49 protein-coding genes (2 of these 49 cut by a window edge) are annotated in these 49,829 nt (G+C 45.6%); 30 read left to right on the forward strand and 19 right to left on the reverse strand.

All coding sequences use genetic code 11. The features are described 5' to 3' along the window. From B5D50_RS12280 to B5D50_RS12315, 8 genes are all read right to left on the reverse strand, one after another. On the reverse strand, nucleotides 1–824 hold the beginning of the coding sequence (locus tag B5D50_RS12280; protein ID WP_078922938.1) for a rhamnosyltransferase WsaF family glycosyltransferase. The gene continues 3,385 nt to the left of window position 1, outside the view; the window shows 824 of its 4,209 coding nt (coding positions 1–824); the start codon lies at nucleotides 822–824; the stop codon falls past the left edge of the window. Beyond that, nucleotides 824–1,561 (reverse strand): sulfotransferase family 2 domain-containing protein, encoded by a 738-nt coding sequence (locus tag B5D50_RS12285; RefSeq protein WP_078922939.1) that lies wholly within the window; start codon nucleotides 1,559–1,561, stop codon nucleotides 824–826. Before B5D50_RS12285 ends, B5D50_RS12280 begins: the two co-directional genes overlap by 1 nt. 8 nt (nucleotides 1,562–1,569) lie before the next feature. Then, the gene (locus tag B5D50_RS12290; protein ID WP_078922940.1) at nucleotides 1,570–3,261 is read right to left on the reverse strand and encodes a polysaccharide biosynthesis/export family protein; all 1,692 of its coding nucleotides are present in this window, start codon (nucleotides 3,259–3,261) and stop codon (nucleotides 1,570–1,572) included. A gap of 3 nt (nucleotides 3,262–3,264) precedes the next feature. Then, nucleotides 3,265–4,401, reverse strand: coding sequence for a KpsE/RkpR family capsule polysaccharide export protein (locus B5D50_RS12295; protein WP_078922941.1), 1,137 nt, complete (start codon nucleotides 4,399–4,401; stop codon nucleotides 3,265–3,267). After that, nucleotides 4,398–5,060, reverse strand: coding sequence for an ABC transporter ATP-binding protein (locus tag B5D50_RS12300; RefSeq protein WP_078922942.1), 663 nt, complete (start codon nucleotides 5,058–5,060; stop codon nucleotides 4,398–4,400). Before B5D50_RS12300 ends, B5D50_RS12295 begins: the two co-directional genes overlap by 4 nt. Next, nucleotides 5,057–5,845: an ABC transporter permease gene (locus B5D50_RS12305; protein ID WP_078922943.1), complete on the reverse strand. Its 789-nt coding sequence runs from the start codon at nucleotides 5,843–5,845 to the stop codon at nucleotides 5,057–5,059. Before B5D50_RS12305 ends, B5D50_RS12300 begins: the two co-directional genes overlap by 4 nt. Next, entirely contained in the window at nucleotides 5,846–6,169 is a 324-nt protein-coding gene (locus tag B5D50_RS12310) for a hypothetical protein (protein ID WP_078922944.1), read from the reverse strand. 209 nt (nucleotides 6,170–6,378) lie between these two features. Beyond that, on the reverse strand, nucleotides 6,379–7,128 hold the full coding sequence (locus B5D50_RS12315; protein WP_078922945.1) for a pteridine reductase: 750 nt from the start codon (nucleotides 7,126–7,128) through the stop codon (nucleotides 6,379–6,381). Between the two features lie 52 nt (nucleotides 7,129–7,180). Between B5D50_RS12315 and B5D50_RS12320 the strand changes: the two genes are divergently transcribed. Together B5D50_RS12320 and B5D50_RS12325 are read left to right on the forward strand one after the other, a co-directional pair. Further along, nucleotides 7,181–8,347 (forward strand): class I SAM-dependent methyltransferase, encoded by a 1,167-nt coding sequence (locus tag B5D50_RS12320; RefSeq protein ID WP_078922946.1) that lies wholly within the window; start codon nucleotides 7,181–7,183, stop codon nucleotides 8,345–8,347. Nucleotides 8,348–8,402: 55 nt separating this feature from the next. After that, nucleotides 8,403–9,230: an undecaprenyl-diphosphate phosphatase gene (locus tag B5D50_RS12325; protein ID WP_078922947.1), complete on the forward strand. Its 828-nt coding sequence runs from the start codon at nucleotides 8,403–8,405 to the stop codon at nucleotides 9,228–9,230. Here the strand turns inward: B5D50_RS12325 and B5D50_RS12330 are convergent. From B5D50_RS12330 to B5D50_RS12340, 3 genes are read right to left on the reverse strand one after another with little or no spacing between them, the layout of a single operon-like run. Further along, nucleotides 9,186–10,739, reverse strand: a complete 1,554-nt coding sequence (locus tag B5D50_RS12330; RefSeq protein ID WP_234975870.1) for a tRNA(Met) cytidine acetyltransferase TmcA — start codon at nucleotides 10,737–10,739, stop codon at nucleotides 9,186–9,188. The genes B5D50_RS12325 and B5D50_RS12330 overlap by 45 nt on opposite strands. Nucleotides 10,740–10,792: 53 nt before the next feature. Beyond that, entirely contained in the window at nucleotides 10,793–11,131 is a 339-nt protein-coding gene (locus B5D50_RS12335; protein WP_078922949.1) for a P-II family nitrogen regulator, read from the reverse strand. A 15-nt stretch (nucleotides 11,132–11,146) separates the two neighbouring features. Then, a complete protein-coding gene (locus B5D50_RS12340; RefSeq protein WP_078922950.1) occupies nucleotides 11,147–12,787 on the reverse strand; it encodes an NAD+ synthase in 1,641 nt (546 codons plus the stop codon). A gap of 61 nt (nucleotides 12,788–12,848) precedes the next feature. Here B5D50_RS12340 and B5D50_RS20850 point away from each other — a divergent pair, with 61 nt between their 5' ends. The 12 genes from B5D50_RS20850 to B5D50_RS12395 all read left to right on the forward strand — a co-directional run bounded on the left by B5D50_RS20850 (nucleotide 12,849) and on the right by B5D50_RS12395 (nucleotide 25,772). Continuing rightward, entirely contained in the window at nucleotides 12,849–13,121 is a 273-nt protein-coding gene (locus B5D50_RS20850; protein ID WP_407701250.1) for a PP0621 family protein, read from the forward strand. Continuing rightward, nucleotides 13,055–14,713 (forward strand): two-component system sensor histidine kinase NtrB, encoded by a 1,659-nt coding sequence (locus tag B5D50_RS12345; RefSeq protein ID WP_078922951.1) that lies wholly within the window; start codon nucleotides 13,055–13,057, stop codon nucleotides 14,711–14,713. The genes B5D50_RS20850 and B5D50_RS12345 overlap by 67 nt, the downstream gene beginning before the upstream one ends. Nucleotides 14,714–14,740: 27 nt before the next feature. Next, nucleotides 14,741–16,195, forward strand: coding sequence for a sigma-54-dependent transcriptional regulator (locus tag B5D50_RS12350; RefSeq protein ID WP_078922952.1), 1,455 nt, complete (start codon nucleotides 14,741–14,743; stop codon nucleotides 16,193–16,195). Nucleotides 16,196–16,603: 408 nt separating this feature from the next. Then, entirely contained in the window at nucleotides 16,604–17,053 is a 450-nt protein-coding gene (locus B5D50_RS12355; protein WP_078922983.1) for a pilin, read from the forward strand. Nucleotides 17,054–17,116: 63 nt separating this feature from the next. Next, a complete protein-coding gene (locus tag B5D50_RS12360) occupies nucleotides 17,117–17,533 on the forward strand; it encodes a pilin (protein WP_078922953.1) in 417 nt (138 codons plus the stop codon). 136 nt (nucleotides 17,534–17,669) lie between these two features. Further along, the gene (locus B5D50_RS12365) at nucleotides 17,670–19,529 is read left to right on the forward strand and encodes a tetratricopeptide repeat protein (protein WP_078922954.1); all 1,860 of its coding nucleotides are present in this window, start codon (nucleotides 17,670–17,672) and stop codon (nucleotides 19,527–19,529) included. Beyond that, nucleotides 19,489–20,424: a glycosyltransferase family 2 protein gene (locus B5D50_RS12370; RefSeq protein WP_078922955.1), complete on the forward strand. Its 936-nt coding sequence runs from the start codon at nucleotides 19,489–19,491 to the stop codon at nucleotides 20,422–20,424. The genes B5D50_RS12365 and B5D50_RS12370 overlap by 41 nt, the downstream gene beginning before the upstream one ends. A gap of 1 nt (nucleotide 20,425) precedes the next feature. Then, nucleotides 20,426–21,670 (forward strand): glycosyltransferase family 4 protein, encoded by a 1,245-nt coding sequence (locus tag B5D50_RS12375; RefSeq protein ID WP_078922956.1) that lies wholly within the window; start codon nucleotides 20,426–20,428, stop codon nucleotides 21,668–21,670. Continuing rightward, nucleotides 21,660–22,517 carry a glycosyltransferase gene (locus B5D50_RS12380; protein ID WP_078922957.1) on the forward strand — a complete coding sequence of 286 codons (858 nt, stop codon included), beginning with the start codon at nucleotides 21,660–21,662 and terminating at the stop codon, nucleotides 22,515–22,517. Before B5D50_RS12375 ends, B5D50_RS12380 begins: the two co-directional genes overlap by 11 nt. Then, nucleotides 22,514–23,809, forward strand: a complete 1,296-nt coding sequence (locus B5D50_RS12385; RefSeq protein WP_078922958.1) for an oligosaccharide flippase family protein — start codon at nucleotides 22,514–22,516, stop codon at nucleotides 23,807–23,809. Before B5D50_RS12380 ends, B5D50_RS12385 begins: the two co-directional genes overlap by 4 nt. A gap of 143 nt (nucleotides 23,810–23,952) precedes the next feature. Then, nucleotides 23,953–24,819, forward strand: a complete 867-nt coding sequence (locus tag B5D50_RS12390; RefSeq protein ID WP_159448632.1) for a class I SAM-dependent methyltransferase — start codon at nucleotides 23,953–23,955, stop codon at nucleotides 24,817–24,819. Further along, nucleotides 24,816–25,772 carry a glycosyltransferase family 2 protein gene (locus B5D50_RS12395; RefSeq protein ID WP_078922960.1) on the forward strand — a complete coding sequence of 319 codons (957 nt, stop codon included), beginning with the start codon at nucleotides 24,816–24,818 and terminating at the stop codon, nucleotides 25,770–25,772. Before B5D50_RS12390 ends, B5D50_RS12395 begins: the two co-directional genes overlap by 4 nt. On the opposite strand, the gene B5D50_RS12400 is transcribed toward B5D50_RS12395, so the two are convergent. Next, on the reverse strand, nucleotides 25,705–26,694 hold the full coding sequence (locus B5D50_RS12400; protein ID WP_078922961.1) for a glycosyltransferase family 4 protein: 990 nt from the start codon (nucleotides 26,692–26,694) through the stop codon (nucleotides 25,705–25,707). The genes B5D50_RS12395 and B5D50_RS12400 overlap by 68 nt on opposite strands. Before the next feature lie 77 nt (nucleotides 26,695–26,771). On the opposite strand from B5D50_RS12400, the gene B5D50_RS12405 reads away from it, so the two are divergent. The 6 genes from B5D50_RS12405 (at nucleotide 26,772) to B5D50_RS12430 (ending at nucleotide 33,542) form a co-directional block, all read left to right on the forward strand. Next, complete coding sequence (locus tag B5D50_RS12405) at nucleotides 26,772–27,581, forward strand: class I SAM-dependent methyltransferase (protein WP_078922962.1); 810 nt, start codon at nucleotides 26,772–26,774, stop codon at nucleotides 27,579–27,581. Nucleotides 27,582–27,808: 227 nt separating this feature from the next. Beyond that, nucleotides 27,809–29,092, forward strand: a complete 1,284-nt coding sequence (gene tviB, locus B5D50_RS12410) for a Vi polysaccharide biosynthesis UDP-N-acetylglucosamine C-6 dehydrogenase TviB (protein WP_078922963.1) — start codon at nucleotides 27,809–27,811, stop codon at nucleotides 29,090–29,092. Nucleotides 29,093–29,265: 173 nt separating this feature from the next. Further along, entirely contained in the window at nucleotides 29,266–30,978 is a 1,713-nt protein-coding gene (gene pilB, locus B5D50_RS12415) for a type IV-A pilus assembly ATPase PilB (RefSeq protein ID WP_078922964.1), read from the forward strand. Between the two features lie 96 nt (nucleotides 30,979–31,074). Further along, on the forward strand, nucleotides 31,075–32,319 hold the full coding sequence (locus tag B5D50_RS12420) for a type II secretion system F family protein (protein WP_268807815.1): 1,245 nt from the start codon (nucleotides 31,075–31,077) through the stop codon (nucleotides 32,317–32,319). Nucleotides 32,320–32,327: 8 nt separating this feature from the next. Further along, the gene (locus tag B5D50_RS12425; protein ID WP_078922965.1) at nucleotides 32,328–33,209 is read left to right on the forward strand and encodes a prepilin peptidase; all 882 of its coding nucleotides are present in this window, start codon (nucleotides 32,328–32,330) and stop codon (nucleotides 33,207–33,209) included. A gap of 21 nt (nucleotides 33,210–33,230) precedes the next feature. After that, nucleotides 33,231–33,542 carry a YqfO family protein gene (locus tag B5D50_RS12430; RefSeq protein WP_078922966.1) on the forward strand — a complete coding sequence of 104 codons (312 nt, stop codon included), beginning with the start codon at nucleotides 33,231–33,233 and terminating at the stop codon, nucleotides 33,540–33,542. Here the strand turns inward: B5D50_RS12430 and B5D50_RS12435 are convergent. Together B5D50_RS12435 and B5D50_RS20500 are read right to left on the reverse strand one after the other, a co-directional pair. Further along, a complete protein-coding gene (locus B5D50_RS12435; protein ID WP_078922967.1) occupies nucleotides 33,535–33,876 on the reverse strand; it encodes a hypothetical protein in 342 nt (113 codons plus the stop codon). The genes B5D50_RS12430 and B5D50_RS12435 overlap by 8 nt on opposite strands. Before the next feature lie 61 nt (nucleotides 33,877–33,937). After that, nucleotides 33,938–35,476 carry a hypothetical protein gene (locus B5D50_RS20500; RefSeq protein ID WP_200807088.1) on the reverse strand — a complete coding sequence of 513 codons (1,539 nt, stop codon included), beginning with the start codon at nucleotides 35,474–35,476 and terminating at the stop codon, nucleotides 33,938–33,940. Nucleotides 35,477–35,544: 68 nt separating this feature from the next. Here B5D50_RS20500 and ubiE point away from each other — a divergent pair, with 68 nt between their 5' ends. Further along, nucleotides 35,545–36,294 carry a bifunctional demethylmenaquinone methyltransferase/2-methoxy-6-polyprenyl-1,4-benzoquinol methylase UbiE gene (ubiE, locus tag B5D50_RS12445; RefSeq protein WP_078922968.1) on the forward strand — a complete coding sequence of 250 codons (750 nt, stop codon included), beginning with the start codon at nucleotides 35,545–35,547 and terminating at the stop codon, nucleotides 36,292–36,294. Here the strand turns inward: ubiE and B5D50_RS12450 are convergent. Next, nucleotides 36,284–36,883, reverse strand: coding sequence for a protein-methionine-sulfoxide reductase heme-binding subunit MsrQ (locus B5D50_RS12450; RefSeq protein ID WP_078922969.1), 600 nt, complete (start codon nucleotides 36,881–36,883; stop codon nucleotides 36,284–36,286). The two genes, ubiE and B5D50_RS12450, sit on opposite strands and share 11 nt — an antisense overlap. Then, nucleotides 36,883–37,794 (reverse strand): protein-methionine-sulfoxide reductase catalytic subunit MsrP, encoded by a 912-nt coding sequence (gene msrP, locus B5D50_RS12455; RefSeq protein ID WP_078922970.1) that lies wholly within the window; start codon nucleotides 37,792–37,794, stop codon nucleotides 36,883–36,885. Before msrP ends, B5D50_RS12450 begins: the two co-directional genes overlap by 1 nt. A gap of 99 nt (nucleotides 37,795–37,893) precedes the next feature. On the opposite strand from msrP, the gene B5D50_RS12460 reads away from it, so the two are divergent. Further along, nucleotides 37,894–38,487, forward strand: a complete 594-nt coding sequence (locus B5D50_RS12460; protein WP_078922971.1) for an SCO family protein — start codon at nucleotides 37,894–37,896, stop codon at nucleotides 38,485–38,487. Nucleotides 38,488–38,501: 14 nt separating this feature from the next. Further along, the gene (locus B5D50_RS12465) at nucleotides 38,502–39,125 is read left to right on the forward strand and encodes a ubiquinone biosynthesis accessory factor UbiJ (protein ID WP_078922972.1); all 624 of its coding nucleotides are present in this window, start codon (nucleotides 38,502–38,504) and stop codon (nucleotides 39,123–39,125) included. On the opposite strand, the gene B5D50_RS12470 is transcribed toward B5D50_RS12465, so the two are convergent. Beyond that, entirely contained in the window at nucleotides 39,122–39,607 is a 486-nt protein-coding gene (locus tag B5D50_RS12470) for an RNA pyrophosphohydrolase (protein ID WP_200807089.1), read from the reverse strand. The two genes, B5D50_RS12465 and B5D50_RS12470, sit on opposite strands and share 4 nt — an antisense overlap. A gap of 112 nt (nucleotides 39,608–39,719) precedes the next feature. Between B5D50_RS12470 and B5D50_RS12475 the strand changes: the two genes are divergently transcribed. The 5 genes from B5D50_RS12475 to B5D50_RS12495 all read left to right on the forward strand — a co-directional run bounded on the left by B5D50_RS12475 (nucleotide 39,720) and on the right by B5D50_RS12495 (nucleotide 44,442). Beyond that, nucleotides 39,720–40,376, forward strand: a complete 657-nt coding sequence (locus B5D50_RS12475) for a histidinol-phosphatase (RefSeq protein ID WP_078922974.1) — start codon at nucleotides 39,720–39,722, stop codon at nucleotides 40,374–40,376. A gap of 3 nt (nucleotides 40,377–40,379) precedes the next feature. Beyond that, nucleotides 40,380–41,525, forward strand: a complete 1,146-nt coding sequence (locus B5D50_RS12480; protein WP_078922975.1) for a pyridoxal phosphate-dependent aminotransferase — start codon at nucleotides 40,380–40,382, stop codon at nucleotides 41,523–41,525. 10 nt (nucleotides 41,526–41,535) lie between these two features. Continuing rightward, nucleotides 41,536–42,315 (forward strand): amidohydrolase, encoded by a 780-nt coding sequence (locus B5D50_RS12485; protein WP_078922976.1) that lies wholly within the window; start codon nucleotides 41,536–41,538, stop codon nucleotides 42,313–42,315. A gap of 471 nt (nucleotides 42,316–42,786) precedes the next feature. Beyond that, on the forward strand, nucleotides 42,787–43,125 hold the full coding sequence (locus B5D50_RS12490) for a c-type cytochrome (RefSeq protein ID WP_078922977.1): 339 nt from the start codon (nucleotides 42,787–42,789) through the stop codon (nucleotides 43,123–43,125). A gap of 12 nt (nucleotides 43,126–43,137) precedes the next feature. Continuing rightward, complete coding sequence (locus tag B5D50_RS12495) at nucleotides 43,138–44,442, forward strand: NAD(P)/FAD-dependent oxidoreductase (RefSeq protein WP_078922978.1); 1,305 nt, start codon at nucleotides 43,138–43,140, stop codon at nucleotides 44,440–44,442. A gap of 136 nt (nucleotides 44,443–44,578) precedes the next feature. Here the strand turns inward: B5D50_RS12495 and B5D50_RS12500 are convergent, their stop codons facing one another. Together B5D50_RS12500 and B5D50_RS12505 are read right to left on the reverse strand one after the other, a co-directional pair. Then, nucleotides 44,579–46,342, reverse strand: coding sequence for an SLC13 family permease (locus B5D50_RS12500; RefSeq protein ID WP_078922979.1), 1,764 nt, complete (start codon nucleotides 46,340–46,342; stop codon nucleotides 44,579–44,581). A 169-nt stretch (nucleotides 46,343–46,511) separates the two neighbouring features. After that, entirely contained in the window at nucleotides 46,512–48,275 is a 1,764-nt protein-coding gene (locus tag B5D50_RS12505; RefSeq protein WP_078922980.1) for an SLC13 family permease, read from the reverse strand. 326 nt (nucleotides 48,276–48,601) lie between these two features. On the opposite strand from B5D50_RS12505, the gene B5D50_RS12510 reads away from it, so the two are divergent. After that, on the forward strand, nucleotides 48,602–49,234 hold the full coding sequence (locus tag B5D50_RS12510) for a hypothetical protein (protein WP_078922981.1): 633 nt from the start codon (nucleotides 48,602–48,604) through the stop codon (nucleotides 49,232–49,234). Between the two features lie 36 nt (nucleotides 49,235–49,270). Then, a protein-coding gene (locus B5D50_RS12515; RefSeq protein WP_078922982.1) for an alpha/beta hydrolase family protein crosses the window boundary here: on the forward strand, nucleotides 49,271–49,829 show its 5' end (the start). Its footprint extends 584 nt past the window's final position; only the first 559 of its 1,143 coding nucleotides appear in the window; its start codon is at nucleotides 49,271–49,273; the stop codon falls past the right edge of the window.

Genomic DNA, 49,829 nt, shown 5'->3' on the forward strand with positions numbered 1-49,829 from the left:
AATTGCTGGCGTAAATTGAGTAACCCCTGTAAAGCCTCCTCACGGCGCTCACCGGCGACTAACTGCAGCAAATACTCATAAGCCTGAACAATGTATGCAGAAAACTCCGCAGACTGCTTGAGCTGATCTAAACTGACGGAATTATGTTGTTGATCTTCTTGTAAATAGCCCTCAATCTCTAATTTCGACAAAATGGATTGACGCGGAAAGGCAAAATCAATTTGCGCTTGTAGCGACTTAACAAAGCCTTGCCAATCCTGCATCAATTGTTCATAGCTCAAAAAGGCGATGGGATAATCCTGCGCATAATACACCGCATCTAAGACATGCCTTAGCCACAACAAGCCACCTTTTACCAAGGGGAAACCATCTCGCTTCTTTAAAGACTGAGCAACTTCCAGTGGATTACGCACTGGAATTACAATAAATGGCTTAATCGCCAAATCGTTTAAAAGGTCGAGCCAAAAAGGCAGAAATCGGCAAATACGCGGGTCTTTAATGACAAATAAGGCAGACTCAGCAAAATCTGCCTGCACCAACTCGCTAATTATTTGTTTGTATTTAAGCGCTTCAGCGGAGGCATACCAGTCAGGATTAAACTCGGTCCAATCACTCCAAAACGAACCTGCGGACGCGAGCAGAGCATCATGCTCTACCATGAGATCAACCGACTCCCAAAAACCGGTTTCATTATTATTCGGTAAGGCTGGCGCTAAATGTTTAGGCAGATCTGCGCCTAACAGCGAAAACACCCGAGTTAAAGCCGAAGTGCCGCTGCGGTGCATACCCGCGACTAAAATAGCCTGCTGATTATCCACCGCCATTAAAACACACCGTTAGACTTTAAAAACTCATTGCCCAAATACAGACGATGTGCCAACTTATAAAGCTTGAGATCATGCTCATTTAATAAAACAATTTTTCTCAGCGTTTCTTTGGTAATGCCTTGATAAGCATAATCGCCAAGATTGACTGATTTATCTAGTTTGAGCTGACTACCTAGCAGACTATTTAAGGTTAGTAGTGATAGCCCCAGATACTCTTGAAAGCCGACAAAGCTCAGCTTATGCTGAATATTATCGCGTGCTTCTTCAACCCGTCTTTCAAAATCTTCATTATATCTTAGGTTAGCGTGGGTCGAAAAAATCTTACAATAATAATTATCAAACTCCCAATGATAATCATTCGCAAAAAACTCATTAATATCTTGATATGAGCGCAAACGCTCACCGACCTCGCCTTTATCAACTCGGGTTAAATGATAAAAATGCGAAATGGTACGTGTAATCGGGTGGCGTAAAAAGGTGATATAGGCAAAGCGGTCACCACTTTCATCGAGGGGCTTGCCGATCTTGCCATATAGCCATTTATTAGGATGACCATAAATAACGTCGTGTTGATTACGATCATACTCCTGCCAGTCCTGCTCATTATAAACAAAGAGGGGGGAGAAACTTGGCTCAGCCTTCACCGCCTCTTTGAGTGTACCCCCTGCTGTTTTTGTCAAATGAATAAAAACCAGCTTATCGAACTCTTCCCCGCGTATCTTAAACCTTGCCATGCTATTCCTTACAAGCCCACTGCCTTCGCTGCTACTGCGATTTGATAGATAATTTGCACTAAATCTTTAGTGAATTGCATATCCTTAGTATCTAAGCGCGGATAAACCATCACTTGATCACCTGCTGATACTTGTAAATGACGCCCCATGATAACCTTTCCATTTGGCTTCACGACCATCAAGCTTTCTTCATTGGCACGTTCGGTATAGCCCCCTGCTTGGGCAATATAGTCTTTCAAGGTAGCATTGGAGGCATACACGACTGATTGTGGTACTTGGACTTCACCACTGATCATCACGACATCGCTTTTGGGTGGAATCACAATAATATCACCATCTTCCATGCGAATATTTGCTACCTTCCCTCGATCCGAAACCACAATTTTACCTTCTGGGCGCACCGTACTGGCACGCTCGACAAACTTCAAAATCAGCTCAGCTTCTTTTGCACGAATCGCCGCCTCACCATCGGAGCTAGCGGGCGCGGTCAGCACACTGCGCTCTAAACGGCGTAGAGACTCATCAATATTCTTTTTTTGCTCGAGAGCGACACTTTTGCGTTTGATATAAATATTCCCAATATCAGCTTCATTCGGATCAACTGAGACATAATCTAAGACTTCTTGCAGGCGGCTACCGCGTTTGACGGCAAGATATGAGTTCCCAAGATGACTCCCCTCTAAGCTAATATCCATCACGGGTGTCGGTGCATCACTCACAAAGCGCACACTATCGCCATCATATAAGCGAGTATGCAAAAATTGTTCATAGGAAATATACGAGGAATTCGGCAGGCCATCTCGTGTGCCTGAAACCGCAATATTGGTCACGCTGCTATCAGGGCGGGCGTATTTGATCAACTGAGCACCATTGATGCTATTGCCCAAAAATTCAAAGCGATAATTATTCCGAGTATCCCCCTCGACACTAATCATGCTACCTTGCGGACGTACCACAATCGTATCGCCATTGCGAAAAAGCATTCTCGGTAAACTGCCGTTATTCACAAAATCATATAAATCGACACTGGCTACCCGCTGTTGACCCCGCTTAACCATAACTTGCCGATAACTGCCACGACGCGGATCAACTCCACCGGCTTGATGTAAAAAAGCTAATACACTGTCATCCGGTAGCCCAGTATATTGACCGGGACGTAAGACACTACCGGTGACAAATACCGTTACCTCTTGGCTAGAAGCGGTTAATAAATTGGCGTATACATCCACCCCATCTTTATAAACCTTGCCAACAGCTGCTTTAACTTTATTGGAGACCTCCGAAGCACGGGTTCCTACCATATGAATTTCACCCACATCAGGCACAAAAACATTGCCATTTGCATCGACGGTCAAAACCTCATTCGCAGTTGCCTCACCCCACATGCGCAAAGAAATTTTATCCCCTGCAATCACCTGATAATTGGGATCTAAAGCATTTGCCCGCCGACTCGTATAATTGCCAGCAAATAAATTCGCACCAAAGGGCTGTAGATTTTGCCCCGCTCGCACAGTACGCGGCAGACCTTCATCAAAAATACGCGGCTTAGTCTCAGCAGTGAGGAGATCGCTGGTCGTATCCGAGCTGGTACTTGCACTACTGGCAGAGGCACCTGCGCCTTGTTCCTCAGCATAACCCTGACTCACTAACAGACAGAGCCACATCCCTAACAGAGGGAAAATACGTTTTAAATAACTCATAATCTATACCCAACCCACATGGTCGCGGATGGCTGCTACTGATAAAGAGCCAATCCCCCAGAATAAGAAGCTCAGCAGCAGAACAGTCAGAATCCCTGAAATCTTTTCTGGCTTGATCGCCTCATCCGGCAAGTTTGGTTGCACGGTGACGGTTAAATAGCGTTGCTTACGGTCAATCTCTAAGCGAGCTTGCTCTAAAGCTGCTTGCTTAGATTTATACAATTGCTCTGCAAATCCTAACCGACTTTGTAACTCGGTATACTGGGCGAGTTGACCCGCCACCTCGGTACTTTTCCCCCGCGATTGAGCCACTGATTTAGCTTGCTCTTTGTTCATTTGTTGGCGTAAAGAATTCACTTTGCTTTGTGCGGTTTTGACGCGCATGGTCTCGGGCTGCATAAAAGCACTGACTTGAGCTAATTCAGCTTCCGCTTGTGACAACTGAGTTTGTAACTCAGATAAGCGGGTCAGGCGTGCGGTTTCTTCGCGCTCTATGCGGGCATTCGCTTGAGAGGCAGGATCTAGAACATCTTGCTGTTGACGAAACGCGGTGAGTTGCTCACGTAAACTATTGACCTCCGTTTCAGCACTCAATACTTCTTTTTCGGCTATTTGCAAAGCATCGGTACGCAAACTAGCAGATAGTTTATTCACCAACATCTCACTTTGTTTTAAAGCCAAAGCGACCAATTTTTTGCCCGTTTCAGGATCGAAAGCGGTCATAGTGACGGTACTAATACCGGAAGTTAAATCATGCTCGATATCAATCATTGTTTGCCAATATTCAAGCAGATCCTCTTGACTCGCCTCTGTTGGCAAACGTGCATAAGGATCAATGGCAAGATTAGAATAATGCGCCCGCACATCCAATTCCGGCTCAATATCCTTAATAAAATCTGCTGACAAAATATAATCACGAATAATCATCGCATCGGAGGTAGCCCCACCTGCACCGGGCAAGCCGGTTAAAGCGCCCAAAAAATCCATTTTAGGGGCTGAACTACCTTGAATAATAAAATGTGCTTCCGAGACATACTGATCACTCGCATAGCGATAATAATAAACCGTCGCTAACACCGTCGGCAGGATGACCAGCAATAAAAATAACCAAGGAAAAGGCCTAGACCTAGACTTGCTCATCGTTTAACTCCCGATAAGCCTTCGTAGATTTTAATACCGGACTCCACATCCTCAAAAATACTAAGCTCATGATTATTTAGGATAATAATAACATCTGAGTAATCGCGAATGGTGCGCATATCATGGGATACCATAATTAAATTGGCCGTTTGCCGCCGTGCCTCAAAAGCGGCCTTACTCTTTTTCTTAAACACCGGATCACCCACAGCCATGACTTCATCAATCAAATACACATCAAAGTCAATCGCCAAACTTAAGCCAAAGGCCAAACGCGCTCGCATCCCATTAGAATAAGTGCGCATGGGTTCGGTCAAGGCATTACCTAACTCAGAAAACTCTCGCACATAGTCTAACACTTGATGTAGCTCAGCATTATAAATCCGGCACACAAAGCGCAGGTTTTCCTCACCCGAAAGATTAGGGTTAAAGCCACCGCCAAAGCCTAAGGGCCAAGAAAATCGCCCAGTACGTAAGATTTTTCCAGAATCTGGTGGCTCAGAACCGGCAATTAGCCGCAATAAGGTTGACTTACCTGCACCGTTCATCCCTAAGATCCCAATATTCTTATGTTCTGGAAACTTGAAGGAAACCTGCTCTAGAATCGTCCGATAACCACGACTGAGCTTATAGTGTTTACTCACTTGCACAAACTCAATCATATGCCTAACTGCCTAAGCTTACTGCGGGTCACCCGCTCGCCTGCTAGGCCTAAAAAGCCTAGACTTAAAATCCATAATAAAGGGTAGATAGGCTGATAGAATTGACTTTCAAACCCATAAAAGAAAACACTGCGCTCCCACTCAATTAAATGCAGCACTGGATTATACCAAAGGCCATCTCGAATCACGCTGGGCAAACTATCCGCAACGAAGAAAACCCCAGAAACAAAGAACATCACACGCATCAGCAAAGCTTGAAAACTGCTATACCCCGGAAAATACAATTTGATGACCCCGCCCACCAAGCCAAATCCAGAACCCAACAGTATGGCTAGCATTAAGACCACAATCGACATCAAGATCGACTCAATCCGATCCAAAATACCCCAAAAATATAAAAAGCATAAATAAATCAGGCTGACAATAAACAGGGTGGCAAACTCTAGGATAATACGGGCAATGATCATATCAACCGCTTTTACTTGAGGATAAGTTAATAAGGCGGTGGTGCTTTCGATGGCATTACTCATCATGGAAACGCCGCGTGAAAACAGCATCCACGGAATAATCCCAGTGAAAAAAAACAAGTGAATATCCACATTAATCGGCGCGCCTCGGTCCATTAAACCAAAGATAAAAGCCAACGCTAAAATCATGGTTAAAGGCTCAAAGACAGCCCAAAAATACCCTAAGCGACTGCGGCCAAAGCGAGTCCGCATATCACGCAGGATAAAAGCAAGAATAACTCGGGCTTGTACGGTTAGGGCATCAAGAATTTCAGACATTTACAAACCAGCTGGCTCAGTATTCACAATCGGTGCAGCTAATACCCAACGGCCATTAATCCAACAGGCTGATTTAGGTCTAGGGTCTTTAGGCCCACGGCCTTGGGTGAAATATTGGCAGATATAACCATTCCCAGAATAATAACGAATACCATCCAAGATCACCTCGCCTTGCTGCGGGGGTGGTGCACCGATTAAGCGTTTTTCTTCTGCGGTCAGTTCTTCACGAGCAGGGGCTTGAAATTGGAATTTTGGCTGAAAATTTGCAGAGCGCTGTTCGAACTCATCCACACTTTGGGCTTGCAAACGCTCGATATACTTCATAATGCCGGTACATCCAGACAACAAAAGCATTAGCGTGCAGATACTTAGAACTCTTAGATAGATTAACATGAATGGATTTAACCATAAGTTTAGTTAGCTTAATCGTCACGCCGCGTTAGCCGCAGTGCGTCATTCTTACCACACGCGCAAGATACAATACCCTATCGGAGGGCGCAAACCTATTCCTTAGGAAACAGATCACAAATGAGCTAATGGTTCAATAAACGACCACCGTCTACGGCAATCACCTGACCGGTAATATAAGGCGCATCACGGACTAAAAATAAAACCGTGCGCGCAATATCTTCGGGGCTACCCATCCGTTCTAAAGCCGTTTTCGCTAATAGCTCAGCCCGTTGATCCTCACTGATCGGCCGCTCTGGCCAAAGAATCGCGCCGGGGGCTATTCCATTGACACGAATGCTCGGCCCAAGTTCTCTCGCTAAGACTTGGGTTAACATAATCAAGCCTGCTTTTGCAGTGCAGTATACCGAAAATTCAGGGAGAGGGCGTAAACCATGCACATCGGCCATATTAATAATGACCCCTTGGGATTGCCGCAAATAAGGCAAGGCTGCCTGACTTAAAAATAAAGGCGCTTTTAGATTAGTCCCCATTAGATCCTCCCACTGTTGCTCTTGAATAGAACCTAACGGAGTGGGATAAAAGCTAGAGGCATTATTGATTAAAATATCCAGGCGACCCGTTTGCTCGACTAAAGCGCTGATCAACTGTGGAAACTGCGCAGTTGCGAGCAAATCGGCTTGCAGCAACAGGCAAGAGCCTTGCCGCTGGGCATTTAACTCCGCTTGCAAAGCCTTGGCCTCATCGCCAGAGTCTTTATAGTGAATCACGACGGTTGCGCCTTCACGCTGTAAAGTACGTGCAACCATAGCCCCAATGCGGCGTGCAGCCCCGGTCATTAAAGCGACTTTTCCTGTTAGTGAATTCTCTATCATCTCTTATTTAGATTCAGGTTATCATCAAGCCTTCTTAACATCATACCTTGTCATGCGTTTTACAGATACCTTACCTATCCCATCTGCAGCAGCTTTAGCCCACAGCGCACAATTGGTTGAGCGTTTGCAGCACAAAATCCATCAGCACGGTGGCGCAATTAGCTTCTATGAGTTTATGCAAACGGCTCTCTACGAACCGGGCCTAGGCTATTATGTAGCAGGATTAAGAAAAATTGGGGCTGAAGGCGACTTTGTGACCGCTCCAGAAATTTCGCCTTTATTTTCACACAGTATCGCCAATCAATGCGCTCAACTACTGACTGAACTCCCAAATAGCTCTATTTTAGAATTGGGCGCTGGTAGTGGGCGCATGGCTGCACAGATTTTATTGCGCTTAGAGCAGCTAGCTTGCCTACCTGAATATTATTTTATTTTGGATCTAAGCCCAGACCTGCAAGCTCGCCAGCGTGAAACGCTTGCAGCTGATGTACCCCATTTATTATCTAAAGTGCAGTGGCTGAATCGCTTACCAACCGCTCCCTTCCAAGGAGTGATCTTAGCAAATGAAGTACTCGATGCTATGCCTGTTGAGCTGTTTACTGTCACTGATGCCGGTATTGCAACCGTGCAGGTCGTAGTCCAGCCTGAGGGCTTTAGCTTCACAACCGATGACTCTCAGCAGGCAGCAGACATTGAAAAACTATTAGCTAATGATTTAGTGCTGCCTTATACCTCGGAATTTAATCCAGCTTTAGCAGCGTGGATTCATAGCCTCGCAGATTGCTTAGCAGCGGGAGCTTTACTCTTGATTGATTATGGCTATGAACGTGCTGACTATTATCAACCGGAACGCAACCAAGGCACGCTAGTTTGTCATTATCAACATCGGGTGCATGCCAATCCGCTCATTTATCCGGGCTTACAAGATATAACCGCCAGCGTCGACTTCACTGCCGTGGCAGAAGCAGGCCTTGCAGCAGGTTTAGACTTAGCGGGCTATACGACACAAGCCGCTTTTCTGCTCAACTGCGGTTTAGAAGACTTATTCATCGCGGCCCTACAAACCAACCCTCAAGCCAGCTATCACTTGGCTCAGCAAATTCGTACCTTAAGCTTACCTGCAGAAATGGGCGAGCGTTTCAAAGTCATGGCACTCACAAAAGGGTTTACCCCACCTCTGCTCGGCTTTAGACTGGGCGACCGCCAACATCGGCTTTAAAAAAACCAACTTAAACCAAGCTAACAAACTTAAATAAATTGCAGCAAAGGATCGTATGGACATTCTCTTATTAATCAAAGCCGCCATCATGGGATTAGTGGAAGGGGCAACTGAATTTTTACCCGTTTCCAGCACGGGGCATTTAATTCTCGCGGGTGATTTGCTCAACTTTATGGATCATGAAAAACGCAGCGTCTTTGAAATCGCCATTCAACTCGGCGCGATTCTGGCCATTGTTTGGGAGTATCGGCAGCGATTTGTACGTACTTTCACAGGCTTAGGGCGTGACCCACTCGCAAATCGTTTATTGATTAATCTCGCAATTGCCTTTATGCCTTTGGCGGTGTTGGGTTTATTATTTGGCGATATAATTAAGGCCTATTTATTTAAACCCGTTCCGGTGGCAATTGCCTTTATTGTGGGTGCTTTTATCATTCTCTGGGCTGAAAAGCGAAAAAAAGTCGTGACTATTCAAACGGTTGATGACATTCGCCCACTGGATGCCCTCAAACTCGGTCTAGCTCAAGCAGTGGCTTTAATTCCGGGGACTTCTCGCTCAGGAGCAACGATTATTGGTGGCATTTTGTTCGGCTTATCTAGAACTGCTGCTGCCGAATTTTCCTTCTTTTTAGCCGTGCCGACTTTAGGAATTGCCTCTATCTACTCCATGTATAAAGCGCGTGATTTATTAAGCGTGGATGATCTCGCCCCTTGGGCAGTCGGCTTTATTTTCTCATTTATCAGTGCCTTATTTGTAGTACGCGCCTTGATTCGCTATGTGAGTAACCATGATTTTACCATTTTTGCTTGGTATCGGATTGCGTTTGGGGTGATTGTGTTAATTACGGCTTACACTGGCTGGGTCAATTGGACCGTGCATTAAGATCGTGTTGACTAAGGCCTGCCCTGCTGTGCTGATTGCTCTAATTTGCACAGCAGAGCGGCTCGCACTCGCCGTATCTTGGCGATGACCGATCCGCGCTAAAATAAAGCCTGATTGCTGCCAAAACTGGAGTAGCTCTGGGCTTAGCGCATAACTCACAGCCAGATAATCCGCTGCTTGCCAAGCAGCATACTTAAACACATGCTGCACCAACTGCTGCCCCCATCCCTGCCCTTGAATCGCTGGATGAATCGCTATACGCATAATCCGCTCGCACACTAATTCTGCAGCTCCCGCAAGCTGGGCATGAAAGCTAAGGGTCTGCGGCACTAAATGCCCCTGTGGACGCCGCTGACCACGCTGAATCGCTGCACTTAGCTCAGGATCAAAGCCGCCTTCTCGTGATAATAAAGCCACCCCCACAATTTGCTGAGCTTGCTGTAAAACATGAATAGATAAATTGGGCGCATCGAAGATTTGCTGCAAATCAGAGGGGCGGGTTTGATAATGTGCCGTCACTAATAAGCCAAATAATTGCCTTAGCAGAGTTTCATTCTCAAGCAGCTGCTCAGGCTCAAGCTGTCGATACTCAACGGGTTGTTGGGAATCGCCTTGCCATTCGGGCGCTTCTACCTCTAAAAGCAGCCAACGATATATCAAAGCCTCTAGCGGATCATTGAACGGCCAACGCATGGGTTGTTCTAAACGTAAACTTTGCCAATGAGGATCAAGCTGACTCAATGCTTGTTGAAACCGTAAGACAAAACCACGCCCGCTGCCCTCATAACCGTGTAGGGTTGTGGCAAACACACAGCGTGGATACGCTTGGGCTAATTTTAACAGCAAAGGCAGTGGAATCGCGGCCGCTTCATCGACCATTAGCACATCTGCCCGAGGTAAATTGAGTAACACCGCATCGGGTGCATAAAAATCAGGGGCGAATTCTGCATGCTTAAAAACAGCCTCCACCGCTGCCCGTGCAGGTGCAGTTAGCAGCACCGTTTTACCTTGAGCGATTAATTGGCTGGCTGCCAACCCTAAAGCAGCTGACTTCCCCCGCCCCCGATCAGCTGTTAGCACCCTAGCAGTCGCTGCCTTGACCAGCTCTGCCACAACTTCAGCTTGAGTTTGGCTAGCGAATTGAATGATTGGCTTGGGTGAAATCGGCTCTTGAAGCAGGCGAATAAAACGCCTTAGAAATAAGCCCTTCACCGCACTTGGCGTATAGGGATAAGGTAAAAAGCGTTGATAAGCGGGATCAGGAAATTGTGGCCACTGCTCGAGTGGTGGGCTTAATAAAATAAATACCCCCCCACCGCGCAAAGTTCCACTCACTGCCGCCAGCGCATTAACGGCTAAACCACTAAAAGCATCGAAAACAATCGCATCGAATTCGCAGCCTAACACCCTTAGTGCCTGAGACGCAGGTAAAGCCTCGGGTATGAAGGGCGCTGTGGAAATCCATAAAACAGATGCATGGTTGGCTAGTCTACTTTGCGCAGCTCGCAAGCATGTCTCCTGCGAGCCTGTCAGATGAAGGAATTGGCGAGGCTCAGAGGCACTCAAACCGCCTCATTACCCTCTTCACCAGTACGAATACGGATAGCCTGCTCAACATCCATCACAAATACTTTACCATCACCGATTTTGCCGGTTTGAGCTGCTTTTAAAACAGCATCAATCACCGCCTCGACCTTCTCATCATTAATGACAATTTCCAATTTAATCTTCGGCAAAAAATCGACCACATACTCTGCACCACGATAAAGCTCAGTATGGCCTTTTTGGCGACCAAACCCTTTCACTTCCGTAGCAGTCATCCCAGTGACACCAATTTCAGTCAGTGCTTCACGGACATCATCTAGCTTAAAGGGTTTAATGATGGCTTGAACCATTTTCATGCGTAATCTCCAGTCCTAATTTAGGGGTAATTGCTTACGCCACGCTGACGTCATGGGGTAACGCCAATCCTTGCCAAACCCACGCCGAGTAATCCTGACTCCGGGTGCAGCTTGGCGGCGTTTATATTCATTTAATAGTACCAGATTTACCACGCGACGCACGGTCGCAAGCTCAAATCCTGCATCGACTATCGTTTCGAGAACCTCATCTTGCTCAATAAAGCGCTCTAAAATACCATCAAGAATCGCATAAGGTGGCAAGGAATCTTGATCGACCTGCCCCGGTGCTAATTCGGCTGAAGGTGGACGGGTAATCACCCGCTCGGGAATCACGACACCTAAAGTATTGCGATAAACCGCTAAGCGATACACTAAGGTTTTATACACATCTTTCAACGGACCAAAAGCACCTGCCATATCACCATACAAGGTGGCATAACCTACTGCCGTTTCACTTTTATTACTGGTAGTTAGCAGCAACTTGCCAAATTTATTCGACATTGACATCAGCAGCATGCCACGAATCCGTGCTTGCAGATTTTCCTCAGTCACATCGGCTTTGAAACCTTGAAACTCAGGGGCTAACGACTGCACAAAGCTGTCATAAATAGGCTCAATAGGGATTTGCCGATAGTTTACCCCCATGATACGTGCTTGCTCTGAAGCATCCTCCACACTCATAGCAGCGGTATAACGGAAAGGCATCATAATCGCTTCAACATGGGCTGCACCCAAAGCATCCGCCGCGATAGCCAAGGTCAAAGCAGAGTCAATCCCACCGGATAAGCCTAAGAGTACCCCTTTAAAACCATTTTTATGCACATAATCACGCACGCCTGTGACCAGCGCTTTATAGATATGGGCTTCTAAAGCCTCATGTTGATGAGTAGCTACTACTGCTGTATTGGTAGGATCAATCGCTAACTCACCGACAAAAACCCCCGCCTCAAACAAGGGTGCTCTTAAAGTACGGACACCCTCCCGACTGATGAGCATTGAATCACCATCAAACACCAATTCATCTTGGCCACCGACTAGATTGACATAAGCCATCGGCACTTTGTGTTTTAAAACTTGGCGTAACACCACTTGCTCACGCTTTTCGGGTTTATCATGGCTATAGGGTGAGGCATTCAAGACTAAGACAACCTCAGCCCCTAAAGCCATCACAGCCTCCATCGGAGCATCATGCCAAATATCTTCACAAATTAAGATACCCGCCCTTACCCCTTTAATCTCCACCAATAAACTGCCTTGGCCCGGCTCAAACCAGCGTTTTTCATCAAACACTCGGTAATTGGGTAAGTCTTGCTTATGGTATTCGCCAATAATGACCCCATCTTGCAATACATAAGCCGAGTTATGAATCAGGTAATCCCGTAACATCGGCAGGCCGACTAAGGCAGTAATCCCGAAGGTATGTGGCTTGATTAACTCAATGGCTTGCTCACATTGCTGCAAAAAGTCCGCACGATAGACTAAATCCTCAGGTGGATAAGACGATAAACTCAGCTCTGGAAAGACGATGACATCGGCTTGTTGAGCTTTAGCCTCCGTAATAGCCTTGATAACTTGCTGGGTATTACCGGCAATATCGCCTACACAGAGGTTCAGTTGCGCCAGCGCGACGCTTAAGCTTCGATTATTCTTTTGCACAGTAGTCTAGAACAGTAAGATGATGATCTAGAAACTATACCTGAAAACTTTGGATGACAGCATGTCTCGCATAATTTTTATTCTTGTTCTGCTCGTAGTTGGTTATCTCCTGTTAAAATCGTGGCAGCGTAGAAATAAATTAAACAATCAACGCCGTGACGAGCCACCCTCGGGACAAATCAACAAACATCTTCACATTGTCAGTTGCCAGCAATGTGGACTGCATATCCCCGAGAATGAGGCCGTCCAGCATGGGGGTAAGTTCTTTTGCAGTCTGGATCACGCACAGCAAGCGCAAGTCACACACCAATCAACACCCAAGGGCAAACCGTAGCCGCTTTTTTTCTGCATGAAGACCCTTGGAATCTCTTAAGGCTCTACCATGTTTACCGTTTAGCCTTAGCCGGAGCTTTTTTGCTAGCGATGGTGGGTCAGTCGAAGTTTGTGCAATTGGGTGCGCAAAACAAAGAACTCTTCGGCTGGATCACCGCAACTTATCTATTAATTGCCATTATTAGCAATCTTTCCTCTTATTTTCAGTGGCCGGATTTGGCCATCCAAGGGGTGGGCTATTCGATCATTGATATTCTGGTGCTGTTTGTCATTTTGTATACCAGTGGGGGAGTCAGTGTAGGGATTGGAATTTTATTAGTCGTACCCGTGCTGATTCCTTATATCTGTGCACCCGGTCAAGTGTCGATTGCAATGGCAGCCATGACCGGTATTTGCTTGATTGGCCTAGAAATTTGGTTAGGTCTGCAAGATGGACTCAACAACACCACTAGCCTGACGCATAGCGGTATCCTGACTTCGTTTATTCTCCTAGCTAGCTGGCTGGGAGATCGCTGGATTCGTAAGGCTGATGAAATGGCCAAGCTTGCGAATCGCCGAGGGATTGATTTAGCTAATCTTTCTCAACTCAATCAGTCGATTTTAGATCGCTTAGAATCAGGGATTGTGGTGGTAGAAACCTCGGGAGCGATTCGTCACATGAATGCTGCGGCTTGGCATTTGCTGGGCAATCCGGGTAATTGGCGCAGTAAACCTTTAGCCGTGTTTGCGCCCGAGCTAGATAAACATTATCAGCAATGGATTCATGAGGTCAGCCCCCGCACCGCCAGCTATGATCTTCGCCACCAACAAGCCACTGAGTTACGAGTACGCTTCACGCAATTAGGAACACAAACACGCCGTAATACCTTGATCAATCTCGAAGACACTAGCGAACAGCGTGAAAAAGTTCAAGGAGTTAAATTAGCTTCTTTAGGTCAGCTGACGGCCAGTATTGCTCATGAAATTCGTAATCCCTTAGGTGCGATTAGCCATGCCGCTCAACTCATGAGTGAATCACAAAACTTGGATAAAGCGGATACGCGCTTGCTGCAAATTATCCAAGCGAATGCTAAGCGGATGAATCTCACCATTGAAAGTGTACTCAATCTTTCGCGCAAAAAAGAGCCTAAACGCGAACGCTTGCCACTGAAAGGCTGGTTGCATAGCTTCTTACGCGATTTCATGCTGCAGCATAATTTAAAAGAAAAGCAGGTGACTTTATTTATTGAACCCGCTGATTTGATGATTGAATTTGATCCGGCACATTTGCATCAAATTATGTGGAATTTGTGCCGGAATGCCTTTAAATATGCCCATGAAAATCCACAAAAGCTTCAATTAGATATTCAAGGCGGCACACCCGCCCATAGTCGTGATGTCTTATTGAACATTATTGATAACGGTCGTGGCATTCCTGAAGATTTGCGCCAACGCTTATTTGAACCTTTTTTTACCACGAGCACACAAGGCACTGGCCTAGGTTTGTTCATGGCTAGAGAACTCTGCTTGAGCAATGGTTCAGCCTTGGAGTATCTTGCGCTCCCGACTGGAGGCTGCTGCTTTCGAATCGTCTTTTCGCGGGCAACTCATTAACCAACAATAACAATAAAACTAAACATCATGACTGAACAACGTGTACTAATTATCGACGACGAACCTGATATTCGTGAGCTTTTGGAAATCACGCTGTTACGCATGGGGCTAGATACACTTACGGCCGGCAATGTCGAAGAAGCACTCACCCAAATTAAAGCGCATGAACCCAATCTGTGCTTGACTGATATGCGCCTACCGGATGGGAGCGGCATTGATATTGTGCGTTTTCTGCAAAAAGAATATCCGCAAATTCCAGTCGCCGTAATTACCGCGTATGGCAGCATGGATGCAGCGGTCGAAGCTTTAAAAGCTGGGGCTTATGACTTTGTATCTAAGCCTGTCGACCTCCCTAAACTACGCGATCTCATTCAAACTGCACTAAAACTGACTAGCGGCGAAAAGAGTCAGCGCCCTAAGGCTACTGATAGCACCCTTGCTCAAGGACGGATTTTAGGTTCATCGCCCGCGATGCAGACCTTAAAAAGTACTATTGGCAAACTCGCACGTAGCCAAGCTCCTGTTTATATTCACGGTGAATCCGGCAGTGGTAAAGAACTGGTCGCGCATGAAATTCATCTGCAAAGCCCTCGGCAAAAAGCCCCGTTTATTCCGGTGAACTGCGGAGCTATCCCTGAAAATCTCATGGAAAGTGAATTTTTTGGGCATAAAAAAGGGAGTTTCACGGGCGCGGTTACCGATAAACAAGGCCTCTTTCAAGCCGCTCACAAAGGCACTTTATTTTTAGATGAGGTCGCTGACCTACCGTTGACGATGCAAGTTAAACTGCTACGTGCGATTCAAGAACGTGCTATTAAACCGGTCGGTGGCTTAGAAGAAATTCCGGTGGATGTCCGCATCCTAAGTGCCACCCATAAAAGTCTTGAGCATGAAGTTGCCGCTGGTAACTTTCGCCAAGATTTATATTACCGCTTGAATGTCATTAAATTAAAAGTTCCGCCCTTACGTGAACGCCAAGATGATATTGAATTATTAGCCGAGTTTTTCTTGAAAAAAATCGCTGAACGTTGGCAGATGCCCGCTATTAAACTCTCACTACAAGCCCGCCATATGCTCCTGAGCTACTCATTTCCGGGTAATGTGCGTGAACTTGAGAATATCCTTGAGCGCGCCAGTACACTCTGCGAGGACAACACGATTCAAGCCGAAGATTTGCAACTACCGCAAATGCATAGCACTCAGCAGCCAAGCTCCGTTCAACCGCAGCTAGTGCGCCCTGTACAATTATCAGCTCCTCCCGAATTGATCAATCCTTATAGTTCACAGCCCCCTCATCACATCAACACCAATAGCACCGAGCCATCTTGGACACCGCATACAGACGAAGTGGCTGAGCGCAATATGATTATTGAAGCTTTAGAGCAAACCCGCTGGAATCGGACTAAAGCAGCAGAATTGCTCGGGATGAGCTTTCGTCAACTCCGCTATCGCATTCAAAAATATGAATTAGACACGCACTGATTGGAGTTGTTTAACAGCAGTTCACAGCAGCAAACCAATCGCATTCAAAAATATGAATTAGATACGCTCTGATCGCCAGACCTTTTAGCGGGTAAGTGGTCTGATTTTACCTGTCGGTATAGCTAAAAGTGATGAATTAACGCCTTGAAATTCTAAATTACTGACAAAACTGATAATTTTTAATCACGAATATTGACAAGCTTAATTAAATTGTCAGTTTTTGACAGCGATTTGTGTCAGTTCTGATTTTTTTCAAAGATTGAAAATAATAAAAAACATAAAAATCAATTGGTTAATTACTTTTCTAAAGTTGGCACAATGCCTGCAATACTATTGATGCCCTAAGGCAACCAAGATTTCTGAAGAATAAAGAACTTAAAACCAACAATAAGGAACTATAAAATGTCCATGAAGAAGAAAGTACAAGCAGGCTTTACCTTAATCGAATTAATGATCGTTGTTGCCATCATCGGTATCTTAGCTGCGATTGCTCTGCCTGCTTACCAAGATTACACCAAGCGTTCACATGTTTCTGAAGGTTTGAACTTAGCTGCTTCGTTGAAACAAGCTGTAGCTGAATATCATGCTGATAAAGGCCAATGGCCAGCTAGCAACGCTGAAGCTGGGGTTGCACTAACCGCATCCATTACAGGTAACGCAGTAAAATCCGTTGGTATTACTGCTGGTGGTGGTGGTACTGCCCCAACTATCACTATCACATACAACACCAAAGTCGAAAACGCCAAAACCGTTACTATGACTCCGACCAGTTCAGCGGGTGGCACAAAGTGGAACTGCCATCAAGGAACAGTTGCAAATAAATACCGTCCAGCAGCTTGCCGTACCGCTAACTTCTAATACCAACATCTTATTAGATCGAGGGGCTTGAAGCCCCTCGATTTATTTTTTAAGGTGACCACCATGCGTACCAAAGGTTTTACACTGGTCGAAGTCATGATTGTCCTTGCGATTATCGGCATACTTGCCAGCATCGCATTACCCTCTTACCAAAATTACTTGAAACATTCGAATGTATTTGAAGGCATTTCCCTTGCCAGCAATGTAAAGTTCGCTGTTTACGAATACAGACACCACAAGGGCTTTTGGCCTCCTGATAATCTCAGTGCAGACCTACCGATGGCTAGCTCCATCAACGGCAATGCAACTCGTTCAGTTACAATCAATAACGGGATTATTACAATAGCTTACCGTACCCAAGTGGGTAGTGGTCAGTCCATCGTCTTTACACCTACGATAGATAATACGGGTTCTATCCTATGGCAATGTAAAACGGGTGGCACTGTACCTGCTAAGTACCGCCCGCAAAATTGTCGATAAAAATAAAAAACAAAAAATGACAACAAGAATACATCAAATACTTCTACTCATCCTCATCCCATTCAGTCTTGCGATTACTGGCTATTGCTATTGGCTTGGATTAGGTAGCGCCTTTTTATTTGATGATATTCCAAATATGAATACCATCGGCCGTTACACACACTTAGGCGGCTGGCGTGATTTAACCCTCTATCTATTAGAAGGAAGCAGTGGTTTACTTGGGCGACCGTTAAGTCTTGCCAGCTTTTATCTAAATGATCAAATCTGGGAGGGAATGGATAAAAGTGATTTCAAATATACTAACTTAATGATCCATCTACTAAATGGTCTATTAATTTTTTGGTTATTAGAGCGTCTACGTCCTTATTTAGCTTTAACTAAACCTTGGGGGGCATGGTTACCTCTTATCGCTAGCTTAGCTTGGTTGCTTCACCCAATGCATACCAATACTGTCTTATATGCAGTGCAACGTATGACCGAGTTGAGCGCTGTGTTTACTTTAGTGGGCTTAATCTGCTACATCCATGCTCGCGAATTATTTGCTAAACAGCCCGCCCGTGCTTGGATGTGGTTAATAATCGGCGGTGGGTTTAGTATGGCTTTAGCTCTATTAAGCAAAGAAAATGGGATCTTAGTTGTTGTTTATGTTCTCGTCATTGAATTTACCTTAATTCGCCCACAGGGACAGCCTGTACCTAAACAACTGTCTCGAGCCTTATTGTTGTGTGCATGGCTGCCGACTACCTTACTATTGATCATGCTATATAAATGGGGATGGATTGATAAAACTGAGCGAGCATTTAATACGACTGAGCGTTTAATGAGTGAGGCACGTATTTTATGGATATACATTAGCCATATTTTTATTCCAAGCTATCATGGCTCCAGTTTATTATATGATGATTTTGAAATCTCACGGGGTTTACTCTCACCACTGACCACTTTGCCCGCTTTACTTGGCATTTTTGCACTCGGTGGTTTGGCTTGGTATGTACGCAAATCACTACCACTTTTATCCTTTGCCATTGCATGGTTTTTTGCGGGTCACTTATTAGAATCCACCACTGTTGCTTTAGAATTATACTTTGAACATCGTAATTATTTACCTCTGCTAGGTTTTATAGTAGCGGGTGTTTATTATGCCCTTGATGCGATGCAAACTTCGGGCAAGCTACGCCGCGTCATGCCTGTGGTTCTTGTTGTTTATCTAAGCTTACTAGCGATTTCTACTCAGCATATTGCGAAATTATGGACAGACCCCGCCAAACTATTTATCACTTGGCTAGAACAACATCCAAATTCACAACGTACCCTAGAAGGTTTAGATGCGGTGATTGGTGAGCATATTTCGCCTGCAACTCGACAGCAATTATTAGCCGAGTTAGAGCGCGTGGCAGCGAAAGAAACCAGTACCTCTTATTTAGTATTTCGTAATCTAAAAATCGCCTGCCAAAACAACTCGCTAAGCGCAGAACAACTGCCCCAAGCTCTAGAAAACTTAAGCCACTCAAGCTTTATAGCCCCTTTACCCAATGTGTTAGCAGAGTTTGTCTATGCTTGGACAGAAAGCCATTGTGGAAAAATAACGACTGCACAAATGCTGGCATTTTTAGATCAATTTCGCAGTATCACGGCGCTTCAAAAAGGAGAGATGCCGCAAATCCTACATTATTGGCAAGCAGAGGTTCATGTTCAACAAGGTAATCTTGCTGAAGCCATGCAACATTTCGACGCAGCTTATGCATTAGATAAAAACATTGACCTGCTGTTGTTGCAAGCAACTTATCTTATGTCAGCGGGCTTATACGCCGAAGCAGACAGCAAATTGTCTCATGCGAAACAGGATTTCTGTGGCAATTGGCGAACTTGCTTAATACTAAAAATGCGCCAGCCTGACTTAGATAACTTGCGTAGTGCGTTGCAAGATAAATTACAACAAGAAAAGGCAAACCATCATGCACAACAAGCTGTCGATTATTCTGCCAGCCAAAAATGAGGCTGAAGGCTTAAAAAGTTTTTTACCCCGCTTACGGAAACAATTGCCACTGGCTGAAATCATCGTAGTCAATGATGGCTCGACTGATAATACCGCCGAAGTTTGCCTCGCGAATGGCGTCTTCGTTGTGACTCATCCCTATAGCATGGGCAATGGGGCTGCCGTTAAATCCGGGGCGCGTCATGCTTCGGGCGAGATTTTGGTCTTCATGGATGCCGATGGGCAGCACCAACCCGAAGATATTCCACGTCTATTAGCACATATTGAGCAAGGCTATGATATGGCCGTTGGCGCACGGGATGGCGACTCACAAGCCTCTAAGGCACGGGGCTTGGGTAATGCGCTTTACAATCAGCTAGCGAGTTATATGACCGGACATGTCATCAAAGATTTGACCTCTGGTTTTCGAGCAGTTAGGGCTAATAAATTTCGTGAATTTTTGCATTTATTACCGAATGGCTTTTCCTATCCCACGACCTCGACGATGGCCTTTTTCCGCTCTGGCTATAGCGTTATTTATGAACCGATCACTGCACCCAAACGGATTGGCAAAAGCCATTTAAATATCACGAAAGACGGTTTTCGCTTTCTATTGATTATCTTCAAAATTGGTACGCTGCACTCACCACTAAAATTATTTCTCCCCATTAGCTTGGCCTTTTTCGGTGTAGGATTAGCCTATTATTTAAATACCCTAATCAGTGTTGGGCGCTTTACCAATATGAGCGCTTTGCTATTGTCTACGTCAGTCCTTATTTTTCTGATTGGTTTGGTATCGGAACAAATCACCAGCCTGATTTATAACCAAGGCAATACTAATACCCCCTTACAATTAGAAGAACAACCGCTGGAAACAACCCACTCGGCCTCGCCCAGTAAGCAACAGGTCGCCTAAGATGGCTGAGGTTAAGCCCATCCTACTGGTCACGACCTCTACCTTCCCCCGCTGGGAGGGTGATAGTGAGCCACGCTTTGTTTACGATCTCAGCCGCCACCTGACAGAGCAGTTTAAGGTAGTGGTACTTGCGCCCCATGCAGCAGGTGCAAAAACTGCTGAAGTTTGGAATGGCATGCAGGTTCATCGCTATCATTATGCCCCCGCCGCGTGGGAAACCTTGGCTTATAATGGCGGTATTTCCGCCAATCTGAAACAGCATCGTTGGAAAGCTTTGTTGTTACCGCTGTTTTTTATCGGGCAATGCTGGGCATTGCGTAAGCTGTTAAAAACTTATCCAGTGACAACTATCCATGCCCATTGGCTGATTCCACAAGGCTTGATTGCGGCTCTTGCTGTGTGGGGGAAAAGTGAAAAACCCAACTTAGTTTGTACCTCGCACGGTGGCGATTTATTTGGACTACAAGGCACTCTCAGCACCTATTTAAAACGCTGGGTGGTGCAGCATTGTCAAGCGCTCACCGTGGTCAGCCATGCCATGCTGCCCCCACTTCAAGCATTAGCGGGGGCTAATCCGCCCCCGATCAGTGTGATCCCGATGGGGACAGATTTACAGCGAACCTTCATTCCTGCCCCCCAAGTCAGCCGCGCTCCCAACCAACTACTGTTTGTCGGACGTTTAGTAGAGAAAAAAGGTTTACCGTATTTGCTCCACGCTTTGCAGCAATTATTACCCTCCCATCCCGATTTACAGCTGATCGTGGCTGGCAGTGGTACAGCACAAACTGACCTGCAGCAATTGGGTGAAGGTTTAGGTATCAGCCAACACCTCAGGTTTGTTGGCCGCTTAGAACATACGAGCCTCGTGCACTTATACCAAACCGCTACCCTCGCGGTCTTCCCGTTTATTCAAGCCAAAGATGGGGATATGGAAGGCTTAGGTTTAGTGATGATCGAAGCGATGGGTTGTGGCTGTCCTGTGATTGCCAGTGACTTGCCCGCTGTACGTGATGTGATCCGTCACGGGGAAACCGGGCAATTGGTAACAGCTGCCGATAGTAGAGCATTAGCAACCGCAATCGCTGCGCTATTGGCTGACCCCGCACAACGTCAAGTACTGAGTACGCAGGCATTAGCAACTGTGCGCAATAGCTTTGCTTGGGAAACTGTTGCTCAGCGTTATCAATTTTGCTTGCAGCCTAAGCCTTGCCCCTTACCAATAACGGAGGTTACCCATGCCAACTGACCTTCGAATATGCGGTCTCATGCTGGCTTATTTCCATGCGGAAATGACTCTAGCTTGCCTCAAAACACTGCAGCACCAAGGCATTGAAACCCTGATTCTGGTCGATAACTCCGCCGATGCTACTGAACACCAACGTACCCAAGCACTGGCACAACACTTCCCAACGGGTTGGCTACAAGTAGTGATCGCTCCCGAAAACTTAGGCTTTGCCAAGGGCATGAATTTGGCTTGGCAACACGCACAAACGCTGGGGCAATGGGATTACGCGCTGATCCTTAACAACGACATTACTGCTCAGCCGCAGTTATTAGCAACCTTGTGTACATATATGGCTGAACATCCACGCACCGCGTTACTGGGTGTGGCGGCAGATACCGGAACAGCAATCCAAAGTGGGTTGCATTATCAACGCTGGACGGGATTAATGTTCCCGACAGCGGTTATGGGTAGTTTTCAAGTCGCTACGGGCTATTGCTTGCTATTGCGTCCGCAAGCTATTCAAGGTGAGTTGTTTGATCCGCGATATTTCATGTACGGAGAAGATGTGGAACTGAGCTGGCGGTTACGCGAACAAGGGTGGAACGTGGAAATCTTGGCACAACCGTTGCTGACACATACGCCCGCGCAAAGCAGCCGTGAAGGTAGCTTGTTTTACGAATATCATATTAATCGAGGGCATTGGCTATTAGTCGCCAGTCTTGCCCAAACACCGCTGGAAAAAGCTTTAATGTATACCTGTCGCATTTTAGTTTTGAGTATGCGCGCCACCCTACGCAGTGTACGAACTACGTCATTGAACCCATTAAAAGCTTTAGTATTCAGCAAACATCAAACGATCAACCCATGACCCGCAAACTATTACTAAATAGTGGCATCAATTTACTAGGTTCAGGCATTCCCATTGTATTAACTATCTTAGCTATCCCTTTGCTCATTAAAGCACTGGGTATAGAGCAATTTGGCTTATTATCACTGGCTTGGGCAATTATCGGTTATCTGTCACTACTTGATTTGGGGCTAGGTAGAGCCTTATCACAACAAACCGCAGCCCATCACGATAATCTGCTTCAAGTTACCCAAACCTTCTGGGATACACATACCTTAATAGCCAGTATAGGTGCTCTTAGCAGTTTAGTCACCGCGACGGCTATTGGATGGTATTTTAATGGTTCTAATCAAAGCAATAATCCTAGCCCCGAGCTACAACAAGTATTATGGGCAAGCTCATGGATGATTTTTCCTAGTTTATTAATTAATAGCTTGAGTTATTTTTTGATCGCCACGGAAAAATTCATCCTACTAAATATCTTAAAATTACTTTTAAGCTCTGCCAACATTATAATGCCAGTTTTGATATGCCAATTTACATTTCAAGTAAATCACTTCGAATATATCATGCAAGCTTTATTATGGATACGCTGGATACTTGCCATTATTTTTTTTCTAACTTGCTTATATAGCGCTAGTTATTTATTAAAAATAAAATCATGGCACTTTCATTACCCTGTCAAGTTGATTAAGCTAGGTGGGTGGATGACAGTGACTAATATTGTTGGCCCGATCATGACCTATTTTGATCGTTTTTTTATTGCTTCGTTAATATCACCTAGCGCAGTGGGTGGGTATAGTATTGCTTATGAACTTTCCTCTAAACTAAACCTTATATCCTCTGCATTAAGCACGACATTAGCTCCTTTTTTTGCAAAACAACCTAACCAATCAAGCTCTGTTACGCAGGCCTTCATCTTTAGCATGAGCCTTATCGCTAGTATTTTTATTCCACTACTTTGGTGTATCCATACCTATGGTGATGAGCTACTTCAATGGTGGCTACAGCAGCATGAAGTACAGATGATCTATCAAATCACTCAATGGCTGGCTTTGGGGTTTTTCTTTAATGCAATTGCTTTAATTTTTTATACACATCTCCAATTCATGGAGCGCCCTGACATCACCGCAAAAATACATTTAATTGAATTACCTTTTTATCTTGGGTTGTTAATAGTTCTTTTAATCCATCAAGGTGTTATGGGTGCTGCTATTGCATGGACGATACGTGCAGCCATCGACATGCTCTTGCTTTTAATTTATTCACTCAGAATCAATAGGAATCACATAAAATGTGCAATATCTATATAACTACCCAGCAACCTTGTTATAATTGCGGTAGTAAAGGTAAAACACTTTATAATACTATGAATGATCGCCTATTTGGTGTAAAAGGAAGCTGGGATTTACTGGAGTGCACTAATCAAATGTGTGGATTAGTATGGCTAAATCCAATGCCGAGCCCAGACGAATTGCCGAAGCTTTATGAAAATTACTACACCCACACTCCACCGAAGCCCGTTAAACCTAGTTTACTTAAGCAATATTTTACTGCTGGCTGTGATGCCTATTTGCAAGAAAAATACCAAACATCGCATCCAATAAGCCGAATCGGGCAATTACTAAAGCCTTTAATAAAACTCAATCCTGCATGGAAAGCCAACCTTGATTTCTCACTATTTTACTTGCCAACCCGCCCGGGTAAAAAACTCTTAGAAATTGGTTGTGGCAGCGGTCAAATGCTAAAAAATATGCGCGATCTTGGCTGGGAAGTGACCGGTATTGACTTTGATCCTCAGTGTCAGTCGATTACTCAAGAAACGGGCATTCCTGTCTATCAAGGTGATGTATTAGAACAAAATCTACCCGCTAATAGCTTCGATGCGATTGTCATGAGCCATGTGATTGAACACTTGCCAAACCCCATTGAAACACTGCAAGAATGCCTACGTTTACTCCGACCCGAGGGTCGCTTGATTGCAATCACGCCTAATACCAAAGGTTATATCCATCGGTATATGAAACAAGCCAGTTTACATCTTGATCCACCACGCCATTTACATTTATTCACCGCTAGCGCCTTACAACAAATTGCGCATAAAGCAGGCTTTAAACAAGCGCGCTGTTTTTCTACGATTCGTGATTTTACTGGCTTATGGTGGGCCTCCTCGCAAATTGCCAAACAGGGACACTACCAAATGGGGCAATCCGCGCCTTTGGTTAACAAGCTCTTATTATCCTTATTAGCGGTTATGTTTGGCTATGCTCATCAATTCGGTTGGGGTGAAGGCGATGAGCTAGTGTTGGATGTACGTAAATGAAGCTTTCGGTGGCTCTATGTACCTATAATGGTGAGAAATATCTAGCAGAACAACTCGAGAGTATTGCTCGACAAACACTAACTGTCGATGAAATCCTAGTTTGCGATGACCAGTCAACTGATCATACCCTTAGCATTGCCCAACAATTTCTACACCAAGGCTTACCGCTAAAGATTTACCAAAATCCACAACGCTTAGGGTTTAGCCGTAACTTTGCCCAAGCTATCCAGCGTTGCCAAGGTGATATTATTTTCCTCTGTGACCAAGATGATCGTTGGCATCCAGATAAAGTCGCGGTGATGCTCTCATACTTTAGTCAACACCCCGAGACGCTCTTGCTTTTTTCTAATGGCGAGTTAGTGAATGCTGAGGCTCAGCCCCTAAACTGCCAGTTATGGCAAGCCTTACCCAGCCAACCCTCTGTCAATCCTTCCTTTTTAGACTTACTGAATCATGATTGGATTACTGGAGCAGCTTGTGCCTTCCGCCGTGAACTGATTGACTATGCCTTGCCCATTCCGCCGTATTGGATACATGATGCTTGGCTGGGTTTAATCGCCAGTGCTGTGGGCGAAGTGAAGGCCATCCCTGATTTACTCATCCAGTATCGCCAACATGACAACAACCAAATTGGCTTAAAACCACCCACATTAAAACAAAAAATTGCAAAGCTGCATCAGTTAGTCACTACACAACCGATAACAACCCCAGAAAAATACGCTCCCTTATTGGAGCGCTTACCAGCTTCGCATCCACAACACCCATATTTAGCAGGCAAAATACGCCATCTAGCCAATCGCCAACACTCACATCGGCTCACGGGTATTTTTAAAGAAATTCTTAATAACGGTTATACACAATACGCTCATGGCTGGAAAAGTGTCGTTAGGGATCTGTTGCTATTAAGCTATCAAACACGGCTCGGTATTCAGCCACCATCCGAGATAAAGTGAAGCGTTGCTCCACCTCTGTCCGATTAAATGCCCCCATGCGTTGGCGTAATTCAGGGTCATCTGCCAAGGCTTGAACGGCATGAGCAAACGCCTCCACATCACCCAATGGGCATAAAAATCCACCCTGCCCATCCGTTACCACCTCCGGCAACGCCGAACCATTCGTTGCCACCACGGGCAAACCACACGCCATTGCCTCCACCGCAGCCAATCCAAATCCTTCTCGCACGGTCGGAAACAACAACATATCCATTGCCTGATACACCGCAGGCATCTTCTCATGCGGAATTTGCCCTAACGGACGCAGACGCGGGTGTGCCACCAATGCTGAAGTCTCACGCAAGCCGGAGGTATAATAAATAACGATGCGCTTATCCAACCGCTGAATAATAGGCAACAACCACTGCGCCCCCTTACGTTGGGTTAAATTACCGCTAAATAAAACTTTGATTTCTTTGCCTACGCCCCGCTTGCTTGGCGTAAACTGCTGTTCATCAACCCCATTATAAATTACCTTGATGGGCTTTTTGATCCCTAAGTCGAGCCTTGCCAACTCTGCCGTGAAATGGCTTACCGTCGTGATTACATCTGCCTGCTGCACGGCCAATTGGTGCAACCAACGTAGATCAGTACGCCCATGAATTTTCTGCAATAGCGTGCTATAGGGGTGTAATCCCTTATCAAGGGCATAACCGTGCAGTGTTAGCACCAGCGGTACATCTTTTCGCACATGAAAAATGGCAGAATCCGCTACCGCATGAATCACTTTGGCAGGAAACTTGCGCCCTAACGGGTAATAACTCGGTGGAAACAAACTACGCCAAGGCGAGTAGGGAATCACATGGTAATCAGGAAGGTGTTTCGCAAGACAAGAATGCACCACAAATGCACCATTCCCAACCGAGACTGGACTTACAATCACAATAATTTCTTTTTATTAAGTCAATGAACAGTAAACTTACAACTCGTCGTCTACACATAGCATGACGAGTGTGAACGATGCTAACATCACCGCATAAATATAATGAGAAAAATAAGATGAGCGCATCCTCAGCTAACCTTGCTCAACGCGGCTACCAATACGGGTTTTCAGAAAATGGCAATGCCATGTATGATCTTACAGGACGCCAGCGCAAAGCTCACACCATGATTGCCGTCTTACAAGACTATTTCGGGGGGAATTTAAACAGCCGATCTATACTCAACCTCGGCGGATCGACGGGGATCATTGACAGTGTATTAGCCCAACATGTTCAAACGGTTACCAGTGTCGACATTGACGAAAAAGCAATTGCCTATGCGCAACAACACTTCAGCACGCCCAACCTCCAGTTTGCGCTAGGCGATGCAATGAACCTAGCTCAAGCGAACAATACCTTCGATATTGTCATCTGTTCTCAAGTTTACGAACATGTTCCTGATTCAGCCCAAATGATGCAGGAAATTCATCGGGTGCTAAAACCGGGCGGCGTTTGTTATTTCGCAGCTAGCAACCGCCTGATGTGGAACGAACCCCATTATAATCTGCCCTTGCTATCGGTTATGCCCCGCTCTATCGCTCATAGCTACCTACGATTGGCCCATAAAGGCGATTATTATTATGAAAAACATCTCAGCTATTGGGGCTTAAAAAAACTGGTGAGTCACTTTAAATGCCACGACTACACTACAAGGATGCTGGCATCACCATTACAATTCGGCATCGAGTACATGGTTAATCCAGACCATTTCAAAGGCAAATTAGCGAAATTTTTAGCAAAATATTGTTTTTGGAGCCTGCCCGGTTACATCTGGATTTTAGAAAAATAAAAAGCCAACTCTAATAATTATAAAAATATGCTATTTAACTCCATTACCTTTTTGCTGTTCATGCTGATTGTCCTCAGCATTCATTACAGTCTGCGCAATTGGCAACGACAAAAGCTACATCTATTGATAGCAAGCTATGTATTTTACGCTGCATGGAATCCACCCTTTGTTTTGTTATTTTGGGACAAATTAGCCAGTACCACTGACGAACTGGAAATATAATAATAATGAAAGCCATCCAACACCAATCCACCACCATCGCCATCATCGGTCTCGGCTACGTCGGTCTCCCTCTCGCAGTCGAATTCGGCAAACATTTCCCTACCATCGGCTATGACATCAACACCAAGCGCATCCAAGAGCTTCGTGCGGGACAAGACCACACCCTAGAAGTTGATGCACATGAATTACAGGCAGCCCCATACCTGCATTACACCGATCATTTATATGATATGCGGGATGCCAATATTTTCATTATCACCGTCCCCACCCCCGTCGATCATCACAAGCGCCCTGATCTGACACCGTTAATTCGTGCCAGTGAAAGCGTTGGCAAAGTTCTCAAAGCGGGCGATATTGTGATTTATGAATCGACTGTCTACCCGGGTGCTACCGAGGATGATTGTATCCCGGTACTTGAAAAAATCTCAGGTCTCACGTTTAACCGCGATTTTTTTGCAGGTTATTCACCAGAACGCATCAACCCCGGAGATAAAGAACATCGCGTCACCACGATCAAAAAAGTAACCTCAGGCTCAACTCCAGAAGTCGCTGACCGTGTAGATCAACTCTACCGCACCATTATCGTCGCGGGTACACACCAAGCACCGAGTATCAAAGTCGCAGAAGCCTCTAAAGTGATTGAGAATACACAACGGGATTTGAATATTGCTTTAGTCAATGAGCTGGCATTGATTTGCAATCGCTTAGGGATTGATACTGAAGCCGTCTTGCAAGCAGCAGGGACTAAATGGAATTTTCTACCGTTTCGCCCCGGCCTAGTCGGTGGACATTGCATTGGGATTGATCCTTATTATCTGACTCACAAAGCGGAGTCGCTTGGCTATCATCCTGATATTATTCTAGCCGGACGACGTATCAATGAAGGTATGGGTGCTTATGTTGCCTCACAATTGATCAAAGCTTTAGTGAATCACGCCATTCCTGTCGCCGGTGCAAAAGTACTAATCATGGGTTTGGCATTCAAGGAAAACTGCCCTGATCTACGCAATACACGAGTGGTTGATATTATCAAAGAACTACGTAGCTATCAGATTGCTGCGGATGTTTATGACCCTTGGGTTTCGCCGCAAGAAGCCGAACACGAATATGGCATTCAGCCTATTAGCCAGCTTGAGCAAGGCCATTATGATGCGATTATGGTCGCAGTAGCCCATCAGCAATTTCGTGATCTGGGTGTTCATCGTATTCATGACTTAGGCAAACCGGTTCATGTACTCTACGATCTGAAATACCTGTTCCCAGCTCAAGAAACGACCCTACGTCTTTAAGTTTTTAATGAGGGGTTAGCTTAATCTTTATCTTTCAGCCCTGATGGCAAGTTTCATCCAGACTCAAGCACAAGTACTTGAGCAATGATCCGCCATTCAGCTAGCAGTTTGCCCTTACACGTATTATTTATAGAATAATTTTATTATAAATAATAAAGAACTATCGAAATCTCATGAGCGCACCGAACATCCAACTACCCGGCTATGTCAAACAACTGGTCACCGCAGGCAAGTTGGATTTAGGGGTTGCTGAGAAAACGGTTAAAAAAGCGCATTCTGATAAAATTTCAGTCATGGAGTGGCTATTTCATCAACAACTGGTTTCAGCTAGAGATTTAGCTCGAGCAGCCAGTGATGAATATGGCATCAGCGTTGTCGATCTGGATGCGATTGATATTCGCCCGATGGTTGCAGATCTGATCTCAGATGAGCAGAAACAGCGTCTACATTTGCTGCCGATTCATCGTTATGGCAATCACTTATTAGTTGCTTTAGCCGATCCGCTGTATTTGCCCAACCTAGATGATGTTAAGTTCGCCACCAATCTCAAACCAGAACCCGTCTTTGTTGAATTCGATAAATTACAAATTTATCTAGCCAATGGTGGCGGCTTCAGTGGTTCAGCCTCCCCCATGCAATCAGGCATGGCGGTATCGAATGAGGCGATTACACAAAATATTGCACTCGATACCCGCGATATAAAAAAGCAGGAAGCCGATGGCGAAGAAGTTGAGATTATTTCCTTTGTGGATAAGCTATTAGCCCATGCGATTAACTCGAAAGTTTCCGATATTCATATTGAACCTTACGAAAAAAATCTGCGTATTCGCTACCGCGTGGATGGTATTTTAAAGGTTATTGCCACCCCCCCTATTGGTATTGCTGCCCAACTCACCTCGCGACTCAAAGTCTTAGCGCGGATGAATATTTCTGAGCGCCGAGTCCCCCAAGACGGACGGATTCGTTTTGCTTTAAATGAGAAAAAGAATATCGACTTCCGGGTCAATACCTTACCCACCATTTATGGTGAAAAGGTAGTCATGCGTATCCTAGACTCGGATAGTGCCACGATTGGTGTCGAAAAATTAGGTTTTGATCCTAAACAGCAAGCTGATTTCGTGAATGCCTTGAGTAAACCCGATGGCATGGTCTTAGTCACAGGTCCAACGGGTAGCGGTAAAACCGTCACCCTCTATACTGGGTTGGGCATGTTAAATACCCCTGAAAGCAATATTTCCACCGCAGAAGACCCCGCTGAGATTAATATGCCCGGTGTTAATCAAGTGAATGTCAATCCTAAGGTTGGGCTAACGTTTGCGGAGGCTTTGCGTGCCTTTCTGCGTCAAGACCCTGACATCATTATGGTCGGGGAAATTCGTGATCTAGAAACCGCCGAAATCTCGATCAAAGCGGCACAAACGGGGCATTTAGTCTTGTCCACCCTCCACACGAATAGCGCTCCAGAAACCTTGACGCGCTTACTCAATATGGGTGTACCCCCTTTCAATATTGCGTCCTCAGTGCATTTAATTATTGCCCAACGCTTAGCCCGCCGCTTATGTGACAAATGTAAACAACCGACGACTGTACCCCCTGATATTTTGCGTAGCTTCGGTTTTAAAGATGAAGAAATCGGTAAGTTTACCGTCTATGAAGCCGTCGGCTGCTCTGCTTGTTCACAAGGTTATAAAGGGCGGGTAGGTATTTATCAGGTTATGCCGATCTCTCCCATTATGGGACGGATGGTCATGGATGGTTGCAATTCGATGGATTTGGCAGAACAGGCACAGCGTGAAAATATTTTAGACTTGCGTCAATCCGGCTTAACCAAAATAAAACAAGGCATTACTTCTTTAGCTGAAATCGCACGGGTTACCAAAGATTAAAAAATTCCCGCTCATCTAGGCTGTCCGCGACTCAAAGCTAAAAACTGCTACACTGGTACACAATCATTATAATAATAACCGAGATGACGAAAGCTTATGGCTAGCCCACGTAATCCAAGCACCTTGAAAACCCCGAGCGCTGTCGACGGTATGCAAACCTTCAAATGGGAAGGTGTGAATCGTAATGGCGTAAAAATCAAAGGCGAAACCCAAGCCGCTAATGCCAATTGGTTAAGAGCGACGCTGCGGCGGCAAGGCATTAATCCTGGGCGAATTGTAAAGAAGCCGAAGCCTTTATTTAAGCCAGCGATTAAACCTGCTGATATTGCTCATTTTGCCCGACAAATGACTACGATGATGAAATCGGGTGTGCCTATGGTGCAATCACTACAAATGGTCGGCGGTGGCGGGGATAATGTCGCCATGCATGATTTAATTAAAAAAATTATTCAAGATATTGAGGCGGGCGCTAGCTTTGGTAATGCCCTAGGCCGCCACCCCCAATATTTTGACCGACTTTTTGTCAACTTAGTCAAAGCGGGTGAGCAAGCAGGTACTTTAGAAACCATGCTTGAGAAAGTCGCAACTTATAAAGAAAAAACCGAAGCTTTAAAATCAAAAATCAAAAAAGCAGTCATGTATCCGGTCATCGTGATCGTGGCCGCCGTCGTCGTTTCTTCGATTATGTTAATTTGGGTTATTCCTCAATTTAAAGAAGTATTTAGTAGCTTTGGTGCCGACTTACCCGCTTTTACGCTGATGGTCATTGGCATGTCTGAATGGCTACAAGCTTATTGGTGGATACCCTTGGCTCTTATGGTGATCATCGGCTATGTTTTCAAAACCGCCTTGAAACGTTCCACCCAGTTCCAGCGATTTGTCGACAGAATGATTTTGAAGATTCCAATTATTGGAAATATCATCAATCTCTCATCCATTGCCCGTTTTTGTCGCACACTGTCTACGATGTTCTCAGCAGGTGTACCCTTAGTCGAGTCGATGGATTCCGTCGCAGGCAGTACCGGTAACTCGTTATACTATGATGCCACCATGCGCATGAAAAGTGATACGGCTCAAGGCCTACAATTAAATGTCGCCATGCAAACTGCGCAAATTTTTCCGAATATGGTGGTACAAATGACACGGATCGGGGAAGAATCGGGGCGCTTAGAAGAAATGTTAGGCAAGGCTGCTGATTATTATGAAGAACAAGTCGATGATTTAGTGGATACCTTAGCTAAGCAAATTGAACCTTTAATTATGGCAGTATTGGGCGTTGTGGTCGGTGGCTTGGTCGTCGCGATGTATCTGCCCATTTTCAAACTTGGGGCGGTGGTCTAAGCAATATTATGGAATTAATTCATTTACTAGCGACCAATAACACGTGGTTATTGGTCTGTGTGGGGCTGATTTCACTGTTAATCGGTAGTTTTTTGAATGTGGTCATTTACCGCTTACCTGTGATGATGGAGCGTGAATGGAAACATGAATGTGCTGAGTTTATGGGTGGCGAAGATACGCTTGCTAGCACCGATACAACGCGCTTTAATTTAGTCGTACCGCGCTCACAATGCCCAAGTTGCGGACATAATATCGCCTCATGGGAAAATATTCCGGTCATTAGCTACTTAGTCTTAGGTGGCAAATGTGCTGGTTGTCGCACTTCTATTCCGCTTCAATACCCGTTGGTTGAAATCGCTACCGCCCTCCTCTCTATGTTAGTGGCGTATCATTATGGCTTCAGCTGGCAGACTTTAGGTTTATTAGTGTTCACTTGGACTCTAGTAGCCTTATTTATGATTGATGCGCAAACCATGCTCCTGCCCGATGATTTGACTTATCCATTACTTTGGCTCGGTTTATTGTTGAATATGAATGGCTGGTTTGTACCTTTAGCCGATAGCGTTTTAGGTGCAGTATTAGGCTATTTATCCTTGTGGAGTATTTATCATCTGTTTAAATTACTCACGGGTAAAGAAGGCATGGGTTATGGTGACTTCAAGTTGCTAGCCGCTCTAGGTGCGTGGGGTGGCTGGCAAATCTTGCCTTTCGTCATCTTTGCATCCTCAGCTTTTGGTGCTTTATTTGGAATAGCTTGGATGCTGCTTAAGCGTAATGGGCAGAGCTTACCCATGCCCTTTGGCCCGTGGTTAGCAATGGCTGGTTTTGTGGCGATGATTTGGCATCAGGAAGTGCTTCGTTTTAGTATGCAATTATTAGCTCCCTACTAACATTGAAACTAACGATAAATTATGTATCAGTTGATTTTTTATGTCCCCGCCACTCACAAGGAACTCGTTAAGGAAGCTGTATTCGCAGCAGGTGCTGGGCGGATTGGCAATTATGACCATTGTGCTTGGGAATGTTTAGGCACAGGTCAATTCCGCCCTTTAGCAGGTAGCAATCCCTTTTTGGGTCAAGAAAATCATCTGCACTTAGTGGATGAATACCGTGTAGAGTTGGTGTGTGCGGATGAATATATTCAAGCCGCCGTACAAGCCCTGAGACTCAAGCACCCGTATGAAGAGCCAGCCTATACTGTTTTCCCAATTAGCCCTATTTAGGCTTTAAACTTGGCCAAAACGGTAGCGCTGTTCCTTGCCGACTTTGGGGTATTAAATAGGTTTGACGGGCTTGAGCTTTATCCTGCTGTAACTTGTACTGTTTGAGCCAAGGCCACTGTTTAAAAGCGGCTTGATTACCTAGACTGCGCTGACGAAACTCAGGATGCTGATAGGGTTTTAAAATAGCTCTGCTATCTGCAGGTGTGGTCAGTGTCTCATGATAATACCAAGCTGAGCCGGGTTCGGCGGTTGGCTCGTTGGCTTGTATAGACCCCGCACCCAACATAAACAGACTCGCTAAATAAGCAGCCTGTTTACTTTGAATTCTAGCCATCACTTAATGTCCTCAAGGGATTGAAAACAATCCCGTTGATAACATAGATTGATCCACTTGACTAGGCTTGAGCACGTCTAACATGTAAAGGACTCAGGCAAGAGTTTGCTTGCCAACCGCTACAAGTGTTTCTAGGTAACTCAGTTCTTATCCCTTGACCCAAGCTAGCTTTAATTCCCTGCATGCCTTTGCTGCCATGAGCACCTTTACCATTGCTACCATTACCCTTATCGCCACCACCATGTCCGCCATCGTGACCATTACCCTTATCGCCACCATGTCCGCCACCGTGACCATTACCCTTATCGCCACCATGTCCGCCATCGTGACCATTACCCTTATCGCCACCATGTCCGCCATCGTGACCATTACCCTTATCGCCACCATGTCCACCGCCGTGGCCGCCACCATGTCCACCGCCATGTCCACCGCCATGTCCACCGCCATGTCCACCGACATGTCCACCGCCGTTGCCACCACCGTTGCCACCACCGTTGCCACCGCCATTGCCACCGCCGTTGCCACCACCGTTGCCGCCGCCGTTGCCACCGCCATTGCCACCGCCGTTGCCACCACCGTTGCCGCCGCCATTGCCGCCGCCATTGCCGCCGCCATTGCCGCCACCGGTATCAACATAACCACCACCGTCACCACCGCCATGATGATACCCGCCTCCACCGAATACCATACCAGCAGTGAAAACTGGCGCTATTTGTTGGCTATAAATCGGCACGGGGCGTTGTACAACAACCTGCTGCACAGGACGTTGTACATAACGCACCACTGGACGCACAATCTGCACGTGTTGGACTTGACGGATTACTTTACGTACTGCTGGACGAGCTGGACGGAGAACACGTACAGATTGCACCGCACAGGCTTGATAACCCGGATGAACTCTAGAACCTGAATAATGAGGTCTGACTACCCGCCGGGCTTGCAACTGTTGGATTTGTGCCCGCTTACGGGCTTGCGCTTGCTTTTTCGCTGCTAGCCAGCGTTGTTGCTGAAGGATACGCTGTTTTTGCAATAATAAAGCTTGGCGCTTTAACGCGGCTTGGCGTTGTTGTTGGGCAACCCGCTGCTTTTGTAAAGCTAATGCCTTTAATTGAATCGCTTTTTGGCGTTGACGTTGTACGGCAGCTTGGCGTTGCTGCTGCGCTATTTGGGCAGCACGACGTTTTTGGGCTAATTGCAGTGTTTTACGCTTTTGTTGCGCTGCATAATAAGCCTGACGCTGGGCGCGAGTGGGTTGGCTAACAGTCTTAACTATCCGCTTACCTTGTGGGCGGGCAATGACAGCACTATGGCCACGACTGTGCGAGCCACACACTGCACCGTGATGGGTCACTCGATGTGCTTTAGGTTTAACTACCCGCCAACCACCTTGGCAAAAACCTTGGCTATTGCACCGATGAGCAGCAGCACTGTGGTGATAAGGTCTGATTTTGCAGACACTCACTTGGACTGATTTTACACGCACGATCGGGCCTTGCTTGTTCGCATGCAAGGTATGCATATTGGCCATGCCTCCCTGCCATGCTTGTGCCTGTGACGCTGCTGCCAGCCCTAAACTTACACCAATAACTATTTTTTTCATGCTGCCTTCTCCATGAAGAGCGTTGCGCCTGTTAGACTAGGCTATCTTTTTTGAGGAATTCCTGAGTGATGGATAAGGAACAAACAACCCATTTTGGCTATCAACAAGTTCCTGTTATGGAAAAAGCTAGTAGAGTGGCGGGAGTATTTCATTCGGTAGCCGACAAATACGACGTAATGAACGACGTAATGTCATTTGGGGTTCATCGTATTTGGAAACGCATCACAATTGATGCAGCGGGCGCGAAACAAGGTTCGAAAGTTTTAGACTTAGCGGGGGGGACGGGTGATTTAGCGAGTCAATTTGCCCGCATCGTCGGTCAATCGGGCAAAGTCGTCCTATCTGATATTAATGCCTCGATGTTAGAAAATGGTCGCCAACGTCTGACTGACTTAGGTATTGCGGGCAATATTGAATATGTTCAAGCTAATGCTGAGTGTTTACCATTTGCTGATAATACCTTTGATATTGTGACAATGGCCTTTGGTTTAAGAAATGTCACCGATAAAGAATCCGCTTTGCGTTCGATATTTCGAGTCCTTAAAGCCGGAGGGCGTTTATTGGTATTAGAATTTTCTAAACCGGTTTTACCCGGTCTAGCGCCGATTTATGATCAATACTCCTTTAAATTCCTACCCTTTATGGGCAAATTGATTGCCAATGATGCAGACAGCTATCGCTATTTAGCAGAGTCGATTCGCATGCACCCTGATCAGGAAACCTTAAAAAGTATGATGAGTAATGCGGGCTTTGAGCGTGTCACTTACACCAATATGACGGGGGGTATTGTGGCTTTGCATAAGGGTTTTAAGCTTTAAAGCGCTGATACAATCGCTCACCTAAAAGAGCCGCTAAGATTAAAGCGTAAATCAGTGGCTCAGAGGTATCCGACTTGGCATCTTTCATCCACCAAAAATGCAGTACGGCTAGGATGGATAAGGGATAAATTAAAGTATGCAAAGTTTTCCAACGCTTACCTAAGCGACGTAGCATCGCTTTAGGTGAAGTGATTGCTAAAGGAAGCAGCATGAGAAAAGCCAGCATACCCACGGTGATAAAGGGGCGTTTGAGAATATCCCGCCAAATCCCCTGCCAATCAAAGAACTGATCCAGCCATAGATACAAAAGCAAATGGATACTCGCGTAGAAGAAGGCAAATAGCCCCAGCATCCGCCGTAAGCGAATGCCTTGAGTCCAGCCGATTAAGCGCCGCAAACTTGAGAGTGCCAGCGTCAGCAATAGAAACCGCAAAGCCCAATCACCCGAACTACGAGTGACGGCTTCAATCGGATTAGCACCCAAACGATCTTGCCAAACGCCAAACCCCATTAAAACCAAAGGTAGCAGAGCTAAAGCAAATACCAACGGCTTGATACACCGACTAAACAAAGGCTCAGGCAGCTGCATTAATAATTTTTCCGTAAATCCATACCGCTGTAGAGGCTGGCTACTTGCGCTTCATAACCATTGAACATCAGGGTTTTACGCTTGCTGAACTCACCGATCCGGCGTTCGTTGTATTGCGCCCAACGCGGATGATCTACCGTAGGATTGACATTCGAATAAAAACCATATTCCCGTGCATTCGCCTTTTCCCAACTCGAAACGGGCTGCTGCTCCACAAAACTAATGCGTACAATGGATTTGATACTCTTAAAACCATATTTCCACGGTACGACGAGGCGCAAGGGTGCACCATTTTGATTGAGTAGCGGCTTATTATACAAGCCAGTCGCCAGCAAAGTTAAAGGGTGCATGGCTTCATCCATCCGCAAGCCTTCGGTATAAGGCCAATCGAGCACATTCTGCTTAAGCTCAGGCATTTGCTTAGGGTCGGCTAAAGTTTCAAAGCGCACAAACTTAGCTTTAGATGTTGGTTGGAATCGCTTCAAAAGCTGGCCTAACGGAAAACCTTGCCACGGAATCACCATTGACCAACCTTCCACACAACGCATCCGATAAATACGTTCTTCAAGTGCATGCGGTTTTAAAATATCTTCCAGCGTATAAGTACCCGGTTTTTCACAAGCGCCATCTACTGTCACTGACCACGGTGAAGTGATCAGAGTTTTAGCCTTGATAGCCGGTTCATCCTTGCCAGTACCGAACTCATAAAAATTATTGTATGTGGTGATGTCCGCAAAATCGGTCGGCGTTTCGTCGGTTGAAAACGCAGATTTTGCCCAAGCCCGTTGGGGTAAAGCTGTCCCTAAAAGCGCAGCACCACCGAGAAATTTTAAAAATTCGCGACGATGTTGATAAAGCGCATAGGGCGTGGTGTCATTTTCAGTTAAATCTGGAGTCTGTTTAATCATCATTGTTCAATACCTCTAGGCTAATACGAGATCCAGCCATTTTTGGATGCAAGCCTCTGTGTTTATGCTATTGTCGCGACAGCTAGGTTGAAGGAGAGCTGAATGAAGCTTCGTCATTTGTTTTATCTAGGTTTGGGAGTGGCTGTCTTAGCGATCAGCAGTCTAACAGCCCAGCAATTACTCAATCATCAGACTGCAACAATGACTATTAATTCTGATAATGCTGATTTCTCCCTGACGCAAAACCAGCAGACCGTTCACTTAAAAGATTTTCGCGGCAAATTAGTGCTCCTGTATTTTGGTTATGCCTCCTGCCCTGATGTTTGCCCGACATCCTTGGCCTTATTAGGTTCAGCGTTAAAAGCCTTAAGCCCAGCAGAAGCAGCACAGATTCAGCCGATATTTATTAGTGTTGATCCTGCCCGCGATCATGGGAATCAGCTCATGGACTATGCGCGTTACTTTTATCCGAGTTTTATTGGGATGACTGGCACAGAGCAAGAAATTCAACAGGCTGCTAGGCAATACGGCGCATTTTACAGTAAGGTAGCTAGCAATTCGGCGCTAGGGTATACCGTTGACCATAGCTCTAATAGCTATTTAATTGGTAAAGAAGGGCAATTGCTCACCACATTCAAGCACGATGCGAGCAAAGCTGACGTACTAGCAGGCATTCGGGCTGCTTTAAACCATTAATCTGGAGTAAGTGTATGCTGCTCAATGCTTTCATCCTGCCATTAGAGGCTGCTTTTAATACATGGCTTAAACTTGAGGAAAGAACTCATGGCCATGCACGGCAGCGGTTACAAGCCTTACAGGGGCAATTAATTCATTTACGGATCACCAATCCGGGCTTTGACTTGTACTTTTTACCGACGGCAGACACCGTAAAGATTAGCCCTCACTACGACGCTCCAGCGGATGTCAGTATTCAGGGCAGTGCGTTAGCCTTGATGCGTTTGGCTCAGTCTGAGGATAGCGGTAAGGCTATGCTTGAAAACGGCATTAAAATTGAGGGTGACTTAGGTTTAGGCACTGAATTTAGTAAAATTCTGCGTGAGATTGATGTCGACTGGGAGGAGCTACTGGCTCAAGCTGTGGGCGATACCGTCGCACATCAAGCAGGTCAGTTGGCACGCAACACCCAAGGCTGGATGAAGCAATCAACCCAAGCTATGCGCTTAAATACACAAGAATACTTGCAAGAAGAAGCCCGTTTCTTGCCTGCGGATGCAGAATTAAGCGACTACTACGCGCAAGTCGATCAATTACGTTTGGATAGCGAGCGTTTAGAGGCAAGACTTACACGGCTACTCAAAAAAAAGGATGCCTAAGCATCCTTTCTTGACTCAAGTAAAACTGCGAATTCATTGAGTGCACGGCGATACACTTTCCGCTTGAAAAAGACCACTTGCTGAGCGGGAGTCCAATAATCGACCCATTCCCAATGATCAAATTCAGGCTTTGGTGTGGCCTGCAAATTAACATCTCCGTCTCTGCACAACATACGCAGCAAAAACCAACGCTGTTTCTGACCAATGCACAGAGGTCTTGAGCGACGGCGTATCATGTAGTGGGGGATGCGATAGCGTAACCAACCCCGAGTCTGTCCCATGACTTCCACTTGATTGCGCTGCAATCCCGTTTCTTCATGCAACTCTCGATACATCGCATCCAAGGCTGACTCTCCTTGATCTATACCTCCTTGAGGAAACTGCCAAGACTCTTGACCCAAGCGCCTTCCCCAAAACACTTTACCATCGCAATTACAGAGGATGATGCCAACGTTCGCACGGAAACCGTCCTCATCAATCACGACAATCCTCCAGAACTTTTACAGTTGTATTGATTTTTTCACAATCACAATGATTCGGCAATTTTAAGCGAGTACAATCGAGTATTTTTCTGCTAAACGTAGAGGAGCAGACATGACACTCGCACTTTTCGACCTCGATAACACGTTATTAAAAGGCGACAGCGATTATCAATGGGGCGAATTTCTGGTTCGTAAAGGTTTGGTCGATGCTAAACAGCATGCAGAAACTAATCGGCGCTTTTACGGGCAATATACGAATGGCACTTTAAATATCCATGAATATGCTGCGTTCACGTTTAAGTTTTTAAGTGATCACAGCAAAGAGCAGCTAGACCAATGGCGGCAGGAATACCTACAAGAAGACGTCCAACAAATGATTCCAGCTGCCGCGCGTGCTTTAGTTGAAAAGCATCGTACCCTCGGGCATACCTTAGTGATTATCACTGCCACCAATAGCTTTGTGACGCGCCCCATTGCTACTGAGTTTGGCATTGAGCATTTATTGGCAGTTGAGCCTAAGATGGAAAATGGACGCTATACCACTGAAATTGACGGCATTCCCACCTTCCGCGAAGGCAAAATCGAGCGTTTAAAAGCATGGTTACAAGGCCGCGCAGAAACCTTGGAAGGGAGCTATTTTTATAGCGATTCACATAATGATTTGCCTTTGTTAGAGATCGTGGATTATCCGACTGCCGTTGACCCAGACGATATTTTACGGGCGAAAGCTATCGCTAGAGGCTGGCCAATTATTAGTTTACGGAGCTAAATCATGCGTTACCCTGCCAGTAAATTGCCACAGATTGGCACGACGATTTTTACCCTTATGTCACAGATGGCAAATGAATATAAGGCCATTAATCTCTCGCAGGGTTTTCCTGATTTTGATGGTCCCTCCGCACTTTTAAATGCAGTCGGAGCTTATATTGCTAAAGGCATGAATCAGTATGCGCCGATGAGTGGCCTGCCTGTTTTGCGTGAGCAGATTGCTGTCAAAGTGCAACGCCTTTATGGTAATCCAATCACAGCCGATGAAGTGACTATCACCTCCGGCGCGACCGAGGCTTTATTTGCAGCGATTGCCGCTGTGGTTCGCCCCGGTGATGAAGTGATTATGTTCGACCCTGCCTATGACAGTTATGACCCAGCGGTTGAACTGAACGGTGGGGTGGCAGTGCATTTGCAATTACACCCCCCTAGTTTTGCCATTGATTGGGCAAAACTCAAGGCAGCACTTACCCCGAAAACACGCTTAATTATTCTGAACTCACCGCATAATCCAACCGGTAGCGTGTTGACCGCAGCGGATATGCAGCAATTGATTGAGCTCGTGCGTGATACCGATCTATTACTACTAGGCGATGAAGTTTACGAACATATCGCTTTTAATGGACAAGTCCATCAGAGTTTAAATCGTTATCCTGAGTTGTATGAACGCAGCTTTGTAGTCTCATCCTTTGGCAAAACTTATCATGCAACCGGCTGGAAAATTGGCTATTGCGTTGCGCCCCCACCGTTAACGACTGAATTCCGCAAGATGCATCAATATCTGACCTTTGCAACCTGCACCCCGATGCAATTAGCGCTGGCGGATATTCTGCGTGATGAACCTGAACATGCGGATAATTTGCCACAGTTTTATCAGCAAAAACGTGATTTGTTCTGCTCATTAATGAGCAATAGCCGCTTTACCTTTACACCTTCCGCAGGGACTTATTTTCAGCTGGTCGATTACAGTGCAATCAGCGATTTGCCGGATAAGGCTTTCTGCGAATGGCTGACTCAACAAGTAGGGGTGGCGGCAATTCCCGTTTCGGTGTTTTGCCAAACCCCACCAGAGATGCGTTTGATTCGTTTCTGCTTTGCCAAAAGCGATGAAACCTTACAGCGCGCCGCTGAGCGCTTATCGGCCATTTAAGAGGCTAGCCATGACCGAATTCTTACGAGTGAGCTTGGTACAAAGTGAGTTAGCTTGGCAAAACCCAGAAGCCAATCGAGCACACTTTGCAGCGCTATTGCAGGGCTTAGCCGGGCAAACCGATTTGATAATCTTGCCAGAGATGTTCACTACTGGTTTTATGATGACACCCGAAACCCAAGCTGAAACTTATGGTGGAGCGACCTTTACTTGGTTGCAAGCACAAGCTGTGAGCTTGCAGGCCGCTATTTGTGGTTCGGTCGCCACCGCTATTGATGGGCAATACACCAATCGCTTTATGTTCGCCACACCGGATGGCACAGTGCAATTTTATGACAAGCGTCACCTGTTCCGCATGGGCGATGAGGTCAATCATTACAGTGCAGGTTCAGAACGCAAACTGTTCAAATACCTAGGCTGGCGCATTCTGCCCCAAGTTTGTTATGACCTACGTTTCCCTGTGTTTATGCGCAATCGCAATGACTATGATTTGGCGATTGTGGTGGCTAACTGGCCTGCAGTACGCCGCAAACCTTGGCGTACTTTGCTACAAGCGCGGGCGATTGAAAATCAAAGCTATGTACTCGGCGTGAATCGCATCGGTACGGATGCTTTAGGCTTGGGCTATAGCGGTGATTCGCTAGCGGTCGATTTCAAAGGTGAATTGCTGATTGATCAGGCCGAAGGCTTGGCTTTTGTAGCAACGACACCGTTAGATTTAAACGCTTTGAAGCAATTCCGCGAGCAATTTCCAGCATGGATGGATGCGGATGAGTTTAGTTTGAGCTGAATGATAAACCCTTGATCTGTCTATCACTGCACAGTTTGAGGAAATTCAAATGATTCGGCAAATGTCTAGGCAAGTACTTAGCGATTATCATTAAGCTGTTTTCCCGTCAGGTCATCAGTAGCTAGGACTTCAAAATCACTAAATGCTTACCAGCTGCCTGAGGATAAAGACTCTGCAACCCCTTATCAAAACTAATCAGCCGACCCTTTCGGTGAATTGCTAAAGAATACAAAATTGCTAGGTACATTAAAGGTTGGAAACAGACCTTTGTGAGTATATTCGGGCGATTCTTGCAAACCTTTGCGGACTAAATCCGAAAGCACTGCACCCATCGCTCAACTCAATTTTTAAGCTAAATCCCCTTGAATCAAATAACCGCCTATCTCTTTTTTCATACAGTTTTCTTTAAAAATTAATGTTATTTTCAATAACGGCGCACTGCGTCTACCTAAAATATGGAGGAGATACCCTATGAAGCTTATTGCTACTGTGTTCACCACAGTGGCTAGTGTATTGCTGTGTCAATCGCTTGCCAATGCTGCGGATGATGTCAAAATCACCCGCGCTAGTTTGCTCACTCAGCCTTGCTTTGCTTGTCATGGTGCTAATGGGACGAGTGTGGGCTTACCCATTCTTAGCCTTACAGGCCAGACTGAAGACAAGTACTACGAAACCTTAATTGCTTTCAAAACCGGAAAGCGTCCAGCTACACTGATGAACCGGATTGCCAAAGGTTATAGTGATGAAGATTTAAAACTGATCGCTGGCTATCTTGCTAACCCACCCGCTGAAGCCAAACCGGCTAATTAAAGGAGAATCTGTATGGCACAAATCTCACGCAGAAATTTTCTGAAAATGGGCGCAGGCCTTGGCACTTTAGGCTTGATGGGTCTTCCCTCTTTATCCTTTGGCGCAGCTGCAAAAGTTGTCGTCATCGGGGGCGGAAGTGGCGGTGCAACTGCGGCCCGCTATATCAAGCGTTATGATCCTAGCGTTGAAGTCACCCTCATTGAGCGCAATGAAACCTATTACACCTGCTATATGAGCAATGAAGTCTTGGCTGGTGAGCGCACAATGGAGCAAATCAGCTTCGGCTATGATGGCCTGCGTAAAGTGGGGGTCAATGTAGTGATTGATGAGGTCACTAAAGTTGATCCTGCTGCGAAAAAAGTCACGACCAGCAAAGGTGAGTTTGCTTACGATAGATTGATAGTGTCCCCCGGTACCGATTTAAAGTGGGATGCGATTGAAGGCTATACGGAAGAAGCGTCTAAAGAGATTCCTCATGCTTGGAAAGCAGGTGAACAAACCAAGATTTTACGTGCTCAACTCGAAGCGATGGCTGATGGTGGTGTAGTGGTCATTACCGCGCCAGCCAATCCGTTCCGTTGCCCACCCGGGCCTTATGAGCGTGCTAGTTTGATTGCTCAATACCTGAAAGAGAAAAAACCAAAATCTAAAATCATTATTTTAGATGCTAAGCCTAACTTCGCTAAGCAAGACTTATTCATGCAAGGTTGGGAAAAGCTCTATGGCTATAAGACCGACAATAGCCTGATTTCATGGAAAGGTTTAGAAGATCAAGCCAATGCAACTAAAATAGATGTGGCTACCCGCACGGTGACAACTGAATTTGGTGATACCGTTAAAGCAGATGTATTGAATGTGATTCCAGCACAAAAAGCGGGTAAGCTCGCCTTTGATATTGGTTTGACCAGTGATGCAGGCTGGTGTCCAGTGGATTTCAAAACCTTTGAATCAACGATTCACAAAGATATTTATGTGATTGGTGATGCCTGTATTGCGGGTGCTATGCCGAAGTCAGGCTATTCCGCCAATTCTCAAGGCAAAACTGCCGCCGCCGCTGTAGTTGCTTCTTTGCGCTCCATTGAATTACCTGAGACCTCACATATCAATACTTGCTACAGCTTAGTCGGCAAGAGCTACGGTATTTCGGTTGCGGGCGTCTATCAAGTTGGTAAAACTGAAGACGGTAAAACCTCCATTATTTCGGTCAAAGACTCTGGTGGTGTCTCCGCAAAAGACGGTGATGAGGGTGTCCGTGCCACTGAAGCAGCCTACGCACAAGGTTGGTATAAGAACATCACTCAAGAAATATTTGGCTAAGCATCTTCTTAGCTAAATGGGCGAACGATACGCTTAGCTACTGACTGCCTGTTAAACCACAGCCAGCAGTTGATAAGCGTATCGTTGCTGTTAAACCTCATCCCAGTCAGTTGCGACTTTCCCCACCCAGTTCAACCTATAAAGGCCAAAAGACTAGAATCATCGGAATATTTACCATCCCTGCGATCAGACTCATCGGCACGCCAATTTTTAAATAATCGAGGGTTCGATACCCCCCCGGCCCATAAACCATTAAATTAGTTTGATAACCAATCGGGGTCATAAAGCTGGCTGAAGCTGCAAACATCACCGCGATCGCAAATGGCATAATACTCACACCGCTTTGCTCAGCCACCGCACTGCAAATAGGAAACATTAAAACAGCTGCGGCATTATTCGTAATCAACTCAGTAAAAATAACCGTCATAAGATAAATTAATACCAAGGCGATTAAGGGAGTTATATTACTGTTAGCCATTAAACTATCCGCGACTGTTTTTGCAGCTCCCGTTTTTTCAAGTGCTTCCCCCAATGCAAAAGAAGCACCGATCACTGTCAAGACGGTAAAATCAATCGAGCGTCTTGCCAAGCCCGCATTCATGCAGCGTGTAATCAGCATCACCCCTGCTGCCAACCAAGCGGCTTCTAAAATAGGGATAATCTCAAACGCGCTTAATAGCACCATCGCTGCGAGAATACCTAAGGCTAAATAGGTCTTTTGAAAATTAGGCGGGCTGGAGTTCTCTAAAGCACTGACTAACAGAAAATCTTTACGAAACCGGAATTGATTAGCGAACTCTTTATTCGCTTCCAATAATAAAGTATCCCCCACTCGCAGGCGGGTATTTAAACCTTTGTCAGGTAATTTATCTTTACCTCCCCGCGCTACGGATAAGACCACGGCTTGGTAATACCCGAGAAAGTCACATTCCTCAATCGACATCCCCAAAAACGGAAACTCAGGCCCCACCACAACCTCAACTAAACGACGACGGTAATGAGCCACGGCTAAGCGTTGAATATCCTCATTAGCGGGTTGCAAGCCCGCAATACTACGCAACTCATGAGCACAGCGAGGTGCACCAATAAAAGACAGACGATCTCCTTTTTTCAAAACAAAATCATGGGGCGGTGATTGAGTTACCTCCCCCTCTTGCTCGACCTCCGCCAAATAGCCATAACCTAGATTAGTCAAACCGGCTAAGGCGAGGGTTTTTCCTTCTAAGGGACTATCTACCACCATCTCGACATGGTACTCGCGCACCTTATCGACATCCTCAGTAATCCCTTGACTATCGGGCAATAACCGATTGCCAAAGATCAGTAAAAACGAACCACAGACCAGTAACAAGGTTAAGCCTACCCCGGTAATATCAAACATAGCTAACCCGGGCAAGCCCTCTTTTTGCAGCAAACCATTCACGATCAAATTAGTACTCGTGCCAATCAAGGTACAAGTCCCACCAAGAATACTGATATAACTTAAGGGCAGTAAAAGTTTAGAGGGAGGTAGCTTGAGACGCTTACACCATTCCTGAACAGCCGGAATCAACATGGCAACAACCGTCGTATTATTCAAGAAAGCACTTAAGGTTGCTGTCGGTACTAACATTCTAAACTGAGCACCGCGCACCGTAGTCGGCTGACCGAGGAGGCGACGGGTGATGTATTGAATAGCCCCAGTCTCTCTTAAACCCGCCGCAACAATATATAAAGCCGCAATCGTCATCAGACCCGTGTTTCCAAAACCTGCAAACGCCTCATTGGGTTCTAAAATACCGATGACCAATAAAAAAACGAGGCCTGCCATCAAAATCAGGTCAGCTGCTATTTTCGAAAACGCTAGCATGCCTAACACGGTTAATACCGTCAAAATAGCAACAATGGCTTCCCAGCTCATAGGCAGTTCTCCAATCAATTTACTGCTTAAAAATTACTTAGAAAATAATCTCATCATGTCATTATGACCAGTTAATCATCAAATAAAAAAATCCTATCTTTAAAATCCTAGCGACAAAATAGAACAATGCTTAAAGGAATAAGAGATCGACTTTTTGGGTTTATTCAGTTTATAAAGGCCAGAAAATTAAAATCATCGGGATAGTGACGCATCCTGCTAAGATATTCATTGGAATACCTATTTTCAAATAATCAAGGGTTCGATAGCCTCCAGGCCCATAGACCATTAAATTAGTTTGATAACCAATTGGGGTCATAAAGCTGGCTGATGCAGCAAACATGACCGCGACAGCAAACGGCATCATACTCACACCACTTTGCTCAGCCACTGCACTACAAATCGGGAACATCAAGACCGCTGCAGCATTATTCGTAATAACCTCCGTAAACAAGGAGGTCATGATATAGATTAAAATCAAAGCTAACACAGGAGTCATCGTGCTATGGCTCATTAAACTATCTGCCATAAATTTAGCAGCCCCCGTTTTATCCAAAGCCTCACCCAAGGCAAAGGAAGCACCGATCACCGTTAACACCGTAAAATCAATCGAGCGCCTTGCCAAGCCTGCATTCATACAGCGCGTAATCAGCATCACGCCCGCTGCCAACCAAGCCGCCTCTAAAATAGGGATAATCTCAAATGCACTTAATAGCACCATCACCGCGAGAATACCTAAGGCTAAGTGAGTTTTCTTAAAATTGGGTGGGCTAGAATCCTCTAAAGCACTGACTAGCAGGAAGTCTTTGCGGAAGCGAAATTGGTTGGCAAACTCTTTATTTGCTTCTAACAATAAAGTATCACCGATTTGAATGCGTGAATGTAAACCTTTATCAGGTAACTTGTCTTTCCCCCCCCGTGCCACGGATAAGACCACTGCTTGGTAATACCCCAAGAAATCACACTCTTCAACCGTCATATCTAAGAAGGGAAACTCAGGCCCTACCACCGCCTCAACCAAGCGTCGGCGATAATGTGCAACCGCTAACCGCTGGATAGCTTCATTGGCTGGCTGCAAACCCGCAATACTGCGCAATTCATGAGCACAGCGGGGAGCACCGATAAAAGACAGACGATCTCCTTTTTTCAAAACAAAATCATGAGGAGGACTTTGAATTAACTCGCCATCATGCTCCACCTCCGCTAAATAACCATAACCTAGATTGGTCAAACCGGCTAAGGCCAAGGTTTTCCCCTCTAAGGCACTATCCACAATCATTTCGACATGGTATTCGCGCACCTTATCGACATCCTCAGTGATACCTTGGCTATTAGGTAACAATCGGTTGCCAAAAATCAGTAAAAATGAACCACCTGCTGCTAATAACACTAAACCGACACCGGTAATATCAAACATACCCAGCTCAGGGAAACCATTTTTTTGCAACAGGCCATTGACTACCAAGTTAGTGCTAGTACCAATCAAAGTACAAGTGCCCCCTAAAATAGTCACATAGCTCAATGGCAGTAAGAGTTTTGAGGGCGGTAATTTTAAGCGCTTGCACCACTCTTGAATGGCTGGAATCAACATGGCAACAACGGTCGTATTATTCAAAAAAGCACTTAAAGCTGCGGTCGGTACTAACATCCGAAATTGAGCACCACGCACGGTAGTCGGCTGACCCAGTAAACGCCGGGTGATGTATTGAATAGCCCCGGTTTCTCTTAAACCCGCAGCAACAATATACAAAGCCGCAATCGTCATTAGGCCGGTATTCCCAAAGCCTGCAAACGCTTCCTTGGGTTCTAAAATGCCAGACACGAGGAGAAAAATCAGAGCTGCCATCAAAATGAGATCAGCCGCAATCTTTGACAGTGCTAACATACCTAGCACCGTCAACACAGTCAAAACGGCGACAATAGCCTCCCAATTCATAGGTTCTACTCCTACTAACATGATCTTTGTCAAACTGGGGCATTATGCAACTCTAAAGATAAGCTTAAAAAGTGATATTTTTAAAATTTAATATCTATTAAAGTGATAATGAAATTAGTAAAGTTAGAAATCCCCACGACCTGTACGCTGATCCAGCAAACTCCACTAGTCATGCTAGACTTGGTTAAAGAGGAGATTTGGGTGAGAATCTTAGAGAACTGGAATTAAGTCACTGAAATACGATTAAAAACTATGTCACGCTTTCAGTCAGGTTCGGCCTTTTCAGCTCAAATTGAACCAATATCGTTTATTTAAGGGTTAAGATCATGTTTGCTAAACCACTCCCATTCTTATCAGCCCTGCTTTGCACTAGTTTGTTAGCGACCACTTTAGTGCAAGCAGCACCCAATCAAGCGCCAAAGCCAAATGCTAAACCGCGTAATAACTTTGAAACCCAAATTATTAAGCTAGACGCACGGGTGCATGGTGCAGATAATCCGATTCGTTTGAACCTGCCTCAAGGTAGCTACGAAGTAAAACCTGTCAGCAAAGCAGCGGGCGGGCAGTATGAAGCTTGGAGTGTTTGGGATCGTACCAATTGCCCACGCAGCAAAGGCTGCCCACGCCTTGTCCCTACTCGCTTTACCGGCATGCATAATAATTATTATGTGAGTTCAGCTCAGTTGAGCCAAGTCATCGTCGATGGCAAAGCCTTGCCTATCGTGAAAGAGATTCCACAATACCGCAGCACCAGTTACTTCTTACAAAATGGCGGCAACCGTGCATATGAGGTTACTGAGAACTTTACCTATCCAGACGAAGCCTCTGCTCTAGCAGCCGCTAAAGCCTCCACATTTAGCCTTGATAAAGACAGCCAAGTTGCTTTTATGCTGTTAGATTTAAGCCGTAGCACCGATAACCGGGGTGGTATGACCTTGCAAGTACGGAAAATTAACTAATTGATCACTCGATTGACTCAAGCGGAGTTGTAAGCCATGAGAGCTATTGAACCAAGCCCCCTAAAAGTACCACTCATCACTGTCTCTATTTTGCTAGTGCTAAGTTGTGCCAAGGTCAATGCGGCAACTCCAAATGCTAAAGCCAATGCTCAAAAACTAGCAAGTTTCACCTCTGAGCAGATTAGTACCGCCGTCAGTGATTTAGGTATATCCATACCGGATGCATTGTTTAAGTATTCTGTGAGTCTATATCGCCTAAATTATCCCACTATTGATGGCTATGGCAAAAAAGTTATTGCCTCAGGTGTGATCGCGATTCCAAGCAAAGGCATAAATATGCCAAGCCCGCTTTTGAGTTTCCAACATGGTACGATCTTTCAGGATAAAGAAGCACCTAGCAATGATCTAAATCCTGGAGCACCACCCGCTATTCTAGCTTCATTAGGTTATATCACGGTGGCTGCAGATTACGTGGGCTACGGTCAGTCAAAAGGCAAAGCCCATCCTTATTTACTCAAAAAACCGTCTGCACGGGCTGTGACTGATTTTATTAAACACGCTACTCATTGGTTAAAGCAAACTAATATTAGCCTAA

The sequence above is a fragment of the Thiothrix eikelboomii genome (assembly GCF_900167255.1).
Taxonomy (GTDB): Bacteria; Pseudomonadota; Gammaproteobacteria; order Thiotrichales; family Thiotrichaceae; genus Thiolinea; species Thiolinea eikelboomii.

Coding starts and splice junctions, on each gene's coding strand:
- B5D50_RS12435 (WP_078922967.1), bottom strand. CDS start 33,876: ATGGCTAGAATTCAAAGTAAACAGGCTGCTTATTTAGCGAGTCTGTTT.
- B5D50_RS20850 (WP_407701250.1), top strand. CDS start 12,849: ATGTCTCGCATAATTTTTATTCTTGTTCTGCTCGTAGTTGGTTATCTC.
- pilB (WP_078922964.1), top strand. CDS start 29,266: ATGAGCGCACCGAACATCCAACTACCCGGCTATGTCAAACAACTGGTC.
- B5D50_RS12325 (WP_078922947.1), top strand. CDS start 8,403: ATGGACATTCTCTTATTAATCAAAGCCGCCATCATGGGATTAGTGGAA.
- B5D50_RS12490 (WP_078922977.1), top strand. CDS start 42,787: ATGAAGCTTATTGCTACTGTGTTCACCACAGTGGCTAGTGTATTGCTG.
- msrP (WP_078922970.1), bottom strand. CDS start 37,794: ATGATGATTAAACAGACTCCAGATTTAACTGAAAATGACACCACGCCC.
- B5D50_RS12405 (WP_078922962.1), top strand. CDS start 26,772: ATGCTAACATCACCGCATAAATATAATGAGAAAAATAAGATGAGCGCA.
- B5D50_RS12315 (WP_078922945.1), bottom strand. CDS start 7,128: ATGATAGAGAATTCACTAACAGGAAAAGTCGCTTTAATGACCGGGGCT.
- B5D50_RS12450 (WP_078922969.1), bottom strand. CDS start 36,883: ATGCAGCTGCCTGAGCCTTTGTTTAGTCGGTGTATCAAGCCGTTGGTA.
- B5D50_RS12380 (WP_078922957.1), top strand. CDS start 21,660: ATGCCAACTGACCTTCGAATATGCGGTCTCATGCTGGCTTATTTCCAT.
- tviB (WP_078922963.1), top strand. CDS start 27,809: ATGAAAGCCATCCAACACCAATCCACCACCATCGCCATCATCGGTCTC.
- B5D50_RS12500 (WP_078922979.1), bottom strand. CDS start 46,342: ATGAGCTGGGAAGCCATTGTTGCTATTTTGACGGTATTAACCGTGTTA.
- B5D50_RS12425 (WP_078922965.1), top strand. CDS start 32,328: ATGGAATTAATTCATTTACTAGCGACCAATAACACGTGGTTATTGGTC.
- B5D50_RS12395 (WP_078922960.1), top strand. CDS start 24,816: ATGAAGCTTTCGGTGGCTCTATGTACCTATAATGGTGAGAAATATCTA.
- B5D50_RS12385 (WP_078922958.1), top strand. CDS start 22,514: ATGACCCGCAAACTATTACTAAATAGTGGCATCAATTTACTAGGTTCA.
- ubiE (WP_078922968.1), top strand. CDS start 35,545: ATGGATAAGGAACAAACAACCCATTTTGGCTATCAACAAGTTCCTGTT.
- B5D50_RS12300 (WP_078922942.1), bottom strand. CDS start 5,060: ATGATTGAGTTTGTGCAAGTGAGTAAACACTATAAGCTCAGTCGTGGT.
- B5D50_RS12495 (WP_078922978.1), top strand. CDS start 43,138: ATGGCACAAATCTCACGCAGAAATTTTCTGAAAATGGGCGCAGGCCTT.
- B5D50_RS12505 (WP_078922980.1), bottom strand. CDS start 48,275: ATGAATTGGGAGGCTATTGTCGCCGTTTTGACTGTGTTGACGGTGCTA.
- B5D50_RS12285 (WP_078922939.1), bottom strand. CDS start 1,561: ATGGCAAGGTTTAAGATACGCGGGGAAGAGTTCGATAAGCTGGTTTTT.
- B5D50_RS12460 (WP_078922971.1), top strand. CDS start 37,894: ATGAAGCTTCGTCATTTGTTTTATCTAGGTTTGGGAGTGGCTGTCTTA.
- B5D50_RS12360 (WP_078922953.1), top strand. CDS start 17,117: ATGCGTACCAAAGGTTTTACACTGGTCGAAGTCATGATTGTCCTTGCG.
- B5D50_RS12485 (WP_078922976.1), top strand. CDS start 41,536: ATGACCGAATTCTTACGAGTGAGCTTGGTACAAAGTGAGTTAGCTTGG.
- B5D50_RS12420 (WP_268807815.1), top strand. CDS start 31,075: ATGGCTAGCCCACGTAATCCAAGCACCTTGAAAACCCCGAGCGCTGTC.
- B5D50_RS12335 (WP_078922949.1), bottom strand. CDS start 11,131: ATGAAAATGGTTCAAGCCATCATTAAACCCTTTAAGCTAGATGATGTC.
- B5D50_RS12465 (WP_078922972.1), top strand. CDS start 38,502: ATGCTGCTCAATGCTTTCATCCTGCCATTAGAGGCTGCTTTTAATACA.
- B5D50_RS12375 (WP_078922956.1), top strand. CDS start 20,426: ATGGCTGAGGTTAAGCCCATCCTACTGGTCACGACCTCTACCTTCCCC.
- B5D50_RS12475 (WP_078922974.1), top strand. CDS start 39,720: ATGACACTCGCACTTTTCGACCTCGATAACACGTTATTAAAAGGCGAC.
- B5D50_RS20500 (WP_200807088.1), bottom strand. CDS start 35,476: ATGAAAAAAATAGTTATTGGTGTAAGTTTAGGGCTGGCAGCAGCGTCA.
- B5D50_RS12350 (WP_078922952.1), top strand. CDS start 14,741: ATGACTGAACAACGTGTACTAATTATCGACGACGAACCTGATATTCGT.
- B5D50_RS12510 (WP_078922981.1), top strand. CDS start 48,602: ATGTTTGCTAAACCACTCCCATTCTTATCAGCCCTGCTTTGCACTAGT.
- B5D50_RS12370 (WP_078922955.1), top strand. CDS start 19,489: ATGCACAACAAGCTGTCGATTATTCTGCCAGCCAAAAATGAGGCTGAA.
- B5D50_RS12310 (WP_078922944.1), bottom strand. CDS start 6,169: ATGAAGTATATCGAGCGTTTGCAAGCCCAAAGTGTGGATGAGTTCGAA.
- B5D50_RS12365 (WP_078922954.1), top strand. CDS start 17,670: ATGAATACCATCGGCCGTTACACACACTTAGGCGGCTGGCGTGATTTA.
- B5D50_RS12430 (WP_078922966.1), top strand. CDS start 33,231: ATGTATCAGTTGATTTTTTATGTCCCCGCCACTCACAAGGAACTCGTT.
- B5D50_RS12355 (WP_078922983.1), top strand. CDS start 16,604: ATGAAGAAGAAAGTACAAGCAGGCTTTACCTTAATCGAATTAATGATC.
- B5D50_RS12390 (WP_159448632.1), top strand. CDS start 23,953: ATGCCGAGCCCAGACGAATTGCCGAAGCTTTATGAAAATTACTACACC.
- B5D50_RS12295 (WP_078922941.1), bottom strand. CDS start 4,401: ATGAGCAAGTCTAGGTCTAGGCCTTTTCCTTGGTTATTTTTATTGCTG.
- B5D50_RS12290 (WP_078922940.1), bottom strand. CDS start 3,261: ATGAGTTATTTAAAACGTATTTTCCCTCTGTTAGGGATGTGGCTCTGT.
- B5D50_RS12320 (WP_078922946.1), top strand. CDS start 7,181: ATGCGTTTTACAGATACCTTACCTATCCCATCTGCAGCAGCTTTAGCC.
- B5D50_RS12305 (WP_078922943.1), bottom strand. CDS start 5,845: ATGTCTGAAATTCTTGATGCCCTAACCGTACAAGCCCGAGTTATTCTT.
- B5D50_RS12480 (WP_078922975.1), top strand. CDS start 40,380: ATGCGTTACCCTGCCAGTAAATTGCCACAGATTGGCACGACGATTTTT.